The sequence below is a fragment of the Paenibacillus sp. Z3-2 genome (assembly GCF_054161325.1).
This window is the reverse complement of the sequence record NZ_CP096397.1, coordinates 5131180-5188850: the sequence shown is the minus strand read 5'-3', so window position 1 is coordinate 5188850 and position 57671 is coordinate 5131180. Positions and strand designations below refer to the sequence as shown.

At 47.0% G+C, this 57671-nt stretch carries 48 protein-coding genes, 2 tRNA genes and 2 other annotated features (2 of these 52 only partly in view); of the genes, 45 read left to right on the top strand and 5 right to left on the bottom strand.

What is annotated here, in order from left to right; all coding sequences use genetic code 11:
* Positions 1-370, top strand: the 3' portion of a protein-coding gene (locus tag M1D71_RS23230) for an STM4011 family radical SAM protein (RefSeq protein ID WP_458123861.1). Its footprint begins 527 nt before the window's first position; the window shows 370 of its 897 coding nt (coding positions 528-897); the start codon falls outside the window, past its left edge; it ends in the stop codon at positions 368-370.
* Between the two features lie 93 nt (positions 371-463).
* Here M1D71_RS23230 and asnB read toward each other — a convergent pair whose 3' ends face one another.
* The gene (gene asnB / locus M1D71_RS23225) at positions 464-2308 is read right to left on the bottom strand and encodes an asparagine synthase (glutamine-hydrolyzing) (RefSeq protein ID WP_458123860.1); all 1845 of its coding nucleotides are present in this window, start codon (positions 2306-2308) and stop codon (positions 464-466) included.
* 193 nt (positions 2309-2501) lie between these two features.
* Here asnB and M1D71_RS23220 point away from each other — a divergent pair, with 193 nt between their 5' ends.
* Positions 2502-2801 (top strand): hypothetical protein, encoded by a 300-nt coding sequence (locus M1D71_RS23220; RefSeq protein ID WP_458123859.1) that lies wholly within the window; start codon positions 2502-2504, stop codon positions 2799-2801.
* A gap of 30 nt (positions 2802-2831) precedes the next feature.
* Positions 2832-3188 (top strand): hypothetical protein, encoded by a 357-nt coding sequence (locus M1D71_RS23215; protein WP_145325244.1) that lies wholly within the window; start codon positions 2832-2834, stop codon positions 3186-3188.
* 161 nt (positions 3189-3349) lie between these two features.
* Here M1D71_RS23215 and M1D71_RS23210 read toward each other — a convergent pair whose 3' ends face one another.
* Positions 3350-3643 carry a DUF4870 domain-containing protein gene (locus M1D71_RS23210; RefSeq protein ID WP_458123858.1) on the bottom strand — a complete coding sequence of 98 codons (294 nt, stop codon included), beginning with the start codon at positions 3641-3643 and terminating at the stop codon, positions 3350-3352.
* A 280-nt stretch (positions 3644-3923) separates the two neighbouring features.
* On the opposite strand from M1D71_RS23210, the gene M1D71_RS23205 reads away from it, so the two are divergent.
* Positions 3924-3997: transfer RNA gene (locus tag M1D71_RS23205), tRNA-Arg, on the top strand.
* 194 nt (positions 3998-4191) lie between these two features.
* Here M1D71_RS23205 and M1D71_RS23200 read toward each other — a convergent pair.
* Positions 4192-6210 carry a methyl-accepting chemotaxis protein gene (locus M1D71_RS23200; protein WP_458123857.1) on the bottom strand — a complete coding sequence of 673 codons (2019 nt, stop codon included), beginning with the start codon at positions 6208-6210 and terminating at the stop codon, positions 4192-4194.
* Between the two features lie 340 nt (positions 6211-6550).
* On the opposite strand from M1D71_RS23200, the gene M1D71_RS23195 reads away from it, so the two are divergent.
* The 3 genes from M1D71_RS23195 (at position 6551) to M1D71_RS23185 (ending at position 13351) form a co-directional block, all read left to right on the top strand.
* Entirely contained in the window at positions 6551-8026 is a 1476-nt protein-coding gene (locus tag M1D71_RS23195) for a RidA family protein (protein WP_458123856.1), read from the top strand.
* Between the two features lie 157 nt (positions 8027-8183).
* A complete protein-coding gene (locus tag M1D71_RS23190) occupies positions 8184-8957 on the top strand; it encodes a class I SAM-dependent methyltransferase (RefSeq protein WP_458123855.1) in 774 nt (257 codons plus the stop codon).
* A gap of 380 nt (positions 8958-9337) precedes the next feature.
* A complete protein-coding gene (locus tag M1D71_RS23185; protein WP_458123854.1) occupies positions 9338-13351 on the top strand; it encodes a S8 family serine peptidase in 4014 nt (1337 codons plus the stop codon).
* A 137-nt stretch (positions 13352-13488) separates the two neighbouring features.
* On the opposite strand, the gene M1D71_RS23180 is transcribed toward M1D71_RS23185, so the two are convergent.
* Both M1D71_RS23180 and M1D71_RS23175 read right to left on the bottom strand, forming a co-directional pair.
* Entirely contained in the window at positions 13489-14718 is a 1230-nt protein-coding gene (locus M1D71_RS23180) for a CynX/NimT family MFS transporter (RefSeq protein ID WP_458123853.1), read from the bottom strand.
* A gap of 333 nt (positions 14719-15051) precedes the next feature.
* Positions 15052-15125, bottom strand: a tRNA-Arg gene (locus M1D71_RS23175).
* Positions 15126-15312: 187 nt separating this feature from the next.
* On the opposite strand from M1D71_RS23175, the gene M1D71_RS23170 reads away from it, so the two are divergent.
* The 38 genes from M1D71_RS23170 to M1D71_RS22985 form a co-directional block, all read left to right on the top strand.
* Positions 15313-16293 carry a hypothetical protein gene (locus tag M1D71_RS23170; RefSeq protein WP_458123852.1) on the top strand — a complete coding sequence of 327 codons (981 nt, stop codon included), beginning with the start codon at positions 15313-15315 and terminating at the stop codon, positions 16291-16293.
* A gap of 135 nt (positions 16294-16428) precedes the next feature.
* Positions 16429-17769: a trigger factor gene (gene tig / locus M1D71_RS23165; RefSeq protein WP_458123851.1), complete on the top strand. Its 1341-nt coding sequence runs from the start codon at positions 16429-16431 to the stop codon at positions 17767-17769.
* 378 nt (positions 17770-18147) lie between these two features.
* Complete coding sequence (clpP, locus tag M1D71_RS23160; protein ID WP_017692589.1) at positions 18148-18738, top strand: ATP-dependent Clp endopeptidase proteolytic subunit ClpP; 591 nt, start codon at positions 18148-18150, stop codon at positions 18736-18738.
* Positions 18739-18750: 12 nt separating this feature from the next.
* The gene (gene clpX / locus M1D71_RS23155) at positions 18751-20004 is read left to right on the top strand and encodes an ATP-dependent protease ATP-binding subunit ClpX (RefSeq protein ID WP_458123850.1); all 1254 of its coding nucleotides are present in this window, start codon (positions 18751-18753) and stop codon (positions 20002-20004) included.
* 120 nt (positions 20005-20124) lie between these two features.
* Positions 20125-21222, top strand: coding sequence for a flavodoxin-dependent (E)-4-hydroxy-3-methylbut-2-enyl-diphosphate synthase (ispG, locus tag M1D71_RS23150; protein ID WP_145325252.1), 1098 nt, complete (start codon positions 20125-20127; stop codon positions 21220-21222).
* A gap of 168 nt (positions 21223-21390) precedes the next feature.
* Entirely contained in the window at positions 21391-23145 is a 1755-nt protein-coding gene (gene lonB, locus M1D71_RS23145) for an ATP-dependent protease LonB (protein WP_458123849.1), read from the top strand.
* A gap of 86 nt (positions 23146-23231) precedes the next feature.
* The gene (gene lon / locus M1D71_RS23140) at positions 23232-25571 is read left to right on the top strand and encodes an endopeptidase La (protein WP_458123848.1); all 2340 of its coding nucleotides are present in this window, start codon (positions 23232-23234) and stop codon (positions 25569-25571) included.
* A 156-nt stretch (positions 25572-25727) separates the two neighbouring features.
* The gene (yihA, locus tag M1D71_RS23135) at positions 25728-26381 is read left to right on the top strand and encodes a ribosome biogenesis GTP-binding protein YihA/YsxC (protein ID WP_458123847.1); all 654 of its coding nucleotides are present in this window, start codon (positions 25728-25730) and stop codon (positions 26379-26381) included.
* A gap of 275 nt (positions 26382-26656) precedes the next feature.
* A complete protein-coding gene (locus M1D71_RS23130) occupies positions 26657-27244 on the top strand; it encodes a non-ribosomal peptide synthetase module (protein WP_458123846.1) in 588 nt (195 codons plus the stop codon).
* 314 nt (positions 27245-27558) lie between these two features.
* Positions 27559-27960 (top strand): adenosylmethionine decarboxylase, encoded by a 402-nt coding sequence (gene speD / locus M1D71_RS23125; protein ID WP_458123845.1) that lies wholly within the window; start codon positions 27559-27561, stop codon positions 27958-27960.
* A 341-nt stretch (positions 27961-28301) separates the two neighbouring features.
* Entirely contained in the window at positions 28302-29687 is a 1386-nt protein-coding gene (hemA, locus tag M1D71_RS23120) for a glutamyl-tRNA reductase (RefSeq protein WP_458123844.1), read from the top strand.
* A gap of 14 nt (positions 29688-29701) precedes the next feature.
* The gene (gene ccsA / locus M1D71_RS23115) at positions 29702-30529 is read left to right on the top strand and encodes a cytochrome c biogenesis protein CcsA (protein WP_458123843.1); all 828 of its coding nucleotides are present in this window, start codon (positions 29702-29704) and stop codon (positions 30527-30529) included.
* A 5-nt stretch (positions 30530-30534) separates the two neighbouring features.
* Positions 30535-31185 (top strand): precorrin-2 dehydrogenase/sirohydrochlorin ferrochelatase family protein, encoded by a 651-nt coding sequence (locus M1D71_RS23110; RefSeq protein ID WP_458123842.1) that lies wholly within the window; start codon positions 30535-30537, stop codon positions 31183-31185.
* A 2-nt stretch (positions 31186-31187) separates the two neighbouring features.
* Positions 31188-32144, top strand: coding sequence for a hydroxymethylbilane synthase (hemC, locus tag M1D71_RS23105; protein WP_076216941.1), 957 nt, complete (start codon positions 31188-31190; stop codon positions 32142-32144).
* 4 nt (positions 32145-32148) lie between these two features.
* On the top strand, positions 32149-33711 hold the full coding sequence (gene cobA / locus M1D71_RS23100) for a uroporphyrinogen-III C-methyltransferase (protein WP_458123841.1): 1563 nt from the start codon (positions 32149-32151) through the stop codon (positions 33709-33711).
* 101 nt (positions 33712-33812) lie between these two features.
* A complete protein-coding gene (gene hemB / locus M1D71_RS23095; RefSeq protein ID WP_458123840.1) occupies positions 33813-34814 on the top strand; it encodes a porphobilinogen synthase in 1002 nt (333 codons plus the stop codon).
* 26 nt (positions 34815-34840) lie between these two features.
* Positions 34841-36145 (top strand): glutamate-1-semialdehyde 2,1-aminomutase, encoded by a 1305-nt coding sequence (gene hemL / locus M1D71_RS23090; protein ID WP_458123839.1) that lies wholly within the window; start codon positions 34841-34843, stop codon positions 36143-36145.
* Positions 36142-37047 (top strand): RluA family pseudouridine synthase, encoded by a 906-nt coding sequence (locus tag M1D71_RS23085; protein ID WP_458123838.1) that lies wholly within the window; start codon positions 36142-36144, stop codon positions 37045-37047. The genes hemL and M1D71_RS23085 overlap by 4 nt, the downstream gene beginning before the upstream one ends.
* 368 nt (positions 37048-37415) lie before the next feature.
* Positions 37416-39002 carry a LysM peptidoglycan-binding domain-containing protein gene (locus M1D71_RS23080; protein WP_458123837.1) on the top strand — a complete coding sequence of 529 codons (1587 nt, stop codon included), beginning with the start codon at positions 37416-37418 and terminating at the stop codon, positions 39000-39002.
* A 156-nt stretch (positions 39003-39158) separates the two neighbouring features.
* Positions 39159-39443, top strand: a binding site (T-box leader).
* Positions 39444-39503: 60 nt separating this feature from the next.
* Entirely contained in the window at positions 39504-42170 is a 2667-nt protein-coding gene (locus tag M1D71_RS23075; RefSeq protein ID WP_458123836.1) for a valine--tRNA ligase, read from the top strand.
* A gap of 78 nt (positions 42171-42248) precedes the next feature.
* Entirely contained in the window at positions 42249-43625 is a 1377-nt protein-coding gene (locus M1D71_RS23070) for a bifunctional folylpolyglutamate synthase/dihydrofolate synthase (protein ID WP_458123835.1), read from the top strand.
* A 56-nt stretch (positions 43626-43681) separates the two neighbouring features.
* Positions 43682-45001, top strand: coding sequence for a UDP-N-acetylmuramate--L-alanine ligase (murC, locus tag M1D71_RS23065; protein ID WP_458127333.1), 1320 nt, complete (start codon positions 43682-43684; stop codon positions 44999-45001).
* Positions 45002-45119: 118 nt separating this feature from the next.
* A complete protein-coding gene (locus tag M1D71_RS23060; RefSeq protein WP_458123834.1) occupies positions 45120-46343 on the top strand; it encodes an SPOR domain-containing protein in 1224 nt (407 codons plus the stop codon).
* 145 nt (positions 46344-46488) lie between these two features.
* A complete protein-coding gene (locus tag M1D71_RS23055; RefSeq protein WP_458123833.1) occupies positions 46489-46731 on the top strand; it encodes a DUF4321 domain-containing protein in 243 nt (80 codons plus the stop codon).
* 93 nt (positions 46732-46824) lie between these two features.
* The gene (locus M1D71_RS23050; RefSeq protein ID WP_458127332.1) at positions 46825-47436 is read left to right on the top strand and encodes a Maf family protein; all 612 of its coding nucleotides are present in this window, start codon (positions 46825-46827) and stop codon (positions 47434-47436) included.
* Positions 47437-47476: 40 nt separating this feature from the next.
* Complete coding sequence (gene radC, locus M1D71_RS23045) at positions 47477-48166, top strand: RadC family protein (protein WP_458123832.1); 690 nt, start codon at positions 47477-47479, stop codon at positions 48164-48166.
* Positions 48167-48352: 186 nt separating this feature from the next.
* Entirely contained in the window at positions 48353-49387 is a 1035-nt protein-coding gene (locus tag M1D71_RS23040; RefSeq protein ID WP_458123831.1) for a rod shape-determining protein, read from the top strand.
* Between the two features lie 186 nt (positions 49388-49573).
* Positions 49574-50446, top strand: coding sequence for a rod shape-determining protein MreC (gene mreC, locus M1D71_RS23035; RefSeq protein ID WP_458123830.1), 873 nt, complete (start codon positions 49574-49576; stop codon positions 50444-50446).
* On the top strand, positions 50446-50979 hold the full coding sequence (gene mreD, locus M1D71_RS23030; RefSeq protein WP_458123829.1) for a rod shape-determining protein MreD: 534 nt from the start codon (positions 50446-50448) through the stop codon (positions 50977-50979). The genes mreC and mreD overlap by 1 nt, the downstream gene beginning before the upstream one ends.
* A gap of 74 nt (positions 50980-51053) precedes the next feature.
* Positions 51054-51716 (top strand): septum site-determining protein MinC, encoded by a 663-nt coding sequence (minC, locus tag M1D71_RS23025; RefSeq protein ID WP_017692615.1) that lies wholly within the window; start codon positions 51054-51056, stop codon positions 51714-51716.
* A gap of 3 nt (positions 51717-51719) precedes the next feature.
* Positions 51720-52514, top strand: a complete 795-nt coding sequence (gene minD / locus M1D71_RS23020; protein WP_458123828.1) for a septum site-determining protein MinD — start codon at positions 51720-51722, stop codon at positions 52512-52514.
* A gap of 149 nt (positions 52515-52663) precedes the next feature.
* Positions 52664-53512, top strand: coding sequence for a peptidoglycan DD-metalloendopeptidase family protein (locus M1D71_RS23015; protein ID WP_458123827.1), 849 nt, complete (start codon positions 52664-52666; stop codon positions 53510-53512).
* The gene (locus tag M1D71_RS23010; RefSeq protein ID WP_458123826.1) at positions 53505-54365 is read left to right on the top strand and encodes a M50 family metallopeptidase; all 861 of its coding nucleotides are present in this window, start codon (positions 53505-53507) and stop codon (positions 54363-54365) included. The genes M1D71_RS23015 and M1D71_RS23010 overlap by 8 nt, the downstream gene beginning before the upstream one ends.
* Positions 54366-54471: 106 nt before the next feature.
* Positions 54472-55722 (top strand): Rne/Rng family ribonuclease, encoded by a 1251-nt coding sequence (locus M1D71_RS23005; protein WP_458123825.1) that lies wholly within the window; start codon positions 54472-54474, stop codon positions 55720-55722.
* 56 nt (positions 55723-55778) lie between these two features.
* Positions 55779-55863 (top strand) — a sequence feature (ribosomal protein L21 leader region).
* A 14-nt stretch (positions 55864-55877) separates the two neighbouring features.
* The gene (gene rplU, locus M1D71_RS23000) at positions 55878-56189 is read left to right on the top strand and encodes a 50S ribosomal protein L21 (RefSeq protein WP_091037543.1); all 312 of its coding nucleotides are present in this window, start codon (positions 55878-55880) and stop codon (positions 56187-56189) included.
* Positions 56190-56203: 14 nt separating this feature from the next.
* Positions 56204-56533, top strand: a complete 330-nt coding sequence (locus M1D71_RS22995) for a ribosomal-processing cysteine protease Prp (protein ID WP_036605912.1) — start codon at positions 56204-56206, stop codon at positions 56531-56533.
* 23 nt (positions 56534-56556) lie between these two features.
* Positions 56557-56868, top strand: a complete 312-nt coding sequence (gene rpmA / locus M1D71_RS22990) for a 50S ribosomal protein L27 (protein WP_017692622.1) — start codon at positions 56557-56559, stop codon at positions 56866-56868.
* Positions 56869-57017: 149 nt separating this feature from the next.
* Positions 57018-57671: the 5' portion of a Spo0B domain-containing protein gene (locus M1D71_RS22985; RefSeq protein WP_458123824.1), read on the top strand. 87 nt of this gene lie beyond the right edge of the window; 654 of the gene's 741 nt are visible here — the first part of the coding sequence; its start codon is at positions 57018-57020; the stop codon falls past the right edge of the window.

The following is a 57671-nucleotide window of genomic DNA, read 5'->3' as shown; positions in this document are numbered from 1 at the left end:
AAAGTATTATACGCCGGAAGAGATTCAGTTTTTACGTGGACTTGATCCGCTTTTTGAAGGCAATCTGCAGGACTATGAGAGCTTGGGCAAACGATGTGCTGCCGGTTCGGAAGTGTTTTATGTACAAGGGTCAGGGCATGTGAAGAGGTGTTACAAGGATCGCCGGATCATTGGGCATCTGTATCGTGATGGTTTGCAGGCTTTGTCCGCGGATCGGCCATGTCGCATGAAAAAGTGTGGCTGTTACATTGGTTATATCCATATGGAGGATTCTCCGTTCAGGGATACGTTTGGCAGTGGGCTGCTTGAACGAAATCCGGTATTCATTAAGCAACGGGTTTCAATGTCCATTTCAGCACATATGAATTGATTTGTGTATAACAATAAGATGTCCGTCCGGTGAGCAACAGTTATGCTGTTCACCGGACGTCTTTTTTTTGTGAATGGAAATCAGAAGGCAATTCTATCGAATAGCGACTTTATACGTTCTCAACCAGGTATTGATCTGAGTCAGATATGCAAATAACTGTGGACCTGACATTAACTGTCCGAACCAGGGCAGATTGGAAGCTGCATCGGGTGAGGACGCAAGATTACGGATCTGAGCTTTGTCGATCAAAGGCAAAATAGGGGATGTGGGATCATCCAGGATATCAAGTACCTGTTGTTTGACTGCGGCCAGGTATTGCGGATTATGTGTTTTCGGGTATGGACTCTTTTTGCGGTATAACACATCGTCAGGCAGGACACCTTCGAGTGCTTTACGCAGAATGCCTTTTTCCCTTCCACCCGTTATTTTCATTTCCCATGGGATGTTAAACACGTATTGGATCAGACGATGGTCACAGTAAGGTACACGTACTTCCAATCCTGCCCCCATACTCATCCGGTCTTTGCGATCCAGAAGAGTAGGCATGAAACGTGTGATATTCAGGTAAGACATCACCCGCATTTGTGCAGCTTTACCCGTTTCCCCATCCAAAAGAGGTACTTCAGCCACGGCATCAGAATAGCGGTCTGCCAGATAGTCAAGTGGCCGAATCCATTCCCGAATGTCCGGGGATAATAAGGCTGCTCTCATATCAGGCGCTACAGACCACGGAAACGTACCGGAGTTCAGCATATCTTCCCGATGGAACCAAGGGTAGCCGCCAAACACTTCGTCCGCCGCTTCGCCTGAAATGGCAACCGTGGCTCCTTTTTTGATTTCCTTACAGAACAGATAGAGCGAGGAGTCCACATCCGCCATGCCGGGCAGATCCCGCACAAGCATAGCCTGTGTCAGTGCATGAACCAGTTCTCCGTTCTCGATCTCAATCCAATGATGATCGGTCTTGAGTTCATCTACCATTCGCTTAATCCACGGTCCATCTGCTCCCGGCTGGAAGGAATGGGCCTGGAAATGCTTGGCGTTATCCACATAATCGACAGAATACGTACGGACTTGGCCTTGCCCCGTCCGGTTGTAATAATCCACGGCTAATGCAGACAAGGCACTGGAGTCCAGTCCTCCTGATAAAAGCGAGCAGACAGGGACGTCTGATGCCAACTGGCGCTCCAGTGTATCTTGCAAGAGGGTTCGCACTTCGGCGGCCGTCTCTTCCAGGTTATGTTCGTGATTGTGGCTTTCCAGTTTCCAGTAGGCATAGGTACGAATTCCGTTTCGGTTGTAGATTAGCGCATGCGCAGGCTTGAGTTCGCTCAGTGAAGAATACACACCGTGTCCAGGTGTCCGTGCGGGCCCTACAATGAAGACTTCGGCTAATCCTTCCGGGCCAACAGCAGCTTCCACATCCGGGTGAATGAGCAGTGCTTTGGGCTCCGAGCCGAATACGAGGGTGTCTTTTGCATTACTGTAGAACAGAGGTTTCACGCCAAGGCGATCCCGTGCGATAAAAACCTGTTCACGTCCACCATCCCATATGGCAAAAGCGAAAATACCGTTAAACCGGTCAACGCATGCCGGTCCCCACTCGATATAAGAGGCGAGCAACACTTCCGTATCACATTGCGTACGGAACTGATGCCCCCGCTGGAGCAATTCCTTTTTCAACTCGGGTGCATTGTATAGTTCTCCGTTATACACGACGGTATAGGAGGTATCTCCTTGTAACGCATGCATGGGCTGTGCCCCGTTCTCGGGGTCCATTACACTAAGACGCCGATGTCCAAAGGCACAAGGATTGGAGATCCATGTACCTGAAGCGTCGGGCCCCCGGTTCGACAAGCTGTCCGTCATCCGGACCAGCAGCTCTGATTCCTGGGTCAAATCCCGATTCCACTGTATGAAGCCGGTAATACCGCACATGGTTGTTCATCCTTTCTTGGTCGAGTCATTCATCCGTATGGCTGCTTGAGGCAATGACAGCCAGCAAATGTTGTCTTTTTCGTCAGAAGTCGTAACAAATATATGCCGAAAGCAGGCATAAAATGTCTGTCCTCTTCGGAAACTAGTTCTAGGGACAACGGCCTCAACATGCCTGTGAAGGAGAGAACATGCAATGGACAGTATGAAGTATTATGTGTCTGTCATGGGCCGCTCCGTTATTCCGGATCCGTCTGTAACATCGTATGAATGGATCATTCAGGCAACACCACAGGAAGCGGAGCAATTACTGGGCCTGCTCAATCTCATGCAGGAAAAGGAGGAAGAGGCCTTTCCTGGCATGGTATTCCCATGGCCGGATACACCGGAGGAGTCCGTAAACCGGGCGTATGAAACGGTATTACAACAGGTGTATCGGGAGATTTATCGATTGGGCACACCAGAGACGCGATACCAGATTGAACAAAGGACATGACAAGCACAAAGGAAAAGGAGCGCGATACGAATGTATGCCATTCAAGATGCCAAAATACGCAGATTAACCGAGGTAGATGGATTGTCCTGTGCAGAGGTGGAAGTGCAGCCTGGAAATGCCGGAGACCCATCATTACTTGTATACGTGGCCTCCACTCAGCCGGGAAATTCGCTGGAAGTTGTTCGAATTGTACGTAATCACTCCGATTCGGCGATCGACTGGTATAACAATAATATGCATACCGCATTTGAAGAGGCGACGGAAACCGCCTTTGAGAACAGCGAAGGCATTACTGCCGAAGAAGATAAAGCTCGTTTTCAAAGTGAACTGTTTGCCTTTGGTTTGCTTGGTCCAACACTTCAGCGTTATCTAATCGGGCAGGCTTAACAGGGAAGACTCCGGCAACACATGTAGCGATTGCGGATAGGAATGGACGTTGAACTGTTCAGCGTACACATTGACCTTCTAATGCATCTATAACTAGAAAACCCCGCCGTTGTTGAACGGCGGGGTTTGTTATGCGAGGTCAGATCCAGGTGGAGAGGTAATCAAGCATACTCACGAAGCACTTGAATCCCTTTGACCACGTTGTATACAAAGCTTAATCCGTAGATCACAAAGAATAGAATGACAAACCCGATGGCAGAACCCAGGCTATGCGCAGTCACGAAGAAATAAAATAGCGGAATGGCCGCGAGAAACGGGAATAGATGTGAGAATAAGGCGCGTTTGGCATGTCCCTCAATGTAAGCATCCTTGGCAACAATCCATATAATGATCGGAAACAGGAACGGGGCAAAGAAAATGCTGAAATAGGATAGGGCTGATAAAAGTTGTCTCATGACGATTCTCTCCTCCAATGGAACATTGAAATGTATGTATGCAAAAGATTACCCAGCAATCCTGACATTGAAAATGCTTATGTTAATCCTGCTCAAGTAGTACCCATCTCCTCAATATAGCCCGGTTCAAGCTATCATATTCCGAATGGTACTGGAGTATGAAAAATAACACAGAAAAGTACATTTATAAGTGTGATTATTAATTTTTTTATAAAACTATTGAAAAATATAGAAAACAGAGTATAATAAGAACCGCGCCGAAAATTTATTATACATATTTGTCTCAGTAGCTCAGCTGGATAGAGCAACGCCCTTCTAAGGCGTCGGTCGGGGGTTCGAATCCCTCCTGGGACGTAAAAAGAAAACTTCCTTCTGGGAAGTTTTTTTGCGTTCAGGGGAAGAGAACCCCAACGGTTCGTCGGAGCATTCGCTTCGTTAGCATTACTTCGCAGTCTCGACTGTAGATTTATAATGTCTTCCAAAACGTAAAAAGCTCCTCAAGAACTCAAGAGGAGCTTTCGTTATTTCAAAAAAGTTTAACTTAGACATTATACCTTGAATTTACCAATGACTTCCTGAAGCTGTTGAGCCATTTGGCTCAGATTGTCTGCGGATGCAGATACCTCTACCATGGATGCACTTTGTTGTTCTGTCGATGCCGCAACGTTTTGCGTATTACCTGCGGATTGTTCTGCAATGACTGCAACACTTTCAGCCATATTGACCATATTTTGCGCACTGGCGTGTACCTGTTCCACGATGGAAGACACATCGATGGATTCAGAAGCGACACGATCAATGGACTGCACAATATCATTGAAAGCCTCCCCAGTTAAAGAAACCAGAGATATTCCTTCCTGTACTACAGCTGTTCCTTCATTCATGGACGTTACCGCATTAGCGGTTTCTTCACGGACTTCATACACCAATTTGCGAATTTTCTCGGCGGATACCGTTGATTGTTCAGCCAATTTTCTCACTTCATCAGCGACTACAGCGAATCCGCGACCATGTTCTCCGGCACGAGCTGCCTCAATTGCAGCGTTCAGCGCAAGCAGATTCGTCTGACTTGAAATTTCGGTAATCAAGCCGATAATATTTCCAATCTCGTCCGTTTTCTGTCCCAATGCATGAACGACGTTTGAGGTATGGTTAACTTTTGCGGAAATAACATTCATTTGCGTTACCGCATGATTGACGACTTCTGCACCCTCTTTTGCTTTCTCGTTGGCGCTGGTTGTTAATTGAGTGACATGCTGAATTGATGTTGCAGCCTGATTCATACCTTTGGATATTTCCTCAGTGGACTGTGTAAAGGCAGTTGAATTGTTTACAAGCTTTTCGGAGCCGTCAGCAATATGCTGCACAGCCTCTGAGATAAAGTCGGCCGTTGTCCGGGTTTGTTCAGCGCTGGCTGATAATTCCTCTGATGTGGCAGCGACCTGTTCTGAATTAAATCCAACCTGTGAAACTAATTGTCTTAGATTACCGGACATCTGATTCACCGCTGCGGATAGTTCACCCAGTTCATCTTTTGAGGTAATCTTGACTTCGTTTGTCAAATCACCTGCTGCAATATTATTGGTAGCGACCATCAATCTTTTCAACGGTATGTCGATGGAGCGGATGACCCAGAATGCAAGTAGGGTGCCACCAACAATAGAAATGCCAATAATAATCAACGTTGTAATCAAAATTCCACGGCTTGCAGCTGAAATTTCTTCTACATCAATGATGCCAACAATTTTCCATCCTGTAAGCTCATTCGTTTGATATACAGCGATCTTATCGTTTCCATCGGATTCGAATTCTACATCGCCGGAAGGCTGAACATTCATTTGTTCAGTATAAGTCTCCGTGTCTTCCGTACCAATTTCCATGGTTGGATGAGTTATGTATTTATAATCTTTATCCAAAATGGAGACAGTTCCTGTCTCGCCAACCTTGATCTTGTTTACCTGTTCAGCAAAATTAGTAAGACTCAGAACGATACTTACGACACCAGAACCATCAGCAGTTGCCATGGAAGGAACTACGATGACTTTGCCATCTTGGCTAATGATTGGGCTATTTACAAGTGCCTGACCTTTCTTATCCATCGCCATGGAGTACCATGCCCGTTCTCGTGGATCGAAGTCTTCGGCAAATGTTTGCTGTGGTGAATTCAAAAGCTTACCTTCTGTTGTGGCAAATTGAACATGATCATATTCTGATTTAACTGCTTTAATGGGATCGAGAATTTGTCTTAGTTCAGGGCTTTCATCACCTGCGATCATTCCATTGTTAACCGTTTGAGACAAATAATCCAGATCCTCTAAGCTGGTATTGATTAACGTGTCAATCTGAGTATTCACGCTTTCTACAGACTGACGGGTATTTTTCATAAATTGTTCGGTAATATCATCTTTGGCTGTGAGGTAGGATAACCATCCCAGACCTGCAGTTGGTAGGACAAGTATAACTAGAAAAGCGATACTCAGACGTGTTCTGATCGTTATATTTTTGCCCAATTTAAGCTTGTCTAGTTGAAAACGGTTGTTGGAGGATGATGCTGTTGGCTTCTTCATTTCTCATATCCTTTCTTTTGCAATCGTATTTAAACATATAATCGTTCCGCATATGAAATGGGACAGTTCTTTATGTCGGTATGAAAACTTGAAAAGTTTAGGTATTTAGTCATAAAATTTATGAAAGCGTTAAGATTCGACGAATAAAATAGAACTATTTCACATAATTTAAGTATTTTTTAATAAATTATAATATTTTATAGTCTTAAAGACGTGTTTATTTGTGCATATAATCCAGAAAATTAGTCTTTAGTGCCTATTTGAAAATTGACAGAATGTGTACTTGTGATATAGTTAGCGAGAATATTTTAATATGCATACATAGGAAAGGTTGTTGGAGATGACAAGTAAACAGACAGGAAAAACGATACGGCGATTGACGGCTGGCGTGCTTGCGTTGCAGTTGAGTTTTGCCGCAATCAGCGCTCCCGCATTCGCTTCTAAAGTTACCGTGGTTTCGCCCCATGGCGTAGAGACCTTATCCCCCAAAGGTGCCATCCAGTCGACAGGCACCTGGGATGTAGGAACTCGTGCAGGAGATTATATTTATGTGGCAGGTATGCGTGGGATTGATCCCAGCACGAACAAGCTAGTGGACGATGAAGAAGGACGGATTCGTCAGGCGTTTCTCAATATGAAACTGATCGCTGAATCCGAAGGGGCTTCGCTTCAAGATGCGACGCGTCTTGTCGTTTATGTAACAGACATGTATCGGTACCGTCCTATCGTCAATCAAATTCAGGAAGAACTATGGGGGGGAGGTCCTTACCCACCACGTACGATCATAGAAGTGGATCGTCTGAACCAAGACGATATTGTAGAGGTGGAAGGTACGTTCTATGCACCGAAAGTAGCATCTAAATCGGGGATTTCTCAAGGTAACTCCGTCAGTAATGGGAAAACGACAATAAACACCAATGTATCGCCAAATGGAGTAAAAACGCTTTCCCCTAAAGGGGCTATCCAGTCTACTGGAACATGGAACCTGGGTTCTAGAGCTGGAGATACCATTTTTGTTGCAGGCATGCGTGGTATCGATCCAAGCACCAACAAACTTGTGAGCGATGAAGAGGATCGAATTCGTCAGGCATTCCTCAACATGAAGCTGATTGCTGAATCCGAAGGGGCTACGCTTCAGGATGCGACACGTCTCATTGTATATGTGACGGACATGTACCGTTATCGCCCCATCGTCAATCAAATTCAGGAAGAACTGTGGGGGGCAGGACCATATCCGCCACGTACAATTGTAGAAGTGGATCGTCTGAACCAGGATGACATCGTAGAGGTAGAAGGTACGTTCTACGCACCGCAAGCAACAATGAATTCGGGGAATTCCAAGGGGAACTCCAACAGTAGTGGTAACGCGGCAAACGTTGTAACTTCGAATACCAAACCGTCAACCAGCATCACCGTATCCCCAAATGGAGTAAAAACACTTTTACCTAAAGGGGCTATCCAGTCCACAGGGACTTGGAATCTGGGGACTCGTGCAGGAGACAACATATATGTGGCGGGTATGCGCGGGATTGATCCAAGCACTAATAAACTTGTTGCTGATGAAGAGGGTCGAATTCGCCAGGCTTTTCAGAACATGAAGTTAATTGCTGAATCTGAAGGAGCCAAACTGCGGGATGCGACACGAATCATCGTATATGTTACAGATATGTATCGTTATCGTCCCATAGTTAACCAAATCCAAAAAGAACTTTGGGGTTCAGGACCTTATCCACCCCGCACGATTATTGAAGTGGATCGTCTGAATCAGGATGATATTGTCGAAGTCGAAGGTACATTCTACGCACCTGAACAATAAATGAAGATAAACCAGAAGGGGCCTGCATAACGTGGGCCCTATTCTAGCTGGATTTAATATAGGTATAACCTATCGAATAAATAGAATTTATATATTTAAACAATAAGTTGTTTTGTGCCACAATGAGGATACCAATAACGAAAGCGACGGTGGTTCCTTGAAATCATTAAATCAGTGGCAGGCAGAAGAATATGATAACAAACTGGCTTTTGTGTCCGGATACGGCAAAAATCTGATCTCTTGGCTTCAACCCCAAAAAGGGGAATACATCCTTGATCTGGGTTGCGGGACGGGGGATTTGACGTATGAAATTTCTCTGGCCGAAGCTGAGGTTAGTGGCATGGATGCATCGCCGGATATGATTCGCCGTGCGAGAGAGAAATTCCCTGATATTGAGTTCGTGGAAGGAGACGGTCATCAGTTTGAGATGAATAGACCGTATGATGCCGTCTTCTCCAATGCAGCTCTGCACTGGATGCGAAGTCCACGACTAGTAGTGGATAGCATATGGAAATCTTTGAAGCCCGGAGGGCGTTTTGTCGCAGAATTCGGCGGTAAAGGGAACGTGCAGATCATTGTGAATGCTATAGAGGAGGTATTGGAACGCAACACGGGGATTCGTGCATCAGAACGCAATCCGTGGTATTTTCCTTCGATCGGAGAGTACAGCAATATCTTGGAACAAAATGGATTTTTGGTGCGACAGGCCTATCACTACGACCGTCCTACCAGACTGGAAGATGGTGAGCAAGGTATAGTAGGCTGGTTGGCTCATTTTGGAGGCGACTATTTTGCAGGTTTCAGTTCTGATGAGATACAACAATTGTGTCAGGAAACCAGTCAGATTGTGATGCCTCACCTCTGGAAAGATGATGCGGTATATGCTGATTACAAACGTTTGCGTATTGAAGCTGTTAAGCCAGAAAATTAAAATTTGATATTATTCAATCTCTGTTAAAAGAATTATATTGATCCTTTGTACAATATCTATCCTTCAAATTAAGTCCAGGGATCTCTTGCTAATAAAGAGAATCTTGGTCTTTTTTAATACATTATTATAAAAATGGAATATTCAAACGACAAATAATTACAAATGGATATTTTTATCATACTCAAGACCCATATAAGTAATTTCTATATCATATTTGTAATTATTTAGAAGGGAAATGTGGTATTTTGATAGAATAATTTACCAAGGGTCAATCCTCTTGCAGATAGGCGGTGGAATTGGAGTAAGTATTGCAGTACTTGCGAACAGCAGGAACCCATCATTTGGTGAGGTACTCACATTCAAAAAGGAGGGGCATAGCCTTGAGTAAACGATTGATATCCACGTTATTAAGTGTTTTGATGGTCTTTTCTATTATCCTCCCAGCGGCTGGAGCCGCTCCCGCAGATTCAGCTATTCAGCTTGAGAACATACCAAGTACAGCCGAAGCGAAACAATGGAGAGAGATTCTTGCAGGGCGAGAAGCAAAACTTGCCGCAGATCCATTTTTGGATAAAAGCTTGGAAGGCCTGGGTGGAGAAAACACCCGAGTTATCGTTGAACTTTCCAATAAACCTGTTGCAGTAGCGCAAGGCGAATCAACCCTCTCAGGAAAATCCTTTACCTCCTCTATGGAAACAAAGGCTGTGACTCAAGTTGAGCAACAACAACAGTCATTTGTACATAGCCTCACTCAGAAGAAAATCAAACATGAAGTATTGGAAGAGTATGCATATGCCCTGAACGGTGTAGCGATTGAGCTTAAAGGAAACCAAGTGGGACAATTGCTACAGATACCAGGCGTTGTCAGCGTATATCCTGACCTTGAAGTTACTATAGCTCCCGAGACAGATGAAGTGAACCCATACATGAAAGACACAGCACCTTTTATTGGTGCACCTGAAGTATGGGATCTGGGTTACAAAGGAAATGGCATCAAAGTAGGTGTTATTGATACAGGGATTGACTACGAACATCCTAATTTGTTAGAAGCCTACAAAGGCGGATGGGACTTTGTTGGAAACGACAGTGATCCGTATGAAGCAACATATCAAGAATGGAAAAGTTCAGGGGAACCTGAGTTTAACGCTAATGGAAGCGCCTATTACACATCCCACGGTACACACGTAGCAGGTACCATTGCTGCTCGCGAAGCGGGGGACTACGGCATTGTTGGCGTTGCTCCTGAAGCAGATATCTATGCTTACCGTGTACTTGGGCCGTATGGTAGTGGTCAAACGTCATGGGTACTCGGCGGAATCGATCGTTCGGTTGAAGATGGCATGGATATAATCAATCTCTCGTTGGGTAACGCCGCTAACGATCCGAGTTATGTTACTTCCGTTGCTCTTAACAATGCGATGTTGTCTGGTGTGACAGCGGTTGTAGCAAGTGGTAACAGTGGACCTAACCGTTATACACTCGGTTCTCCGGGTGCGTCTGCAATGGCCATTACGGTAGGTAACTCCACAGGTCCTAGCCAGCTTATTACAGCGGATACTCACTTCTGGATTGGTGAAGAAGGCGAGGAGACGTTGCCTGAACAACAACCGGTCCCAGAGGTTGAACAATCTCCTGAACTGGGGACAGTACCTGGAACGGAAGCACCAGAAGTTTCAGAGCAAGGTGTACCCGCAACTGCTGATGAGGAAAGTGCAGTAGCTGTGGAAGACGCAGTTTCTGATGAAACTTCAGTTGCTGGATCAGAACAAGATGGAATTACAGCTGAAACGCCTGTCGACGCTGAAGTTCCGAATGTAGAAGAAGCTACAGCGGAAGAAAATACGCCATCTGCATCACCTTCTGCACCTGTTGAAGATTCTCCTGAAGCTGCCCCTGTGGAAGAAGAGTCTGTAATTGCTCCGACTGAAGCTCCGCTGGCTATTACAGAGTCGGTTTACCGCCTGGATCTGATGGGCTGGAGCCTGTCGGCAGACCCTGAAACTGTTTTGACAGAGAAATATGAGCTTGAATATGCAGCACTGGGTAAGCCAACTGATTTTGAAGGCAAGGATTTTACGGGTAAAGTCGCATTCGTACAGCGTGGTGAACTCGCATTTGTAGAGAAAATCGCCAATGCCAAAGCGGCTGGAGCCGTGGCTGTTATTGTATATAACAACATTCCGGGTCCGATCAGTGTAAGTCTGGGCGATAACTTTGAACTCATTCCGACCCTGAGCATGTCCAAGGAAGATGGAGATGTGATCAAGGCCGAGCTGGACGCAGGACAAGCCGTTGAAGTGAGCTTTAGTGATTTTGAACGTGCTCAAACTCCGGGCGATGAAATGAATTCATCCAGTTCACGTGGACCTGCAAAGGTAACGTTGGATATCAAACCGGATATTGTAGCCCCAGGTACGAGCATTTTGTCTACGATTCCTGCCTACGGCAAGGATGAGCCAGATGCAGATTACGCACAAGCATATGATCGCAAAACAGGTACAAGTATGGCTACACCTCATGTAGCAGGTTTGATTGCGCTGTTGATTGAAAAGCATCCGGACTGGACGCCATTTGATATCAAAGTTGCGCTCATGAACAATAGTAAAGTGCTGGATACGACGAAGTTTGATGTATTTGATCAAGGTGCAGGCCGTATTCAGGCTGTGAACACCATCGATCCTGCTGCTTTTGTCAAAGTGCTTGATGTTACTCAATACACGGAGAGTGGCGCAGTTGTTGAAAAGGAAAATATCACTGGAAGCATCAACTACGGTAATTTCCTGAGCACAGATGAAAAGACGATTACCAAAACGATCAAAGTTGAAGCGCTGAATGCTAGTGGTGGGGACTACACTGTAAATGTGAATCCGACTCGTAATGTCGCTGGCGTTTCCGTTGCCGTAGACAAGAGTTCGTTCACACTGAATGGTGAGGAAGAACTTGCAGTGACAATCACCGTTCCACGTGGGGTTACTGCCGCTACAGAAGCCCAAGGATACATTGAGTTGTCGAACGGAACCAATACCTTTACGGTGCCATATGTTGCTCATTTCAACGTTACGTTGACTGGAGTTAAATATATTGAGACGGTAAAAGGTACTGAAAAAAATCCATTCCACTATCCATTGAAGGCTGATGGTACATTGGATACGCTGAATGTTGCGATGGAATTCTATAATCCGATGACTTTCGCCCTGATTGAGATTTATGATGGTCTTAACCCTGAAGGTGGATACTATCAGGATGGATACATTGGCTCCATTTATGGTAACTATTTTAACTTCAACGCAAATGCAAGATATAACCTTGCTTGGGACGGCACATATGCAGATTACACGACCGATGAAGTGACTGAGATTCCGGATGGTTTATACACAGTTGACATCACTACCATTGGTACGGACGGCAAAACCTATAAGGAAGATACTTCTCCATTTTTGGTGAAAAAGACAGCTCCGGCTGTAACTGCACCAGAAGTGTTGGAATTTAAAGCCGATCAATCTGCTATCATTAATGGTAGCGTGGAAGATTTGTATTTCCGAGTTGCTCCTGCGCTTGCCAGCGGATGGGACATAACGTTTGATCCTGCAGCTTCTCTGGAAGCAACGTATGTTGTGAAAAACGAGGATGGTTCGGTTCAAAACGAGGGTGCTTTTGAAGTACAAGCGGATGGCAGCTTTAGCCTTCCATTGGTAGGGATCGAAGCGGGTGAGTATACCGTTGAACTTACGGTGAAAGACCAACAGGGACTTTCGGGTACAGCTAATACGGTACTGAAATTGGAAGCCGTGGAGACCGAACCTGAAACTCCGGCTACCAAGGCCCCAGGCACGCCTGTACTTTCTCACAATAACTGGGTGGGCAACGGCCTACCCGAAGGCTCGTATATCGTTACCATGAACCTGTGGTGGGGCGAGAACGCAACCAGCTACAAATTATATGAAGACGGGGTTTTGGTTGATACGCAGAAGTTGACTTATAACGCGCCTTCGGCGCAGTCTGCTCAGACGAAAATCACGGGCAAAACTAACGGTACGTATACGTACGTAGCGGAGCTAACTAACGACAAGGGAACAACGCGGAGTCAGACGTTGACTGTTAGGGTTACCAACGCAACGCCAGGCAAAGGGGTTCTCTCTCAGGATAATTGGGATGGCGACGGCAATTATAAGGTGACCATGAACCTGTGGTGGGGGACGAATGCTTCTGAGTATCGTCTCTATGAAAATGATAAGTTGATCGACACGCAAGAACTCCGTGCGGTTACACCTCTTGCGCAAAATGCAGTGACGACACTGTCCGGGAAGGCTTCGGGCACGTATACGTATCGAGCTGAGTTAATTAACGCAGCCGGGGTTACCAGCACAGACACGATTACGGTAAAAGTGAAATAAGCTTGTCCACACAATAAGCTGATCGTTGATTAGATTATTGAAGGAACTGTTTTTCGCACAAACGGCCTCCATCCTGATTTAGCAGGATGGAGGCCGTTTCATTTTGTTTCTTTTTTGCCACATAAATGAGAGTGTGATTAACTAACTACGCGATCTTTGCTGGCCTGGGTCCCTGCAATAAGTAACGCAATGGCAAGAATAACCTGTATAAGCAAGGGAAGAGTCCATCCTTTTGTCCAGTCATGAAGCATACCGAATAGCAGGGGTCCCAATGCCGCGAGCATATATCCGTATGACTGGGCCATACCGGACAGACTTGCAGCTTGTCTGGCATCTCTTGTGCGAAGGACAAAGAACATCGTTACCAGTCCAAACGAAGAGCCAGCGCCTATTCCTGCCAGCATGACGCCGATGGTTACCAGTGAAGAGATGCCACTCAACAATAAAGCATACCCAATAATTAAAGACGAGCATGTGATCGTGGTCAAGGCACGTTGATCTCGTGTTCTGCCGGCCAGGATCGGAACGATAAAGGTAGCTGGCACACTGACCATTTGCATCAGGGAGAGCATCCAGCCTGCAGACGTTGCGCTGAAACCTTGCTCGGCTAGAATCTCTGGAAGCCAGGTGATTGTTGTATAAAATATTAGAGATTGCAATCCCATAAACAAAGTGATAAACCAAGCCAGGGAAGAGGTCCGTAGACGTACAGGTGTGCCTTCGCTCTGTGAGGCTACAAATAACATTCGTTGTCGTCCCGCGGCGATCTGGGGGAGCCACAAGAGAAGCGCCAGTATGGATAACAGGGCCCACATGCCCAGCGAAGTACGCCAACCCATAGATGTTGCTCCTGCTACGGGCACACTAACACCTGAGGCGATGGCGCCAAATATGTTCATGGATACAGAGTATAATCCGGTTACGATACCCACCCGCAATGGAAAATCACGTTTGATCAAACTTGGCAGGAGCACGTTGCTTAATGCAATGCCGCATCCCAAAATTGCGGTTCCTGCATATAAAGCCAAGACAGAAGGAGATAAACGTAAGGCCACCCCTAGGGTTACGATGATAATTGCGATCAGCAAGGCTGATTCGAGTCCTAAACGTTTGGCGAGACGTGGTGCAAAAGGAGAGACTGCTGCAAAGGCGAGCAAAGGAAGCGAGGTCAGAAGCCCTGCCATCGTATGGCCAATGCCCGTATCCGAGCGGATCATCTCCACGACAGGTCCGGTTGCCGTGATCGGTGATCTCATGGTAGCGGCAATGACAATAATGCCTGCTAATAACAAGCCGAATCTTTTGGATGTCGAAGAATGTTCTCCCCCGGCAAGAATAGATGATTGTTGCTGTATTGAAGATGACATGATAAAATCTCCCGTTTTCTAATAAGTTGATATGTATGGATTGTTACATTATCCACTCCACAAGCATAACATTCTGTGTCAACATCGAGCAATGAAATGGATAAGCAGCCACTGGAACGCAAGTGCTCTGACGAACCGTTGTGATTATTCTCATATCCAGAACGCAAAAAAACTTCCTTCGGGAAGTTTTCTTTTAATACGTCCCAGGAGGGATACTCTCCTTGCAGTCGAGACTGCGAAGTAGGCGCTAACGAAGCGAATGCTCCGACGAACCGTTGGGGTTCTCATCCCCAGAACGCAAAAAAAGCTCCCCGAGGGAAGCTTTTTTTAATACGTCCCAGGAGGGATTCGAACCCCCGACCGACGCCTTAGAAGGGCGTTGCTCTATCCAGCTGAGCTACTGAGACATGAATTTTTTCAAGCAAAATTGATTTTATCATATGCAAACAGGAATATCAAGCATTTTATTTTAATATGTTTTTCATATATGATATTTGGCGTCAGTAACGTTTTTTTCATTATATTTAAGGTTATGTTAGAATATCAGGAGAACTCAGAAAATAGATCGACAATCGTTAATATATACATCTATTTATGTTGATTCCAACTGGAGATTCAGGATATAGAGGAGGTGCTCCCATTAAGGAATCCACGACCCCGGAAACCGAGCACAACAACAATATTGTGCTGTTTCCTAAGACGCTGGACTATTACCAGATTCAATTGACAGTGATGCTTGAAAATGAACGGTATGGTGAAGCGATGAAATTGCTTCACTTTTTGCTGCAATGTCAGGGACAGGAAGAACGCCACTATGATGAATGGCGCGCCCTTCTCGAATGGCTTCAGGCTGCGTTCCCTCATTATGAAGAGACCTCGCCTTCCGTAGATGAAGAACGGGAAGAGGAAGAGATCAGTGAGGAAGACATGGCACGGCAGCACGCCCGTTTGAAGCTTGAACAGGATGATGGTTATGCAGATAAGATGCTTCGCACAGTCATGGAAGAACCGTTGTCTGAACAGACAATGCTGGCTTTGGAGCAGCTGGCCTATCTTGATCTGCCGAAGATTGATGAGGCACTTACGAGTTGGTTAAAAGAGAAGTCGCTTCACCCTTTGCTTCAATTTCGGGTGCTGCAAACCTTGCGTCGCCGAGGCGTTCAAGGTATGATCCTGTTTACGAGAGGCGAAGAGCAGGTTGAAGTCGAGATTGATACCGTGCCTCTTAAACCAGAGGAATTCCCGCTCCAGATCGTTCAGATTCTGGAACGAGTGGCAGACCAGACGGAGGTTCATGAACCTACGCTCTTTTATTTTGCCCAGGAGTTATGGATACAATATGTCATGGCAGTGTATGGAACTCGTGATTATGTATCAATGCTGGAAGAAAATGATTCCATGACAGATATATGGGCAGCAGCTTTACATATGACCGTTGCAGACAGTCTGGGTGGCTCGCATGATGAGGAAAATACTCGCTCAATGTATGCTGTGACAGGGGCAATGCGCTTTCGGCTGGAGCAGGCTTATCGTTCCATGAAGCAGTTTGTATCTGCTGGATTGGATGGTCAATAGAGGCCGGAAACGTTTTCCTCAAACCGTATCAAGGGATTCCCCTTGAAAAAGAATCTAATCTTGTTTATACTAAAATGGTTATTTTGTACGTGATTGCCTACGTGAACATGTGAATTTTGGAGGGGAAAGTATACAATGAAAGCAACTTGGGAAAAGATAGAGAAGAACCTTGGGGTTCTTGAGGTTGAAGTGGATGCAGATCGTGTAACTGCAGCACTCGACAAAGCTTTTAATAAAGTGGTAAAACAAGCAAACGTACCTGGATTCCGTAAAGGTAAAGTACCACGTTCAATCTTCGAAGCTCGTTTTGGTGTAGAGAGCCTTTATCAAGAAGCAATCGACATTTTGCTTCCTGAAGCCTATACAGAAGCAATCGACCAAACGGATATTTTCCCGGTTGATCGTCCTGACGTAGATGTTGAACAGTTCGCTAAAGGACAAACTTTCAAGTTCAAAGCGAAAGTAACTGTGAAACCTGAAGTTACCCTGAGTGACTACAAAGGAATCGAAGTTGCTGTAGCAAAAGGTGAAGTAACTGACGTAGAAGTGACTGAAGAACTTGAGCGTCTTCAACAACGTCACGCAGAACTCGTTGTAATCGACGAAGGTTCCGCTGCAAACGGCGACGTTGCAGTAATCGACTTCGATGGTTCCGTTGATGGTGTACCTTTTGAAGGTGGACAAGCTGAGCGTTATTCCCTGGAACTGGGTTCTAACACATTCATTCCTGGTTTTGAAGAGCAAGTTGTGGGTCTGTCCACAGGCGACTTCAAAGACGTAGAAGTGACTTTCCCAGAGAGCTACCACGCAGCAGAACTTGCTGGCAAACAAGCGGTATTCAAAGTGAAAATTCACGAAATCAAACGCAAACAACTTCCTGCATTGGATGATGAGTTTGCTAAAGATGTTAGCGAATTTGACACACTGGAAGAGTACAAAGCTGATCTGAAAACACAATTGGAATCCCGTAAAGCTGATGAAGCCAAAGCTGCTCAAGAAAATGCAGTGGTAGAAAAAGTGGCTGAGAACGCTGAAGTGGACATTCCTTCTGCAATGGTAGAAAGCGAAGTACAAAACATGATGCGTGATTTCGACAACCGTCTGCGCAACCAAGGTATGAACCTTGAAATGTTCCTGAGCTTCTCCGGCCAGACTCAAGCTGACCTGAGAGGACAAATGCAAGAAGATGCTTCCAAACGTGTTCGCAACAACCTGGTTCTTGAAGCTGTAGGTAAAGCGGAAAACATTGAAGTATCTGACGAAGAAGTGAATCAAGAACTCGAAAAAATGGCTGAATCTTACAAGCGTCCTGCTGATGAGATCCGTGGCATCCTCGAGGGTAATGGTTCCCTGGACAGCCTTCGCGATGAAGTTAAACTGCGTAAAACGATTGACGTTCTTGTTGAGAACAGCACAGTTGTTGAGCCAGTTGAAGCTCCAGCTGAAGAAGTTGTTGCAGAAGCTGACGGAAAATAAGACAAGCTGTCTTGAATTAGACAGTTGAATAAGTGATAAGGCACGTGAGTTATTGCGTGCCTTATTTTTAAATTATGACATCCATTTTATAGAAAATGAAGTAATGATATGGGTTATTACTAATTCTATTGGTCGGTGTACACTTTTTACATACCTATGTACTTCATGCAAATAAAAAATGACAAGACGGCATAGGATGGTTCCAATTTGCACATACATAGAAAACATGGTTAAATATGATCAGGCTGAAAAGTAAACTAACTGACGTCTGACGCCTCTTGTGAAAAATGACATTGTCACAGGAAAGTGTTAGAATGAATTTGGGTTTGCTTTACAGGTGGCCTATGTCTAATTACATGTAGAAAAGAGGTTGGTCTCATGAGTCTGGTGCCAATGGTTATAGAACAAACCAATCGAGGCGAGCGGTCTTACGATATATATTCGCGTTTGCTGAAGGATCGCATTATCTTTCTAACCAGTGCGATTGATGACGATGTAGCCAATCTTGTCATAGCACAGCTTCTGTTTTTGGCAGCCGACGATCCTGAGAAGGATATCAGCTTGTACATTAATTCACCTGGTGGTTCTGTCACCGCAGGGATGGGTATATACGATACGATGCAATTTATCAAGCCGGATGTATCTACCATTTGCGTAGGGATGGCAGCAAGCATGGGGTCTTTATTGCTGACAGCCGGTGCACCTGGCAAGAGATATGCGCTGACGAACAGCGAAGTGATGATTCATCAGCCGCTTGGCGGCATTCAAGGACAGGCTGCGGATATTAAGATACACGCAGAATGGATTATAAAAACACGTCAGAAACTGAATCAAATATACGTCGATCGTACGGGTCAGTCTCTTGAGAAAATTGAGCGGGATACAGACCGTGACTTCTTTATGAGTGCTGACGAAGCTAAGACGTACGGTATTATTGACCAGGTGCTCAGTAGACCGATCAATTCCTAAAGGGGTGGTTTCATGTTTAAATTTAACGATGAGAAAGGGCAACTGAAATGCTCTTTTTGCGGTAAATCTCAGGAACAGGTACGTAAGCTGGTCGCTGGACCAGGCGTGTACATTTGTGATGAATGTATCGAACTTTGCACCGAAATCGTTGAGGAAGAACTCGGTCATGATGAAGAAGTAGACCTCAAAGATATTCCAAAACCGAAAGAAATTCGTAATATCCTGGATCAGTATGTCATTGGACAGGAGCAAGCGAAGAAGTCATTGTCTGTTGCGGTGTATAATCACTACAAGCGGATCAACACACAAAGCAAGATTGAAGATGTTGAACTGTCGAAGAGTAACATTTTGCTGTTAGGACCTACGGGTTCTGGTAAAACGTTGCTTGCGCAAACGATGGCCAAAATTCTGAATGTACCTTTTGCTATTGCTGATGCTACTTCATTAACGGAAGCGGGTTATGTGGGTGAGGATGTAGAGAACATTCTGCTCAAGCTGATCCAGGCTGCTGATTATGATGTGGAAAAAGCAGAGCGTGGCATTATTTATATCGATGAGATTGATAAAGTAGCACGTAAATCCGAGAACCCATCCATTACTCGTGATGTATCGGGTGAAGGTGTTCAACAAGCACTCTTGAAAATTCTTGAAGGAACCGTGGCTTCTGTACCACCACAAGGTGGTCGTAAACACCCTCATCAAGAATTTATTCAGATCGATACAACGAATATCTTGTTCATTTGTGGCGGTGCATTTGATGGTCTGGAGCAAATGATCAAACGCCGGATCGGTAAAAAAGTCATTGGCTTTAATACCGTTACTGAGCAAAAAGATCTGAAACCAGGTGAATACCTGGGCATGGTATTGCCGGAAGACTTGCTGAAATTCGGTCTGATTCCGGAATTTGTAGGCCGTCTGCCAGTCATCTCCACTTTGGAGCCGCTGGATGAAGATACGTTGGTACGGATTCTTTCCGAACCGAAAAACGCGCTTACCAAACAGTACCAAAAACTGCTTGAGCTGGACAATGTCAGTCTGGTATTTGAACCAGCTGCACTGCTCGCGATTGCAAAAGAAGCAATCAAACGTAACACAGGTGCACGTGGATTGCGTGCCATCATTGAAGGCATCATGCTTGAAATCATGTATGAAGTGCCTTCACGTGAAGATGTTACGAACTGTGTCATTACCGAAGAAGTCGTTGAGAAAAGAGTCGTGCCTGAACTAAGCCAAACGAAGGACGATAAGCAGGAAGAAAGCGCCTAATGAAGGCTTGAATCCCGTTGAACTCTGAAATATAGACTTGTCAGTTCTCCACTTTGGCAGAAGGCGAATTCATGTCTCTGTCAGGGTGGAGCTTTGACGTTGTGGGGAGAGAAATCACTCATGTATTTAAGACAAGATACACGTCCCGTAAAAGTCGGGAATGTAACGATTGGTGGCAGCAACGAAGTCATTATCCAGAGTATGTGTACGACCAAAACGGCAGATGTTGAGGCGACGGTTGCAGAGATTCTGCGACTGGAAGAAGCCGGTTGTCAGGTGGTACGTGTAACGGTAAATAATGAGGAAGCCGCAGCAGCCATTAAGGAAATCAAGAAACGTATTAACATACCGCTCGTAGCGGACATTCATTTCAACTATAAGCTGGCTTTGCTTGCGATTGAGAATGGTATTGATAAAGTACGGATTAATCCGGGTAATATCGGTAAACGTTCCAAAGTGGAAGAAGTGGTAAAAGCATGTAAAGAGCGTGGTATTCCAATTCGTATCGGGGTAAATGCCGGTTCCCTGGAGAACCATCTTCTTGATAAGTATGGGTACCCTACGGCGGATGCTATGGTCGAAAGTGCATTGTACCACATTGGTATTCTGGAAGAGCTTGATTTCCATGATATCATCGTGTCTCTCAAAGCATCGGATGTGCCGATGGCGATTGAAGCTTATACCAAAGCAGCTCAAATCATTCCGTATCCGTTGCATCTCGGGATTACCGAAGCAGGCACACTGTTCTCCGGTACAATCAAAAGCTCCGCAGGAATGGGAGCCTTACTGTCGATGGGAATTGGTTCAACGATGCGGATCTCGCTTAGTGCGGACCCGGTGGAAGAAATCAAGGTTGCTCGTGATCTGCTCAAAACCTTTGGTCTCATTACGAATGCAGCTACATTGATCTCCTGCCCAACGTGTGGGCGTTTGGATATCGATCTGTTCTCCATTGCCAACGAAGTAGAAGAGTATATCTCCAAACTGAAGGTGCCGATTAAAGTATCGGTGCTGGGTTGTGCAGTTAATGGTCCAGGTGAGGCCAAAGAAGCGGATATCGGGATTGCCGGTGCTCGTGGAGAAGGTCTCTTGTTCCGTCACGGTAAGATGATTCGTAAAGTGCCTGAGGAAATCATGGTTGAAGAATTGAAAAAAGAGATCGACAAAATCGTCGAAACCTATGAAGAGACAGGTGTTATTCCTGGTCGTTCGCACTGATTGATTCATATCTTGTTTCTGTAACAGCCCGCCAGCAATGGTGGGCTTTTTATTTTCTCGCATACAAATTCCGCATCGCCCGTTTACGTCGCGTTGAAAAGGCTATACTACCAAGTATTAGCATGATCTCATATGAGAATAGTGACAAAAATAGGAGGATGTGAAGACATGGAATTTGGTATGGTCATCATGTTGATTCAGTTATTTTTTGGAGTGGTGATTGGTTTGTATTTCTGGAACCTGCTGCGTGGCCAGAAAACGAACCGCAGTGCCGTTGAGCGAGAATCTCGCAAGGAACTGGAGAAGCTGCGTAAGCTGCGTTCAATCTCACTCACCAAGCCGTTGTCGGAGAAGACGCGTCCAGCTACCATTAACGATATCGTTGGGCAAAAAGATGGACTGCGTGCCCTTAAGGCTGCATTATGCAGTGCGAATCCGCAACATGTTATCATTTATGGCCCCCCGGGAGTCGGGAAAACAGCGGCCGCACGGGTCGTGTTGGAAGAGGCTAAAAAGAATCCAACATCTCCTTTCAAGCCAGACGCCAAATTCACAGAGCTGGATGCAACAACAGCTCGTTTTGATGAACGTGGTATTGCAGATCCCTTAATTGGTTCGGTTCATGATCCGATATATCAGGGAGCGGGGGCCATGGGCGTTGCAGGTATTCCCCAACCCAAACCGGGTGCGGTGACGAAAGCGCATGGGGGGATGCTCTTTATCGATGAAATCGGTGAATTGCATTCCATTCAGATGAATAAGTTGTTGAAAGTGCTTGAGGATCGCAAGGTGTTTTTGGAGAGTGCGTACTATAACTCGGAAGACACGCATACTCCTGCTTATATCCACGATATTTTTCAAAATGGCCTGCCGGCTGACTTCCGCCTTGTTGGAGCAACGACACGCTCGCCTCATGAGCTGCCGCCAGCTTTACGTTCACGGTGCATGGAAGTCTATTTCCGTCCTTTATTACCTGAGGAGATCGGGCGAATTGCCGAAGACGCTGTTCAGAAAATAGGGTTCAGTCCATGTCCGGATGCCGTCGATGTGGTCAAGCGATATGCAACCAATGGACGTGAAGCGGTCAATATCATCCAACTGGCTGCGGGACTTGCGCTGACAGAGAAACGTGAGACGCTGCTGGCGTCTGATGTGGAGTGGGTGGCAGGTAGTAGCCAGATTCAGCCACGGTCTGATCGTAAGGTCCCTTCGCAGCCACAGGTGGGGTTTGTTAACGGCTTGGCGGTATATGGACCGAACATGGGAACCATTTTGGAGATCGAAGTATCTGCTGTTCCGGCTCTCAAAGATCAAGGCCGAATCAACATTACAGGGGTTGTGGATGAAGAAGAGATTGGAGGCGGTTCGCGTACACTCCGGCGAAAAAGTATGGCTAAAGGCTCGGTTGAAAATGTGTTAACCGTATTAAAAGCCATGGGTATTCGTCCGAATGATTACGATTTACACGTGAATTTCCCAGGTGGGACGCCTATTGATGGCCCATCGGCAGGAATTGCCATGGCGACTGCCATTACATCAGCCATTCAGGGACGCCCTGTGGATCATGAGACAGCGATGACTGGCGAGATCAGCATCCATGGTCGGGTCAAGCCAATTGGCGGCGTACTGGCCAAGGTGGAGGCTGCTTTTCAGGCAGGAGCGAAGACCGTTATTATTCCTGCGGAGAACTGGCAGTCCATCTTTGAGAATCTGGAGGGCTTGCGCGTGATTCCGGTAGATACGGTGCAGGACGTATTCCGTGAAGTATTCGCTTGGGTTCCAGAGTCGCAAAAGGTGGAACAAACGAAGCTTGCAGAGGAGACAATTGCACCTGCACCGGAGATTTTCCCACCGGCATCTGCTTCCTATTTCCGTGCTGACGTGCCTCGCCCAGGACAGGTTACAGATTCGGGAAGCTGCTAAGTGCTTCCCTTCATTGGTTTTTTATGTGAACATTTGATAGAATAATGAATGACTACAACCTGAGAGCCATTGGAGGTGCGAAAGCGATGGGACCGAGCAAAGCGAAAGGTCGTCGTTTTCCTTTACTGCCTTTAAGAGGACTTCTCGTCTACCCGAGTATGGTACTGCATCTCGATGTGGGCCGGGAGAAATCGGTCAAGGCTTTAGAAAAAGCGATGGTAGAAGAACATTTGATTCTCCTATGTTCCCAAGCCGAAGTAAATATTGAAGAACCAACACAAGAGGACATTTTCAGAATCGGAACCGTGGCCAAGGTCAGACAGATGCTGAAGCTTCCAAATGGTACGATTCGTGTACTCGTGGAAGGCTTGGAACGGGCTGAAATTATTGAATATACGGACAACGAGGAATATTACGAAGTACTGGCAAAAGAACTGCCTGAAGAGGAGAATACTCATCCGGAGACGGATGCCCTCATGCGTACGGTTCTGAACCAGTTCGAGAATTATATTAATCTGTCCAAAAAAGTCACACCAGAGACACTTGCGGCTGTGTCTGATATTGAAGAACCGGGACGCCTGGCTGATGTCATCACGAGTCATCTTTCCCTGAAGATCAAGGATAAACAGGAAATTCTGGAGACCATTGATGTTCGGGAGCGTCTGGAGAAATTGCTGGATATTCTGAATAACGAACGCGAAGTGCTGGAGCTTGAACGCAAGATCAGCCAACGTGTGAAGAAACAGATGGAGAAAACGCAAAAGGAATATTATCTGCGCGAGCAGATGAAAGCGATCCAGAAAGAACTGGGTGAAAAAGAAGGCCGTGCAGGTGAGGTTGAGGAACTTCGTAATCAGATGGAAGAACTCGGCTTGCCGGACAAGGTGAAGGAGAAGGTCGAAAAAGAAATTGATCGACTGGAGAAAATGCCTGCAAGTTCAGCTGAAGGTGGAGTCATTCGCAACTACGTGGATTGGCTGCTCGCCCTTCCTTGGAGCCAGATGACAGCAGATGATCTGGATATTCAAAAAGCCGAGGATGTACTCAATGCAGATCACTATGGGCTCGAAAAGCCCAAAGAGCGTGTGCTTGAATATCTGGCTGTTCAGAAGCTCGTCAAGAAGCTCAAAGGGCCGATTCTCTGTCTGGTTGGACCCCCAGGGGTTGGTAAAACATCACTTGCCCGTTCGATCGCGAGATCGCTGGGCCGGGAGTTTGTAAGAATCTCTCTTGGCGGCGTGCGTGATGAAGCCGAGATTCGTGGGCACCGACGCACCTATGTGGGAGCCATGCCTGGTCGTATCATCCAGGGGATGAAAACGGCAGGTTCACTCAACCCGGTATTCCTGCTGGACGAGATTGATAAGATGGCTTCAGACTTCCGCGGAGATCCTTCCGCAGCGCTACTTGAAGTGCTGGATCCTGAACAAAATAATACGTTTAGTGATCACTTTGTCGAATTGCCGTTTGACTTATCCAACGTTATGTTTGTAACCACTGCCAATACAGTGCACAACATTCCGCGTCCATTGCTGGATCGGATGGAAATGCTCAACATCCCAGGTTACACGGAGCTGGAGAAGCTGCAAATTGCGAAAAATTATTTGCTGCCCAAGCAGAAGCAGGACCATGGTCTGGAAGAAGAGCAACTGGAAATTCCGGATGATGCGCTCTTGCGTGTCATTCGTGAATATACACGGGAGTCAGGTGTGCGTAACTTGGAACAGCAGATGGCTTCGTTGTGCCGGAAAGCAGCCAAGAACATTGTATCGGGTGTGGAAGGTCAGATCAACATCACATCAGATGAGGTCAAAGACTACCTTGGACCTGGTAAATTCCGTTATGGCATGGCCGAACTGGAAGATCAAATTGGTACCGTAACGGGTCTTGCGTGGACTGAAGTGGGGGGAGATACCCTTGTCATTGAAGTGACTGTTGTACCAGGAACAGGGAAGTTGACCCTGACAGGTAAACTGGGTGATGTCATGAAGGAATCGGCTCAAGCCGCATTCAGCTACACCCGTTCCAAAGCTACACAACTCGGGATTTCGCCTGACTTCCATGAGAAGAACGACATTCACATCCACGTTCCGGAAGGAGCCATTCCGAAGGATGGTCCATCCGCCGGGATTACGATGGCAACAGCGTTAATCTCAGCACTGACGAACAAACATGTGTCCAAGGATATCGCCATGACCGGTGAAATAACGCTGCGTGGACGTGTACTGCCGATTGGTGGTCTGAAAGAGAAATCACTGGCAGCCCATCGTGCCGGCTATAAAAAAATATTATTGCCTAAGGATAACGAACGTGACCTGCGTGACATTCCAGACAGCATCAAGGAAGATGTGGAATTTGTCCCTGTAGCCCATATGGATCAGGTATTGCAGCATGCACTTGTTGAGCAGGCAGGCATTAACCTGTAATCCACGTATCCGAAAGGTTCGTATGAAGAGTAGACCGTTCTGCGGAGGCTTCGGCGCCCGCTGGAACGGTTTTTTTGGTATGATAGAACAATCCATGGCATAATACCATCAACAGGTTACGCATAGCACAAGCGTTCAAGAGAGGAAAGATACAATATGAAAGTAAATCAATCTGAATTTATTATCAGTGCCGTTCGGCCTGAACAATACCCCGAGGATGGTCTGCCAGAGATTGCCTTGGCAGGACGCTCCAATGTCGGAAAATCATCCCTGATCAACCGTTTGATTAATCGTAAAAATCTGGCTCGGACAAGTTCAACACCGGGTAAGACACAGCAATTGAATTACTATAAGATTAATCAGGACCTCTACTTTGTCGATTTCCCGGGATATGGCTACGCCAAAGTTTCTAAAGAGCAGCGCTTTGCCTGGGGCAAAATGATGGAGAAATACTTGTTGGGACGCGAGGAATTGAAACTGGTCATGCAGATGGTGGATATGAGACATGAGCCGTCCAAGGAAGACAAGATGATGAATGAATGGCTTCGTCATAACGGATTGCCTTTGGTTGTTGTTGCCACCAAGATGGACAAGATACCAAAAACACGCAGAGCAAAACATATCAAAGTCATTAAGGAATCACTGGGTCTTCGTTCAGGGGATCTGTTTGTACCCTTTTCATCGGAAGAAGGATTGGGCAAGGAAGAGTTATGGGACATCATTACCCGTCATGCACGCATAGATAAGTATGCACCAGAAGTACTGGAAGCAGAGGGCGCAGCGGATGAGGGAGAAAATAACGAAAATTAACGGATGACGGAGATAGTATACCGTTTTAGTGCGGGAAAGTGAGCATGTTAAGTGAATCTTTAATGAGATCAAGGATTAGTCCGGTTTTTTATGGAATTTTGTGAGAATTCATCATGTGGGCTCGGAGCAAAATAGCGTTATGGTAGTGTATAATGAGCATAGGCGCATGTTGCCAACAGTACCAAAATACCGGCGTTGCCGGCCTGAAGAATTTTGAGATGACTGCTACATGTGCAGGAAGGCAAAACAATCGGGAAAGAATCGAGGAGATTTGTATGGCTCAGCGGTTAGCCACAGAGTATGTGAAGGCCACTATGAAATTGTCAGAACCCCAGATGCATCAGTTTTTGCGCATGACAGAAGACGGCAGGCTTCATCATCGGGTTAAGGTGTTGGACAATGGCTGTCAGGAGGTTGTGCTGGGGGATGTGAGTGGAGAAGAAGTTCATTTCCCTTTTGACCGCATAGAAGGGTTTTATATCTGTGAGTTATCTTGCCGCCTGGTGAATCTGCATCTGACTAACGTTGTCCGGAAGCTCTTTATGACTTTTAAGGGTGACGGGGTCGTTCATCGGATCTATGAAGGGTTCATCATGACGTATGTTTATGCTCAAGGCACTGTCCGTAAAATTGTGGAGAAGACCGGGGAGAACACCCGTGTGATCTATGAATACAAAAATACGTTGCTTGAATTGCAACATCTGTTCCAGGCCCGGGATGTAGAACGCGAAATCAACCGTGTATATGCCGAGATTGATTCCCTGCTGGATACTAGAAATGGTGCGACTGCTGATCAGCTGCATCAGATTGATGAGACACTTGCTCGTTATCAAAAACGGTTGTTTGAGCTTGAAGCTTATTAACCTGAAAGTGTATGTTTATACACGTATATGAATGTAATGAATTCCCTTGTTTCTTCCGGGCACTGGCACTTGCCTATGCGGAGGTTGCAGGGGATTTTTTGATGCGAGATATTTATTTTACAATCTTCTGGAAAAGGGTTGCTTTCACTCTGATTCAATGTTATTTTTAATCTCGTTGAAAAGAATATTAGGAACCAGGATTCACTCAGGACATTATATGTTGCGAGAGGTTTTTCCCTCGGGAAGTGAATGACGTAGGTCCTAGCGGATGAAATTTTTCAAACATTTTATTCCTAGGAAGGGGGAACCGAAGGATGGAATATTCAACTTTCGGAAGACACGTTGCTGTTGACACTTGGGGTGTCGACTTTGATCTACTGAACAATGCGGAGTATTTGCAAGCCCAAATGGTTGAAGCAGCGGAGGCATGTGGTGCGACAGTGATGTCCGTACAGTCCAAGCAGTTTGATCCACAGGGAGCGACAGTGCTCGTACTATTGTCTGAGAGCCATCTCTCCATTCATACGTATCCTGAGAGAGGTTTTGCAGCAATTGATTGTTACACTTGTGGGGAGACCGTAGACCCGCAGCTCGCCATTGACTACCTGGTATCCGTATTAAAACCTGAAAAAACGTATGCAAAGAAGTTGGTACGTGGATTGGGCGAATTGCAAGTTGAAACACCAGAGATGAACAACCAGATTGAACTGGTGTAAAAAGAAGCACATCACATGAACAATGTTCACATATCGGGATGGACGCATAACCTCCCTAATCCTAATAGCCATGGAATAATTCCATGGCTATTTGTTTTAATATCCGGATCGTTATGAATATTCATGATCAGCACATTTTAACGCATAACGGTGAACTTTGGTGAGACACTACAATAAATGACAGTGCAGATGATGATGAACATGGTGATTTCATAAACATTTCATAAAAATGACCCGGTCACGGCTATGATGTGTGATATAATTAACCATGTCAATCATAAATGGATAGACATATGCAGTAAGCACTTTGATTGGAAATTTATTAGGCAGGTGAACTTGCAATGCACATCGTTGTCGTTGGTTTGAATTATCGCACGGCGCCTGTAGAGGTTAGGGAACGATTCACATTTGCAGAAAAGGACTTGTCTGAAGCGCTGCAGCAGCTCAAGCTGACCAAGAGTGTATTGGAAGGTGTAATCGTAGCCACATGTAACCGTACCGAGTTGTATGTTGTGGTGGACCGTCTTCACATGTGTGGTTATTTTATTCGAACATTCATGGAACAATGGTTCAATGTACCACGAGAAGAATTTACGCAACACTTATATATATATGAAGATGACCAAGCCATGCGCCATTTGTTCCGTGTCATCTGCGGACTAGACTCCATGGTCATTGGTGAGACTCAGATTCTTGGACAGGTGAAACAGGCTTTTCTGAAAGCTCAGGAAGAGAAATCAACAGGTACCTGGTTTAATAAATTATTTAAACAGGCCGTTACGCTGGGCAAACGGGCACATTCGGAGACTTCCATCGGGGAGAGCGCCGTATCTGTCAGTTATGCTGCTGTTGAGCTCGGTAAGAGGATCTTTGGCATGTTCACAGACAAGAAGGTACTGATTCTGGGTGCCGGCAAGATGAGTGAACTGACCGTGAAACATCTCTATGCCAACGGAGCATCGGAAGTCATTGTGGCGAATCGTACGCTCGCAAGAGCCGAGGAACTGGCAGCCAAGTTCCGGGGAACCCCTTGTACCATGGAACAGGCAATCGCAAGGCTGAATGAAGTCGACATTGTGATTAGTTCCACTGGGGCCGAACGTTATGTTTTGGATGCTGGTGTAGTTCGGGAGAGCATGAAGCGTCGGCAATCGCGTCCACTGTTCCTGATTGATATTGCGGTTCCACGTGATATTGATCCGGCAATTGGTGAATTATCCAACGTATTTCTCTATGATATTGATGACCTGGAAGGAATCGTGGAGAGTAACCTGGAGATGCGTAAGGTGGAAGCTGCCAAGATTGAAAGAATGATTGAGCTTGAGATGGAGGACTATTACCATTGGCTCAAAACGTTGGGCGTTCGTCCTGTCATTCGTGCTTTGCAGGAAAAAGGTGTCTCCATTCATGAAGAAACGATGGATAGCCTGTTCAATAAACTGCCTGAGCTCGATGAACACCAACGTAAAGTCATTCGTCGTTTGACGAAAAGTATTGTGAATCAAATGACGACAGATCCGATTAACCGGATCAAAGAAATGGCAGGTACGAAGCAAGGTGATGAAGCTCTGCGTATGTTTACTCAGATTTTTGCTCTGGAAGATGCAGTAGACATGGCTGCTGAAAAAGTAAATCAGAGTGATGCCACGGCTCTGGGCAAACCAGCCGTTCACCTTAACGAAAACCGGCAAGACCCCGTGCCGGCTTATGCTCCGGCAGGCGTATAAGGCGGGTGGGCAGCTTGACCCTTGCTGAACAAGTCTATGAAGCTCTAATCTATATGTATGCCCTGAGCCTACTGTTCTATTTCTCGGACTGCATTCGACGCAATGCGGGGGCGAAGCGGACAGGCACAGGGTTTCTTGTTGTTGTTTGGGGGCTACAGGTAACGCATGTTATTTTGCGTATGTGGACCGAAGGACATTTCCCGATCTACACCACCTTTGACTTTTTGTTTATATTTTCATTCAGTATTGTGTTGATGTCGCTCGCCATGACACGAATCCAGCGTTCTGAGTTTGTCATTCTGTTGCTGAATGTTGTTGGTTTTTCTGTTACCGTATTGAACCGACTCTGGTTCACGGCTGGTGAGATATCACTGCACAACTGGCAAACCGTTCATGGATTACTTATTATGCATATTACCTTGGCGAATCTCGGTTTTGCAGCGTTAACCGTTGGTACGGTATTTGCCTTGTTATATCTGTTCTTGCATCACAAGCTGAAGAAAAAAAAGTGGAATGATACGATGCGACGGTTGCCAAGCCTGGAAGTGATCGGGAAGTACATGGATGGTGCTACTTTGATCGGGACACCGCTCCTTGGTGTTTCTGTGATGCTTGCCGTATTATCCATTGTGGCGGAAACACGCTGGAATCTGCTTTTGGATCTCAAAGTTATTTCGACAGGTCTTGCCATAGCCATCTATGTCGGTTACTTTGTATCCAAAAGAAGGAAACAGTTCTCTACGATTATTATGGCAAGATGGACACTGATCGGATATGGATTTGTCATTATGAGTTTTTTATCCAATGCATATTCAGCGTTTCATCGTTGGACAGGAGAGTGAAGGGTATGGACCGTTACACGCCGATATTTGTGAATACTTCAGGCAAGAATTGCTGCGTGGTCGGTGGTGGACGTGTTGCCGAGCGTAAAATAAAGGGATTGCTGCATGCCGAGGCACAGATAACGGTCATTAGTCCGGAGCTTACTCCCGTGTTACAACAACTGCATCATGAATCCCGAATTCAATGGATAGCCCGGTCCTACCGCAATGGAGATTTGCGGGGGGCCTTTCTCGTATATGCAGCGACTGACCGTTCAGAGGTCAATACAACGGTGGTTCAGGATGCGGAGACCGCGGGCATACTGGTGAATGACGCGATGTCTTCCGAGCACAGCAGCTTTATCACGCCAAGCGTGGTCAGGCGAGGGAGATTAAGTATTGCCATCTCGACAGCTGGTGCAGGTCCGGCAGCTGCAGCGGAGATTCGTGCCACACTTGAACGACAGTTCGGGGATGAGTATGAGACGTACCTTGAATTTTTGCACCAGATGAGGACTGAGGTGAAGTCACGTGTAACTTCTCCGAGTCTTAGAAGCACGTTGCTCCGGCAGTTAACTGAAATGCACATATTAGAAGATATTCGTACAGGCCATTTCCGGTGGTGGACCGAAGAAGAAATCGGGGACTGGATATCCTGTAATCAGGAGGAATTGTAGATATGCGTACAATTAAAGTGGGAAGTAGACAGAGCGCGCTTGCGCTAACCCAGACAGGTCATGTCATTCAGGATTTACGCGACATTTGTGAGCGCGAAGGATTAGCTTTTGACTTTGAAGTACATAAGATTGTTACCAAGGGAGATCTCATTCTGGATGTAACGTTGTCAAAAGTGGGAGGCAAAGGATTGTTTGTCAAAGAGATTGAACAGGCGATGATTGATCGTACGATTGATATGGCTGTTCATAGTATGAAGGATATGCCTTCCGAGTTACCCGAAGGATTAACGAATGGGGCTATTCCCCGTCGTGCAGATCCACGGGATGCACTGATCTCCAATGGTGGACTTACTCTGGATCAACTGCCAGAAGGAGCTAGAGTCGGAACAAGCAGTCTGCGCCGGTCCAGTCAATTGAAGGCCTATCGTCCAGATTTGCAGTTGGAATCGATTCGCGGCAATATTGATTCCCGTCTGCGGAAGCTGGAGACCGAAGGATTCGATGCGATTATTCTGGCAGCTGCAGGATTGTACCGTATGGGCTGGGAAGACCGGATCACAGAGTACCTGACGGAAACAGCATGCCTTCCGGCGGTGGGTCAAGGCGCGCTTGGTATCGAATGTCGTGAAGACGATGAGGAACTGTTGCACTTGCTGCAGCTGTATAACGATCCGGAGACAGCATTTCCTGTACAGGCGGAACGCCGTTTTCTCAGTGTATTGAATGGGGGCTGTCAGGTTCCGATCGGTGCTCATGCGGTATGGGTACCTCAGCAAGATGCAGATTCCCTGAATGGTGAAAACACGTTACAATTGACAGGTATGGTCGGCACGCCGGATGGTGGACTGATTCTTAAAGAAGCTCTGATCGGCAAGGACCCGGTTCGTCTGGGTGAAGAAGTGGCTTGGAGATTGATTGAACGGGGAGCAGAGCAGATACTGGCAGAAGTTAGGGGATGAAGACATGGTGGGGAAGGTCTTTTTGGTAGGGGCAGGTCCTGGGGATGCGAAGCTGATTACGGTAAAAGGATGGGAAACCATCGGTAAGGCCGATGCTGTAGTCTACGATCGTTTGGCAAGTCCGAGATTGTTGAAACAAATGAAACCCGGTGCGGTCAAGATATACGTGGGCAAGCGCCCGGATCGGCATACGATGAAGCAGGAAGAGATCAATCAACTGTTGGTTGATCTGGCTCTGGAAGGTAAGGTTGTAGTTCGACTTAAGGGTGGCGACCCGACGATCTTTGGACGTGTGGGCGAAGAGGCGGATTTGCTGCACAAAAACGGAATTCCGTTTGAGATTGTACCTGGAGTAACCGCTGCGATAAGTGTACCTGCTTATGCTGGAATTCCTGTGACTCACCGTGACTATGCATCTTCCATCTCTATTATTACGGGGCATGAGAGTCCGGACAAGCTTGATCGCAGTATCCATTGGGATAAAGTGACGAATGCAACGGGCACACTTGTATTTATGATGGGGGTTGCCAAAATTGGATATATCAGCGAACAATTGATTCGTCATGGTCGTCCAGCGCAAACACCTGTGGCTCTGATTCGTTGGGGAACACGAGCGGAACAGGATACCATTACAGGTACCCTTGAAGATATAGAAGCGAAAGTGATCGCAGCCAATTTCCAACCGCCTGCAGTTATTGTGGTGGGGGATGTCGTCAATCAGCGGGAACAGTTGAAATGGGCAGAAGCGCTGCCGCTATTTGGCAAACGAATTCTGGTGACCCGTGCTCGCAGTCAGGCGAGTGAACTGGTGAATCGTATCGAGGAACTCGGCGGGGAACCGTACGAGTTTCCGGTCATTGAGACGGTTATGCCGTCCAGTGAATCTGCCAGGCAAAGTGTTAAAGACGCCTTCAGTGCTTTAAATACCTTTGACTGGGTATTTTTCACAAGTGTGAACGGCGTTGAGTTTTTCTTCCGCCATCTGGAACAGGAAGGCAAGGACATTCGCTCGATTCATCAAGCGAGAATTGCTGCCGTAGGACCTTCCACAGCAGATGCTTTGCGCAAACATGGCATCGTTGCTGAAGTTGTCAAAGGCCCTTTCCAGGCCGAAGGCATGCTTGAGGCTTTTGAAAGCGAACTGAAGGAAGGTCAGAGAGTACTGCTTCCACACGGTGATCTGGCACGTACATGGTTGCGTGATCAGATGAGAGAACGAGGACTTCATGTCACTGAAGCCATCATCTACGATACGATCCTCGCTGGTGAGGATGATGATGAACTGATTAAGATGCTTGAAGAAGGTGGCATTCATGCGGTGACCTTTACAAGTTCATCGACGGTTACCAACTTCATGAGTATGTTGAAACGTATGGGATTGCAAGATCCACTGCCTTTATTGAAAGATGTGGAGGTTGCGTGTATCGGACCTGTTACAGCGAAGACGGCAGAGGCAGCTGGACTAAAGGTTACACTGATGGCAGAGGAAGCAACGATGGATAGCTTGATCACAGTGCTCTGCGACTGGAAACGGACAGGCACCAAAGAAGGCGCTCTTCGAAATTAATACACATGTAATCATGTCAACATATGAAGCGTGCTGAATTCGATAGGATACCAGCGCGCTTCCCTTTTTGCTCTATTTAATTTCCAAGGAGGTTTACACGTATGAGTTTTCCAATTGTACGGCATCGCCGTTTACGTCAATCCACAGGTATTCGCAATATGGTCAGAGAGACCCATCTAACCGTGGATGACTTTATTCAACCGATCTATGTGACATATGGACATAATGTAAAATCCGAAATCAAATCCATGCCTGGCGTGTTCCGCTTCTCGCTGGATCGTCTTCAGGAAGAAGTAACGGAAATTGCCGAGTTGGGGATTCCAGCCGTGCTATTATTCGGTATCCCGGAGACCAAGGACAGTGTAGGTTCATCTGGTTTTGCTGAAGATGGCATTGTGCAGGAAGCGACGAGATTGATCAAATCGTGGTATCCAGAACTGCTGGTTGTTGCAGATACTTGTCTGTGTGAATTCACGGATCACGGTCACTGCGGTATGGTACACACCGTGGAGATTGACGGCCACATCTGCGGAGATGTGTTAAATGACGAATCACTGGATCTACTCGTGCAAACAGCAGTGTCCCAAGCCAAAGCAGGAGCGGACATTATTGCACCATCCAACATGATGGATGGATTTGTACAAGCGATCCGTGCCGGGCTGGATGAGAATGGCTTCAGTCACATTCCGATCATGTCCTACTCTGTAAAATACGCGTCGGCATTCTATGGTCCATTCCGTGAAGCTGCGGATTCCACACCACAATTCGGAGACCGCAAGTCGTATCAGATGGACCCGGCGAACGCGCGTGAAGCCCTGCGTGAAGCGGAGACGGATGTGCTCGAAGGAGCGGATATGCTAATGGTTAAACCTTCCCTGTCCTATCTTGATGTCATGCGTACGATTAAGGATCAATTTGATCTGCCGCTTGTGGCCTATAATGTCAGTGGCGAGTATGCCATGGTGAAGGCAGCGGCGATGCAAGGCTGGATTGATGAGGAAAAAGTCGCCATGGAAATCCTGCTCAGCATGAAACGCGCAGGCGCAGATATGATTATTACGTACTACGGAAAAGACGCTTCACGCTGGCTGGCTGAGAAATAAAATAAATTATATTAAGGAGGATATTCATGACTGCACAACATAGCAATCGTCGCAATGATGAGCGCTCACGCAGCGCATTTGAAGAAGCAAAGCAGTACATACCCGGGGGTGTGAACAGCCCTGTTCGCGCATTCAAATCGGTGGGGCTTACCCCGATCTATGCAGAGCGTGGAGAAGGGTCCAAAATTTACGATATTGATGGCAATGTTTTTATTGACTATGTGGGATCGTGGGGACCACTCATCATGGGACATGCTCATCCTGCCGTAGTAGAAGCTTTGCGTGAGACAGCTTTGAAAGGAACAAGCTTTGGTGCACCGACTTTGCTGGAGACCGAGATGGCGAAACTGGTATGTGAGCGTGTACCTTCCATCGATATCGTTCGGATGGTCAATTCCGGTACGGAAGCAACGATGAGTGCCATTCGACTGGCACGCGGGGTAACCGGACGCAGTAAAATTCTGAAGTTTGAAGGATCATATCATGGACATGCTGACAGCTTGCTGATTAAGGCTGGATCGGGTGTTGCAACGCTGGGTCTGCCAGATAGTCCGGGAGTACCTGAAGGGGTAGCTGTAAATACGATTACAGTACCTTATAACGATCTGGAGTCCGTGACGCTTGCTTTTGAACGTTATGGGGAAGAACTGGCCGCTGTCATTGTAGAACCTGTGGCGGGTAACATGGGCGTTGTACCTCCGGCTTCCGGTTTCCTTGAAGGCTTGCGCAATTTGACGACGCAGTATGGCAGCTTGCTTATTTTTGACGAAGTCATGACCGGTTTCCGCGTAGGGCTGAACTGTGCCCAGGGACGCTTTGGGGTTACACCTGACCTGACTTGTCTGGGCAAAGTAATCGGTGGCGGACTTCCAGTTGGCGCTTATGGTGGTCGTCGAGATCTGATGGAACAGATTGCACCTACAGGACCGATTTATCAGGCGGGTACACTAAGCGGGAATCCGCTGGCTATGGCAGCAGGGTATACCACGCTCAAATTGTTAACACCAGAGGTCTATGACCGTCTGGAGACATTGTCAGCACGTCTTCAAGCCGGATTCGAGAAAAATGCAGCTGAGACGGGTGTAGCGATAACCATTAACCGTGTTGGTTCGATGGTTTGTCCGTTCTTCAGTGCCGTTCCGGTAACCAACTATGACATTGCCAAAGAAAGTAACCTGGATCAATTCCGTCGTTATTTTGCGGCCATGATTGATCAAGGTGTGAGTGTTGCCCCTTCGCAATACGAAGGCATGTTTGTCTCTGGTGTGCACACGGAGCAGGATATTGATGATACGATCGAGGCGAATCGTAAGGCTCTTCAATCGCTATGACCATCAAAAGTTGGAAACGCCGCGGGGAATGGCTTGAGCTGATGCCAGGGAAAGCCGTAACAGGCAGTTCAGACAAACAGATGGCTGCAGAACAGTGGCTATTGTCTGAGCTTCAGTTTCCGGAGAAAATGCTTCGTCAGCTGAAAGCAAACCAAGGCATACAACTTGCAGGGGACCGGCTTCGGCTGGCCCTTTTTGCGTCCCAGCCGATTGATGTCGAGCCACGCTGGGCTGAGGTGGATGTATTGTATGAGGATGATTTCTGTCTGGTTGTGCACAAACCGGCAGGCATGAAACTGCATCCAGACGGAAGCCGTGCTGATCAGGCGATCACGCTGGATCATGCGGTTGCTTGCTATTATGAAATGAATGGAATTCAGGCGAGCGTACGCCATGTTCATCGACTGGATGAGGATACAACCGGACCTGTCTTATATGCCAAAAATGCTTTTGCCCTCGCAAAACTGGATGAAGCGATGCGGCGCAAAGAGATTGGCCGCCATTATGTAGCCATTGCAGGTGGACAAATCCCCCTTGAACTCCACAAAATTGATGCTCCGATTGGCAAGGACAGACATCACAAGCAGCGCAGACGTGTCTCAGAAGGTGGACAAGAAGCTGTTACTCATGTAGAGATCGTCAAAGTATGGGAACGAACAACTCTTGTTCGTTTAAAGCTGGATACAGGACGCACTCACCAAATTCGTGTTCACCTAAGTTATGCTGGACACCCGCTTATTGGTGATGCGTTGTATGGAGGTAGAGCGGATGCCATTGGACGGCAAGCACTTCACGGAGAGATGCTTAAGTTTAGTCATCCTTTAACCGGAGCGATGATTGAAGTGAATGACCCTTGGCCATCCGATTTCACACAACTGGCGGAGCGTGAAAAGGTGTATTAATAAATGATATAAAGCGAACTTTAATAGTTAAACGAGAACGGAGAGGACAGAAATAACGTGAAGAAGCGAAGCGTTCGCCTAAAAGCTTTCTGAAAGAAAGCTGCTTCGGAAGCATAAGCTATCCCCGGATTTTCCCTTTGAAGAAGGGAATCAAAAAAATCTGGGGATAACAGTGATCGGAAGGTTATTCTGTCATCGAAGTGGCTAGGTGCAACATTCTCTATTTCGCTTTATATATCAAGGTTTTTCAAAAGGTGGCATGCCCATCCCATTTAAGGCATATAGATGTGATAACGAAGGATTTGGACCATGGATCAGTCCCATGAGAAGGATCATGGTGAACATATGCCGAAAGGAGGACGCCACCTTTGTTCAATCAACCTTATGGTTTGCGGTTCGATATTTATGAGCGCGTTCATTTGTCTGAGGGAGTCCCTGCAATTGAGGAATTGGAGGAAATTGAACTATACCCGCGCATTCAAGTCATAGGGCAGGATGATCATGCCACGTTAAGAGGGCATCTGTTACTTACAGGTGCGTACAGAGGAGAAAACGAGTCTTCAGAGGAGCTCAAACACTTCATTCCTGTGGAGATCACGGTGCCTCTGAACCGGGTCAGATCGATCGAGGATATTTCCATCGAAATCGAAAATTTTGACGTGGATCTGTTATCCAATCGTAGTCTGAACATTACAGGCGTGTTGTCGCTGCGAGGCATCGAGGGTTTTCCTGTTGAGGAGCCACAAGTGTGGTCAGCAGATGAGTTTACTGTTGTTCACTCACCTGACTCTCAGCAACTCAACCGTTCCGATGAAGCAGAACAGTCAGGCAGCGATCCCAATGCATTTGCACAAGAGTATCTGCTCCAGCGGAGTGAGGAAGAGAGACTTGCGAATGCAGCAGAACTCGCATATGGTGCCCCGGAATTCGCTGATCTGTCCACAAGAGAAGAGACCTTAAGAAATAACGAAGAATGGCAGCAGGAATATGCACTTCCGTCTTCGACCGAGTCAATTCAGTCGGAAGAGCAAAGCGCAGAGAATGCTAACGATCCCAGACAACCTGATGCAAACGAAGATCTCGCATCTCTGATAACGGATGGAGATGAATTGGCATCCCATGAGCAACAATACAGCGAACCTACTCCCATCTCGTCATTTATGGCTGAGACCGCTGATCGGCTAGCTTCTTACCCTGAATCAGAACCGTTGCTACCTCTCGAGGAAGAGTCTCCTGTGTTGTCCGAGCCTTCCGTAGATGCATTGCCTGCAAACCCTAGAAGTTCAGATCAACAAACCTCTGAGCTGGCTGCACAATCATCTGATGAGTTGGCACCACCGAGTGCACCGGATGCACCTGACGTATGGCACTTCGAATCAGCGAGATCTGTACCCCAGCAGGAGAATCCGGCCGTTGCCGATGTTCCGGTGGAATCACAGGCGGAGAACTGGCAGGGTGTATTTGCTTCGTCCGAACCAGACAAAGCGGAGGAGGATCGTCCGACCTTTGAAGCGAATGGGGCAGACGAGTTCGTGCAGAACGAAGCATTTGTTCCTGAACCTGTGGGGGAGACGGAAGACAAGCCAGAGTTGAAGGTTGCTTTTGGCAGCAAGAAAGAATCCGCACCAAGGCAAGAGGAGGGCGTAGGCATCTCTTCCTTGTTATCCTCTGGTAGAGCAACGCGCGATGCCGAAGTGGAGCGAGGCGAGGAGATCCCTGCTGGTGTGACACAGGAAGAGACGTATCCCGCGGATGATGTGGAGTGGAAGAATCTGTTCCTGGGGACGATCGTGGATCAGACCCCATTCCGCAAGGTGAAACTGTGTATCGTTCAGCGAGAAGATACACTTGATGCCATTGCAGATCGATACCAATTGAGCACGAGGGAACTTCAGTTATATAACCGATTATCTGAACAGGTTGTGGAAGAAGGTCAGATATTGTACATTCCTTAATCCGTAGTTAAAAGCCTTCGTTAGGACCCGTGATCCCCTTGAGGATTGCGGGTTTTTGCATAATTCGTCCTAAACCTGCATTCCAGCGCTCTTTTTCCGCTGTTGTCAGGTTGACTATCACGCACGAGCAAGGTATGATGTGTGTATGTTTTTTGAAGAACAACGTGGAACGGGAGTAGTAGACAGTATGACCTATCAGAGAGTGGAATTGTAGCGCTGTGAGATTCCGCAGGAACCAACTGATCGAAGTCGCCCGGGAGTTGCCTGTTTGAATACAAGGGATGAATGAGATTTATCGTCATCATTTATTTCTGAGGTAGGATGGGCCGGTCGCAGCCGTTATCTGCTTGAAGTGTCACGTCATGTACAGAGGGTGAAGTCTATCTTGCTGTCAGCGTGAAACAAAGGTGGTACCGCGAAAGCTAACCTTTCGTCCTTTGATGGATGAAAGGTTTTTTTTGTTTTTTTTGGCGAAGATGATAAGTAACGGAGGAATGACACATGTCTGAGGAAAAAAAATCAGCTGCAACAGAAATGCCGACCACTTACGATCCAAAGGCGGCAGAGGATAAATGGTACTCCACCTGGATGGAACGTGGATATTTCAAAGCCGGTCAACGTAAAGATGCCGAGCCCTACACGATTGTTATCCCACCCCCGAATGTGACCGGGATGCTGCACATTGGGCATGCGCTCGATTTTACACTGCAGGATATACTGATCCGTACGAAACGGATGCAGGGCTATGATGCACTGTGGCTTCCGGGTTCCGACCATGCAGGCATTGCTACCCAAACCAAAGTGGAGCAGAAACTGCGTGAAGAAGGTCTGACGCGTTATGATCTGGGACGTGAGAAGTTTCTGGAGAAAGTATGGGACTGGAAAGATCAATATGCCACTACCATTCGTCAGCAATGGGGCAAAATGGGGTTGTCGCTTGACTACTCCCGTGAACGTTTTACGCTAGATGAAGGTCTGTCCCAAGCGGTTCGCAAAGTATTTGTTCAATTGTATGAAAAAGGCCTTATTTACCGAGGCAAACGGATCATTAACTGGGACCCGGTGAACCGGACAGCTCTGTCTGACATTGAGGTTGAATATAAAGAGGTTCAGGGTCACTTGTACCATCTGCGTTACCCCCTCAAAGACGGAAGTGGCTACGTTACCGTGGCAACAACGCGTCCTGAAACGATGCTGGGCGATACAGCGGTTGCTGTACATCCGAAGGATGAGCGCTATGCAGATATGATTGGTAAAGTACTTGTACTGCCTATCATTGGGCGCGAAATTCCAATTATCGCTGATGATTATGTGGATAAAGAGTTCGGAAGTGGTGCCGTTAAAATCACGCCTGCGCATGATCCGAATGACTTTGAAGTAGGTCTTCGTCATGATCTGCCTCAAATTACGGTGATGGATGAGAGCGGCACAATGAATGCAGAGGCAGGCAAGTATCAGGGACTGGATCGCAGTGACTGCCGCAAGCAGATTGTTGCTGACTTGAAAGAGCAAGGCGTATTGATCAATATCGAAGATCACACGCATCAGGTTGGACACAGTGAGCGTACTGGAGCTGTTGTTGAGCCGTATCTGTCTACCCAGTGGTTTGTTGAGATGAAGCCACTTGCAGAGAGAGCGATTAAGAAACAACAGAGCGGCGAAGGGGTTAATTTTGTTCCGGATCGTTTTGAGAAAACCTATCTGAACTGGATCGAGAACGTTCGTGACTGGTGTATTTCGCGTCAACTGTGGTGGGGACATCGTATTCCTGCCTGGTATGATGAGGAAACAGGTGAAATCATCGTATCTGCTGAAGACCCGACGACGCTGCCAGAGAATGCCGGACGCAAGCTCAGACAGGATGAGGACGTTCTGGATACATGGTTTAGCTCCGGATTATGGCCATTCTCCACATTGGGCTGGCCGGAAGATACGGAAGATCTGCAACGTTATTATCCGACAAGTGTACTTGTGACAGGGTATGACATCATATATTTCTGGGTTGCACGTATGATTTTCACTGCATTGGAATTCACCGACGAGATTCCGTTCAAGGATGTGCTGATGCATGGTCTTGTTCGTGACGCAGATGGACGCAAAATGTCCAAATCATTGGGGAACGGTGTAGACCCGCTCGATGTGATTGAGAAATACGGCGCAGATGCGATGCGTTACATGATCTCAACCAGTAGCACGCCAGGTCAGGATCTGCGTTTCCGTTGGGAACGGGTGGAGCAGGCTCGTAACTTTGCCAACAAGATCTGGAATGCTTCACGCTTTGCATTGATGAATCTGGAAGGATTCACCTATGAGGAACGTGACATTAGCGGAGAGCTTGGCACAGCGGATTATTGGATTTTACACCGTCTGAACGAAACTTCTCGTGATATTACGCGTCTAATCGAAGCGTATGAATTTGGGGAAACGGGCCGTGTGCTGTATAACTTTATCTGGGATGACCTGTGTGACTGGTACATTGAGTTTGCGAAACTGTCCTTCTACGGAGAAGATCCGATTGCCAAGAAGAAAACACAATCCGTGCTGGCTTATGTACTGGATCAGACGATGCGCCTGATTCATCCGTTTATGCCATACATCTCCGAAGAGATATGGCAGCATCTGCCTCATGAGGGAGAGACCATTACGCTGGCTTCCTGGCCGGTATATGATCCTGCACTTGAGAATCCAGAGGCTGTTGCCGAGATGAACCTGCTCATGGATACCATTCGTGCAGTTCGGAACATTCGTGCAGAAGTGAACGTGCCGATGAGCAAAAAGATCGAGTTGATGGTCAAAGCAAACAGTGCTGAGACGTCCAGTATCATTGCGCGTAACAGTCACTACATCAAACGTTTCTGTAATACGTCCGAGTTCGATAGTGGGCTGGAGCTAAGCTCACCGGATAAGGCAATGACTGCGATCATTACGGGGGCAGAGCTATACTTGCCACTGGCAGGTCTTATTGATATCGAGCAAGAAGTGGCTCGCCTGGAGAAAGAGTTGCAGAACCTTGAGGGCGAAGTACTCCGTGTGGAGAAAAAGCTGGCGAATGAAGGCTTTGTAGCCAAAGCTCCTGCCAAGGTTATTGAGGAAGAGCGCTCCAAGCAAGCAGATTATTCCGATAAACGGGATAAAGTGATTGCACGAATCAAGGAACTGAAAGGTTAATATATCTGGGTCGGATGGAGAGTTGTTATGCCATCCGGCCGCTTTTTTCAATCAAACTCGGGACCGAAGGTGAATCAGATGACGCAATTAGACGGGACAGATGCAGCAGCTCCTTTACTTACGTATAACGAGGCCGTGGACTGGATCAATGGCCTTATTCCTTTTGGCATTCGACCTGGATTGGAACGAATCGAGAGTCTGATGTCCATGTTGGGCAATCCACACCAACGTCTCAAATTTATTCATGTCGCGGGAACGAACGGCAAAGGTTCGACTTGCGCTTTTTTGACGTCAGTGCTTCTTCAGGCTGGATATGATGTGGGCACCTTTACGTCCCCTTATATCACCAAGTTTACAAACCGTTTTCAATACAACGGTGAGGATATTCCCGAAGAGATCCTGCTTAAGCTCTCGAATCGGTTGCGCCCGCTGGTCATGGAAATGGCCTCCACTCCGCTTGGATCACCAACGATGTTTGAGGTGTCCACGGCTCTCGCGCTTCTGTATTATGCAGAAGAGTGTTACCCTGACGTTGTGGTATGGGAGACGGGGCTAGGGGGAAGGATGGACGTAACGAATATTGTTGCACCTGTTGTGTCCGTCATCACCAACATTGGTATGGATCACACGGATGTGCTTGGAGATACGATTGAGCAGATTGCCTGGGAAAAGGCAGGGATTATCAAGCCGGGAGTACCCGTTGTGACCTGCGCGACTCAACCCGAGGCTGTGAAGGTAATTCAGGAGAAAGCACAGCAGTCTCAATCAACCTTGTATTTGGCTGGAGATCAATTCTCTTATCATAGACTGGATAGCAATGAGAGCGGACAATCATTTCATTTTACAGGCCCGTTTCGTGACCTGGACGTTCGCATAAGCATGCAGGGTTCACATCAATGTGACAATGCAGCGGCCGCACTAATGGTGCTTGAATTGCTCAGACAATACATGGCATTTATGCTGGATGACAACGATATTGCACTTGGACTGGAGAATGCCTTCTGGGCAGGAAGATTCGAAAAAGTCGTCGATGAACCCCGAATTGTGCTCGATGGAGCACATAATCCGGAGGGGGCAGAGTCACTGGCCAAGAGCATTATGGATGTATATCCTCACAATAAGTTAATTTTGATGATGGGTATGTTGGCGAATAAGCATCACGAAGCGTATTTGCAGCATATACTGCCACTAGTGGATACGCTGATCCTGACCGAGCCAGATTTCCGACGCAAAATGGATGCAGCCGAATTGCTGCAGATTGTCGAACGGGTACGTCCCGCCATTGCGAAGCAGGAGCTGGAAATCATCGTCGAGCCCGAATGGGCAAAGGCACTTGATCTATTGAAGTCACGGACGGAAGCGGAAGATCTGGGGGTGGTCTCCGGCACACTGTACCTGATTGCGGATGTGCGGGCAGCCCTTTTGCATCAAACCGATTCTGAAAAAGGTTGGTGAAAGTTTTGTTAAATACATCGGAACACGTTCATTTTATAGGGATTGGCGGATATGGCATGAGTGCCATCGCAAGAGTTATGCTGGAAATGGGATATACCGTTACCGGATCGGATGTCGCTTCACAGGAGTTGACCGAGAAGTTGGCAGCCAAGGGAGCGAAAATATATATCGGACATACCGCAGAGCATGTCACTGGAGCAGACCTGGTTGTCTACTCTACGGCAGCGCCTGCAGATAATGTGGAACGGGTAGCAGCTGCAGAGCTGAACATTCCGATTCTGCATCGTTCCCAGATGCTTGCACGTTTGTTGAACGAACGTAAGGGCGTGGCTGTGGCCGGAGCCCATGGTAAAACAACAACCTCATCCATGATTGCACTTGTTATGGATAAGTGTGATACGGACCCGACATATATCATTGGCGGAGAAATCATGAATGTGGGCACCAATGCGAAGGCCGGTCAAGGGGATTGGGTTGTCGCTGAGGCGGACGAGAGTGATGGTTCATTTTTGCAGTACCATCCATGGCTCGGTATTGTAACGAATATTGAGGCAGATCATCTGGAGAATTACAACAGTGATTTTGAAGAACTCAAAAAGGCTTATGTGCAGTTCCTGAGCCAGATTCGTCCGGAAGGAACAGCCATTGTGTGTTCTGACGATGAGAATGTTCAAGCGATTTTGCCAGAACTCAAGTCACGGATCACGACTTATGGTATCGACCGTTCTGCGGACTATACGGCAACGGATATTGTACTGGGCGATCGCCGGATCTCCTTTACGATGAACCATCAGGGTGTTGCTATGGGCACGGTGGAGTTATCTGTTCCTGGTAAGCATAACGTGTATAATGCGATGGCTACTGTGATTACCTGTCTGGAAGCAGGTATTCCGTTTGAGAAGATTGTGGCGGCCATCATCCAGTTCCACGGAGCCAAACGCAGATTCCAGGTATTGGGCGAGGCACGTGATATGCTGATCATCGATGATTATGCTCATCACCCTACCGAGATTGAAGCGACCATTAGTGCGGCCAAAGCAACGGGCAAGCGCATTATTGCTGTATTCCAGCCACAGCGTTATACGCGGACATTCTTCCTGCTGGATGCGTTCAGTCGTGCTTTTGCGGAAGCGGATGAAGTGCTTATTACCGATATCTACTCTCCTGCGGGCGAAAAACAGATCGAAGGGGTAACCTCAGCAAGACTGGTTGAACTGATCGTTCAAAACAGTAATGCTTCTGCGCGTTATCTCCCAACGAAAGAGGAAGTTGTAGCTGATTTGCAGCATCGTCTGCAGCCAGGAGATCTTGTGATCACGATGGGCGCAGGTGATATTTGGAAAGTCGGCGATACCCTTGCCAAAGGATTGAAATAAATCAATTCAGAAAACGCCTGTCTTCGATAAGAAGCAGGCGTTTTTTTTGCGTTGAATGGAATGTCTTCTCCCGTTTATGCATATAGCTGATATAAATGGGACAAAGGAGAGGGTACGGGTGAGTAATGCTAGAATGACGTTTCGCTTCGGGGATCATGAGTCGGACAAGCCTGAAAGTAAGAGGATTTCCGCGTCCAGTCCATTGGTGACGTTGAGTGAAGAATTACCGCACAATCATACGCTAACGCCTAAGCAGATGGATACAACCCCGTCCTGGACGCCAGAGGATATCCCCGGAGACTGGGGAGAGACGGTGCTGACAAGCTCTACTGTACCTGAACCTGAACAACGGATGAGCCCTGATTCGAACTTCGATGAGGCCCATTATCTTGGGGACCGATCAGGTTACGGTTATCATAATCACATTGCAGATCCGGATGAAGAGCGTCGCGATCTGTCCAATACCCATGATGATCAAGGACACGACTGGCTTGCAGATTCCGAGAACTATTCCTATAAGCGGAATCGCCCTCCAAGGGGCTGGAAAATGATTGGCTCTGTTACCGGGGCACTCGTTACGGGAGCACTATTTGGCATGGTTATTCTTTCATTTTTTAATAAAGAAGGAGCCGCGAAACCAGGTGATCTTCTTCCCGTCAATCAGGCAGTTTCCTCCGTGACAGACCAGGAGGGGGTTGCAGGAACAGAGCAGCAGCTTCAGGCAGCTGCGACTGGCAGCACGTATTATGCACTTCAATACGGCGTGTTTAGTTCACCCGAACGAGCTGAACAGGCCAAGCTTGAGTTGGCTCAAGCAGGTATAGCCGCAGGTTCTGATCCTGAAGATGGTAATCGGGTATATGCGGGTATTTCAGCTGATCGTGAAGAGGCCAAGCTACTTAGCACCAGGCTTAAAGCTCAAGGAGTCGAACTGTACGTCAAGGAGATCGTAAACCCTGAGATCAATCCGGCCATATTCGGTGGCAAGCAAGAGGATGTACAGCTTTTCTTTACAAACAGTTCTGCACTAATCGAACAACTATCAACCTTGTCCATTCAGCAACTGGGACAGTCTACCCCAGTAGCAGTCCCAACAGAAATGATGACCGCAATTCAGAATAAGCACGAGTCATGGTTGACCGGTTTGAATAGTCTTTCACCCGGCCTGACCGCAGAGGTACAAACTATTATTGGCGGAATGGAGAAATCGATGAACCGTGCAATTACGGCTATCGCGGAGTACAATAAAAACCCGGATGATGTGCACATGTGGTCTGTACAGTCCGATCTGATGGAATACGTACTGCAGCAGAAAAAATGGCTCGAAGCGATAAAGCAGTAACATGCTCTTTCCCATAACAACGCTTGGAAATACCTGTCCGGCAAGGAACTGGAAATAGTTCCCCTTGCCGGATTTGTGTTTGTATTGACGTACAAAACCCCGTATAATAATGTGGGTGTCAAAAAATGGCGAGGGAAGATTACCGATGAAAAAAAACTTCGGCATGTTATTGCTGTTTCTATTGCTCGGCTGGATGGCCGGAGCGTGGATCGCCAACGCACTGCAGCCTGTTAAGGCAGTAGCCTTTCTTACGAAAGCCACGACCATACGGTGGTCGCCACAGGCTGATCTGGATATTATCAGTTATGATATTTCACTTCAATTTCAAATGAGCCTTCTGAGTCTGATCGGTATTATTGCCGCTGTGTGGCTGTATCGCAGACTGTAGGAGAATGACGAGTTATGACGAAAAAAATAAACCAGTGACATCTATTATCGTGATAAGGACAGGATGTTGCCGTAGCATAAGGAGCCGTTCATGATGAATAACACTCAGCAGCGCCCTATTATTCTGGCCTCCACATCGCCTCGGCGCAAAGAACTGATCGCATCACTCCACCTAGCGTTTGATGTAATACCAAGTCATGCTGATGAAGATACGCCACCAGAATGGACACCTGAACAGACGGTACAGGAGCTTGCTTTGCGCAAGGCGCTTGCGGTGTATCGCGGGCTAGAAGGCCGTGAGCAGGAAGCGATTATTGTTGGTAGTGATACCGTTGTTGTTCTGGATAATGAGATTCTGGGCAAACCCGTAGACGAAGCCGATGCTGAACGGATGTTATCCCGGCTACAGGGCCGTGTACATCGGGTGTTTACCGGTGTCGCTTGTATTGATGCGGGTAATGGACAGTCTGTAGTTCATTATCGCCAGACCGATGTAACGATGAAAGAACTTTCGGATGCGACGATCCGTGCCTATGTGCAGACTGGAGAGCCTTCGGATAAGGCAGGGTCTTATGCCATTCAGGGCATTGGCGCTACACTGATTGACCGTATTGAAGGATGTTATTTTAATGTGGTTGGCCTTCCCCTATCCTTGCTGAGTGATATGTTGGATGGGTTTGGCGTCCATGTGTTGCCGCGAACATGAATGAAGCCAATTGACGTTTTGAAATGAAAAGAGGGAACATATGGAGTCGCCTCAATACATGATGCGCGACATCCCCCAGGAAGAACGCCCGAGAGAACGCATGATGGAATACGGGGCGGGCGCCTTAAGCCATGCTGAATTGCTGGCGATTTTACTTCGAACAGGCACAAGACAGGAATCCGCAGTGCATATGGCACAGCGGATTCTGGCCGAAGCGGGTGGAATTCGCTCGTTGATGGATCTGAGTCTGGAAGAATTGACCGCAATGAAAGGGATCGGCAATGCCAAGGCTGTGCAATTGAAAGCCGGTATTGAGCTTGGACATCGAATTGCAAAGAGCAGACGCATACAGTCGACTTCAATTCGTACACCGCGTGATGCAGCCGATATCCTAATGGAACAATTGCGTTACTTGCAGAAAGAGCATTTTGTGTGTCTCTTTTTGAATAGCAAAAATCATATTATTGCTCAGGAAACACTCTCCATGGGCAGCCTTAACGCTTCGATTGTACATCCGCGTGAAGTGTTCAGGGCTGCCATCAAATGCAGCAGCGCGTCAATTGTGTGCGCACACAACCACCCGAGTGGTGATCCTACGCCCAGTCCGGAGGATATCCAAATAACCAAGAGACTGATTGAAGCAGGTGCTATTGTCGGCATTGACGTGCTTGATCATATTATTATCGGAGATGGAACGTACGTAAGTTTGAAGGAGAAGGGCTTAGTATAATATAATGGTTGGCGTTGATGTTTTCCTATGAATGTTAACGGCGTGGTCCGTAAAAGATAGGTTCACTTTACAAATGCAAAAAAAAACAAATGCGAATATTAGCTCCACGTGTTGCGTGGGAATGAAAATTGTTACGCTCTGGATCAGCATAGAGCGGCTATATGAGGCAGAAAAGGAGATTATGTTATGTTTGGTGGTTTTACGAAAGATTTGGGTATTGACTTGGGGACAGCAAATACGTTGGTTTATGTACGAGGCAAAGGAATTGTGGTGCGCGAACCTTCGGTTGTCGCTATACGGACAGATACTAAAAGCATCGAGGCAGTAGGCGAAGCCGCCAAAAAAATGATTGGACGTACACCAGGTAACATTCGTGCCATTCGTCCAATGAAAGACGGCGTTATTGCCGATTTCGATACAACGGCAACGATGATCAAATATTTCATCCGTGAGGCGCAAAAGCAACGCTCCATGTTCCAACGTCATCCGAACGTGATGGTATGTGTACCATCCGGGATTACTGCAGTAGAACAACGTGCGGTTGAAGATGCAACAAAACAGGCTGGAGCACGTGAAGCCTATACGATTGAAGAGCCTTTTGCAGCTGCAATTGGTGCAGATCTGCCTGTATGGGAACCAACGGGTAGTATGGTTGTCGATATTGGTGGCGGTACAACGGAAGTGGCTGTTATCTCTCTTGGCGGTATTGTAACGAGCCGTTCGGTTCGTGTAGCAGGTGACGAAATGGATGAATCCGTGATCCAGTACATCAAACGCCAATACAATCTCATGATCGGTGAGCGTACATCGGAGCAATTGAAGATGGACATCGGATCAGCAATGCCATTGGAGCAAGTAGAAACGATGGAAATTCGTGGACGTGACCTTGTAACAGGTCTTCCGAAGACGATTACAATTACTTCGGATGAGATCAGCGAAGCGTTGGCTGATACAGTGAATGCGATTGTTGAAGCGGTAAAAGTAACACTCGAAAAATGCCCGCCTGAACTTGCTGCCGATATCATGGATCGGGGTATCGTTCTTACAGGTGGTGGGGCGTTGCTTCGCAACCTGGACAAGCTTCTTGCTGGTGAGACAGGAATGCCTGTCATTGTGGCTGAGAACCCGCTGGATTGTGTAGCGATCGGAACAGGTAAAGCGCTAGAGAATATTCATTTGTTCAAAAGCAGAAGCAGTTCGGCAGTTCGTTCCAGACGTTAATTGGTATTTGCCTAACTTGGCATTGCGACCAAGTGGCAAGGTAACGCTATAGAGGACCCGGTTAACCCCGGGGATGAGCTATTACCCGCTTAACAGGGGAGGATCAGCTGATATTCTCGCAGGGACTACAGGTCTGAAAGTCTCCCCGCCGGGCATGGCTCGGAAGAGAATAATGGATGTTAGAGGGTGTTCGAACTGTTTAAACTGCTTGGCAACAAAAGACTTTTTGTTTTGCTGGTGGGCCTTGTTACATTTATCGCGTTAATGGGCTTTACGCTCAGTCCGCGAACCACTCTATCCTGGCCGGAGAAATTCCTGAAGGATTCAGTTGGATTTGTACAATACGTATTTTACAAGCCCGCTTCCTATGTAGCGGGCTTTTTCAAAGATGTAGCGAACATGCGTACGGTATATGAAGAGAATGAAGAGCTTCGCATCGCAATGGGCCACTATACGCGGGATCGCCTGAAGTACAATGATATGGAACAGGTGAACGAGCAGCTTCAAAAAGCACTGAATTTCACGGAAGAACAGAAAAATCGGTATAATTATGGTTCACGAATTGCCCAAGTTATCAGTGCCAATTCGGATCCGAACAGCAGAACTATTAACATTGATATCGGTGAGAATGCGGGAATTAAGCCAGGTATGGCCGTTACCTCGCAGGAAGGGCTGGTTGGCGTGATCAGTCATGTCAGCTCATATACATCTACGGTTAATCTGTTAACGTCGATGGATGCTAATGATCCCACATCCAATGCCATTGCAGCAACGGCAGTAGGTAAGGAAAAAGTGTTTGGTATGATTGAGAGTTATGATCCGAAGACGGGCATGCTCAAGATGACCAAGATTTCAGAGGATTCTGATATCCAAGAGGATGATGAGATCATCTCCTCCGGAATTATTAACAATTTTCCGAAGTACATGCGGATTGGTAAAGTGAAGAGTGTCGAGAAAAGTGAGTATGGTTTAACAAAAACAGCTACAATTGAGCCATACGCAAGCTTCCTTGACTGGAAAGAGCTGATTGTCATTATCCCGCCTGAGGTAAAAGAATAATGGTAACGCGCAAGCAAGTTTTGTTCCTGTTACTATTCGTTTTGTTCATTGCGGAAGGCACGATTCTGCCGCTGCTTATTCCTTCCGGCTGGCACATGCGTATTGCTGCCAATCTGGTCTATATCGCAATTTTGTTTATCGCTGTATATCACCATCGACACACGGCTTTAGTGCTGGGTATATTATTTGGACTATTACATGACGTCGTATTCTATGGCGAGATGATTGGACCTTACGGATTTTCAATGGGTTTATCGGCATACATGATGGGACTCATTTTTCAAGCACCGCGTGCACCACTGCCGGTGATGGTGTCGGTTGTCATTTTGGGGAGTCTGCTTAATGACACCATGCTATTCTTCCTGTACAAGCTCTTCCAACTTAACCATGTGACCTTTGACTGGGCGTTGCTTGAATACATGATTCCTAATTTGTTCATTCATTTTGTGTTTGCCTTGATCATTTATGTCCCGTTTCGGAAACAACTGGAACGGATCGGCAAGAGACGGAGCAAGACAGAAGAAGCTTCCTAAATACATTTATGGAGCGCAAAGCAGGAACTTGGGGCCCCGGGCACGAAATGTAATGAGATGGGAGGGACAGGCTTATGACGGTAAAATCGAATCACGTAACGATTAAAGGCATCCGAGACGGCCTGGTTTTCCTGTTGGACGATCAATGTGAATTCGAGGAATTGCTCTATGAGCTCCGCTATAAGCTGGAACACAGCCATCAAAATATTTTGACCGGACCAATTGTTCATGTGGATATCAAGTTGGGTGCCCGCGAAGTGACAGAGGACCAGAAAGAAGCAATCCTCGATATATTGAAGCAAAAAGGGAATCTCCTTATTCGATCCATCGACTCACCTGCACTCCAACCGGAGGTTAAAGGACCGCCGCCGATTGTGACCATGTGTGGTATGGTGCGTTCAGGTCAGGTGCTTCATCATGAAGGAAATCTCCTGTTTCTTGGGGATATCAATCCGGGGGGCACAGTGACGTGTACCGGAGATATATATGTGTTGGGTTCACTCAGAGGTATGGCTCATGCCGGAATTGGCGGGGACGAAGAAGCGATCATTGCCGCTTCGGTATTTGCACCGACGCAGCTGCGGATTGCCGATATCATCAGTCGTCCTCCCGATGAATGGGAGAGCCGAGAGACCGGAATGGAATTTGCTTACTTACAGGACAATCAGATGCAGATAGACAAAATGAGCAATATCGTTCGGTTACGCCGAGATTTTAATGTGTTTAAAGGAGTGTAGCTCATGGGAGAGGCGATCGTGATCACTTCGGGTAAAGGCGGCGTGGGTAAAACAACCACCTCGGCAAACATCGGGACAGCGCTGGCGCTGCTCGGCAAAAAGGTTTGTCTGGTAGATACCGATATCGGCCTTCGTAATTTGGATGTCGTGATGGGACTCGAAAACCGTATTATTTACGATCTGTGCGACGTTGCAGACGGCCGCTGCCGTCTGAATCAGGCTTTGGTCAAAGACAAGCGTTTTGAAGAATTATACATGTTGCCTGCGGCGCAGACGAGAGATAAGAACTCCGTGTCGCCTGAACAGGTAAAGGATATTATCCTTGAATTAAAAAAAGATTTTGAATACGTCATTATTGATTGCCCAGCCGGCATAGAGCAGGGCTTCAAAAATGCGGTAGCAGGAGCAGATCAGGCCATCGTGGTCACTACACCGGAAAATGCTGCAGTACGTGATGCGGATCGTGTCATCGGCCTGCTGGAGAGTTCGCACATTCAATCACCGAAGCTGGTGGTGAATCGAATTCGCAATAATATGGTTAAATCGGGTGACATGCTGGATATCGATGGTATTTTACAAGTACTTAATATTGACCTGATTGGCATCGTACCTGATGATGAACTGGTCATCAAAGCTGCTAATTCAGGAGAACCTACGGTCATGAATCCGGATTCGCTTGCGGCGATTGCGTATCGTAACATTGCACGACGCATTTTGGGAGATACGGTTCCATTGATGCAACTGGATCAGAAAAAGGGAGCTTTTACTCGTTTCAAAAAGTTCTTCGGAATGGGTTAATTCGTTTAGATGCACTTATTCATTATCTGATTACACGACAGCCGTGGCTCATAGCCCGGCTTTTTTTGTTACCTGCCGACAGGCTTGTTCATATTATCAACCGCCTCTTCATAGGATGTAGTAAACAAGCCTCGGCGGGAGGACATTCCATGAATACGAAACTCAGAATCAAGCAGAGAAGAGAAGAACGCATTCGGCGACTGATGGACGGTGCGACTGTTGAAGTCTTACAGGAGCAAAAAGTAGGTTCGCTATTGGACAAGAATGAGATCATACAACGGAAGCCGTTTGCGTCTGGTGAGGAGACACAGGAAAGAGATCCGGAATGGCTGTGGAAAAAAGAGAATGGTCATTTTGTTCCAGGGGAGCAATCGAGATTCAACTTATTTAAGTCATTTCTAAAACGGACAGTCATCAGCGCTTTGATATTTGGCGGAGTATGGGGGCTGTTTCAATTGGATACGTCATGGAGTGCATCAACTAAAACGGTCATTGCTGATGCACTCCATCGGGATATGAATTTTGCCTCTGCGGCGGCATGGTATGAACGGCATTTTGGAGGGACGCCTTCGTTTCTTCCGGTTCTTGGACATACAACGGATGCTGTCAATGGTTCAGGCATTCGGCAGTTACTGGATAGACCGATCTCAGGAACAGTGGTTCAGCCATTTGCACTGAGCATGAAAGGAATTGAGATCGTTCCAGATGATGCAGGTGCTGAACTTATCCAGGTTTCCAGTTCGGATGCAGGGCGTGTCATGGAGGTTATCGGAGATTCGACAAGCGGGTTCACGGTGGTCATTAAGCATACAGGTAATGTCACGGCAATATACGGTCGACTGAACGAAAGTGAAGTGAACGTGAATGACTGGGTGGAAACGGGAAATCCAGTGGGGAGTCTCAAGGCTACGGGTGGTGAACAACCGGCAACGCTTTATTTTGCGGTCAAAGAGGGTGAGGAGTACGTAGACCCAGCGGAAGTCGTTGCCCTTGATTAGGGTGTGGGGAGTACGTATTACGTTTCATCCGTTTTTTGTAATCATCATGTTGGCCTCACTTCTCACCGGACATTTTATTGAGCTTATTACGTTGTTTGCCATCGTATTCATTCATGAATGTGGACATGCTGCGGCTGCGGCTCTTCTGGGCTATCGTGTCTTGTCGATCCAGATGCTCCCTTTTGGAGGAGTTGCGGTTATCGAAGATGGAGGTACTATCACGGCCTACCGGGAAATTATGATTGCTCTGGCAGGCCCATTACAGAACATGCTGATGGTTGGCGTTGTTTTGCTGTTGCAGTATGGCAATCTGGGCGATCCTGTTTTTCTCAGCTATATCATTCAGGGGAACCTGCTCATTGCCCTCTTTAATCTGCTTCCTGTACTCCCACTGGACGGAGGTAAAATTGTTCAGGCACTTGTCAGTCTGTGGGCACCCTACTATACAACATTAATGTGGACTTACAGAATTAGCATCCTGTGCAGCGCAGGAGTTATTTTGTATGCGATCAGCCGGTGGCTGACCGGAGACTACGGCCTGCCGCTCAACATTCTGTTAATCGGCCTTTTTTTGTTTTATTCCAACCTGACGGATTACCGAAATGTGCCCTACCGCTTTATCCGTTTTCTCATGAATCGAGAGGGCGCGTTCGCCAGGCATGCGGCTACTGGCAGTTTGGCGCAGCCAATAATCTCATTTCCGGCGAAACCTTTGGACACTATTTTGCGTCTATTAAAGAGAGAAAGATACCATATGGTATACGTGATGAACAGACAGGGTCGAATTATGGCTGTCTTGCCTGAGCAACGGATTATTGGTTCCTATTTTCAACAAAATGGTGATAAATTGTAGTGTTCTGGTGGACCTGTTCTGAAATGGGTTAATACATGTACAATGAGAATTATAAAGATACTGAAATGGATGTGGATGAATTGAATTGTCTTCTAGAGGTGAAGCCATGAAACAAATGATTGTACATAATGAACATAACCTCATGCAAATGGCGCTTCTGGAAGAAGGCAAAGCTGTGGAATTCACGGCAGAGCGTACACGCGAGCGTGGACTGCTGGGTTCCTTTTTCAAGGGACGGGTAGTGAATGTGTTACCGGGTATGCAGGCTGCTTTTGTGGATATCGGTCAGAAAAAGAATGCGTTTCTGTATGTGGACGATGTGTTGCATCCCCATTTGGAGAAGCAGCCCAAGGTGAAGCCTTCCATTTCGGAGTTGCTGCGTCCGGGTCAGGAAGTCATTGTTCAGGTTCTGAAGGAACCGGTAGGAGGCAAGGGAGCCCGGGTGACGACTCATTATTCACTGCCGGGCCGCTGGCTTGTCTACATGCCTATTGCTGACTATGTGGCGGTATCCAAGAAAATAGCCCGTGAGGGGGATCGTTCCCGCCTTAAAGCACTTGGAGAACAACTGAGACGAGATGAAGAGGGGCTTATTATCCGGACCGTATCCTCAGAAGAACAGCATGAAGCCATTCAGGCAGACTTGGAAACATTACGTGCGCAGTGGTATGTGATTCGTGAAAAAGCAGACAGTTTGCCTTCGCCAAGCCTCTTGCATCGGGATCATAGCATGGTGCAGCGAATCATCAGAGATGTCTATACACCAGGCAGTGACGAAGTCATCACCGATAGCGAAGGACAAGCCCATGAGGTAAAGGCGTTGCTGGAAGAGATTAGTCCGGGGCATCAGCCGAAGGTACAAGTATATCGGGGAGCAGAGTCTATCTTTGCTGCTTATGGTGTCCAGGAGCAGTTGAACAAAGATTTTGCCCGGAAAGTGTGGCTGCCCGGAGGCGGATATATTGTCATTGATCACACCGAAGCTCTAACTGTCGTGGATGTGAACACAGGCAAATACACGGGAGCTGGTGGTGACAGTCTGGAAGAAACCGTGACAGAGACCAACATGCAGGCAGCAGTGGAGATTGCCCGTCTGATGCGCCTGCGTGATATCGGTGGTATGATTATCGTCGACTTCATTGATATGGAGGAAGCCTCGAATCGGCATGAAGTGGCGGCAACCTTGGAGGGTGAGCTCAAGAAGGATCGGACCAAAGCCTTCGTAATGGGGTGGACCAAGCTGGGCCTGCTTGAACTGACACGCAAGAAAGTCCGGGAAGAGAGTACACTGCCCTATGTGGAGCCGTGTTCTTCCTGTCATGGTACGGGGAAAAGATATATTTCACCTTTGCATTGATTTTTGATATACTGCGTGATATAATCTTCAAGTATGTGTTTAGCCTATTGGTCTTGCACATGCTGTAACCGCACTGGCCGGGTATAAGAACAGTTCCGCAAGGACACTGTCACCTGAGAACGGGCGAGTCTGAGACATGAGGAGGTGCAAGGCAAATGTACGCAATTATTGAAACAGGCGGCAAACAGTACAAAGTCCAAGAGGGCGATGTTCTGTTCATCGAGAAATTGACTGCGAACGATGGCGAAAGCGTAACGTTCGACCGTGTCCTGGCTGTATCTAACGATCAAGGTTTGACAGCAGGTACACCATTGATTTCCGGAGCTACTGTAACGGCTAAAGTGGAGAAACATGGCAAAGGACAAAAGGTTATCGTATACAAATACAAACCTAAAAAGAACTACCATGTGAAGCAAGGTCACCGTCAACCGTACACTAAAGTAACTATCGAAAAAATCAAAGCGTAAAGAAGGTGCGATAAGTGATTATCGTTCAAATCTTTCGTGATGAGGACGGGAACATCGAACGCTTTTCCATCGAAGGGCATGCTAATTTTGCCAAACGGGGAGAAGACATCGTATGTGCCGGGGTATCCGCTGTTACAGTGGGTACGGTGAACTCGATTGAAACATTGACTGGTGTCGAAATGGACGCCAAGATGAAGAATGGCTTTTTAAGTGGTTCTTTACCTTTGTTAGAGAGAGGGGAAACTTGGTCCCAGGTACAATTGTTACTCGAATCCATGGTGGTTATGCTCTCTAATATTGCAGAGTCATACGGGAAGTATATTAAAATACAGCAATTCAAATAAACAAAGAAGGAGGACAACCAATCATGTTGAAATTAAATCTTCAGTTATTCGCATCGAAAAAAGGTGTAGGTTCCACGAAGAACGGACGTGACAGTAATGCTCAACGTCTGGGTGTTAAACGTGCTGATGGCCAAACTGTAACTGGTGGTAGCATTCTCGTTCGCCAACGCGGAACGAAAATTCACCCAGGAACTAACGTTGGCATCGGTAAAGATGACACTTTGTTCGCGAAAATCGACGGCGTTGTAAAATTCGAACGTTGGGGACGCGATCGCAAAAAAGTAAGCATCTATCCTGTTAATGTTGCTCCTGTAGCAGCTGCAGTAGAAGCGTAATATCGGCATTCCGCCTAAGGAGCCTTCGGCATTTTTGCCGGAGGTTTTTTGTATTCACGGTTATTCGATAATGAACTGGCAGAAAAGACATGTTATACTTGGTTACGGTGGGTTTAGACCAACCGAGTTTTGTAGAACGGGGAGAAGCCATGAAATCTTGGAAAAGAGTGCCGTGGATTGCGGCATGTTCACTTCTGATTCCTTTGGTTTTCGTTATGTTGTATCCGGCGATGATAATCTCGAGCGTCGTGTGCGCATTGTGGTCCGTCGCAGTATTGTTCATTTCTGTGAATGCGATGAAGAAACAGGCGGAGGCGGAGCGCAGAACCATCATACAATCCATGGAAAAGACAGCAATTGCTTCATTAAATCATCATCGACACGACTGGATGAACGACCTTCAGGTGTTATATGGATATCTTCGGCTGGGCAAACTTGATAAATCCTTGCAATGTGTGGAAAGAATAAAAGAGCGGGTAACGGAAGAAAGTCGAATCTCCAGATTGGGTATTCCTTCCCTCGTATTTTATCTTCAGTCTTTCCGCGCCAGTGGAATAGCGCTGGAATTGCATGTGGAAATAGAAGATGAGCTGCAGCTTAGTGCTCTGGTCTCTCCCGAGGATGGCGAGTCACTTACCGGAGCGATTGCGGATGCAATCAGGGCTTATCAATATGGCGGCGGCCGGTCGTCTTGGGGAGAGGTTCGCAAACTGACCTTAAATTTCGGACAGGATCATGGAGATGTGGTTGTCCGACTGGATGGGGATCAAACACCCGATCCGGAAACACTGCGGCAGCTTACT

Excerpts from the sequence above, each read along its gene's own strand:
- minD (WP_458123828.1), top strand. The coding sequence starts at position 51,720 with ATGGGAGAGGCGATCGTGATCACTTCGGGTAAAGGCGGCGTGGGTAAA.
- asnB (WP_458123860.1), bottom strand. The coding sequence starts at position 2,308 with ATGTGCGGTATTACCGGCTTCATACAGTGGAATCGGGATTTGACCCAG.
- ispG (WP_145325252.1), top strand. The coding sequence starts at position 20,125 with ATGTATTTAAGACAAGATACACGTCCCGTAAAAGTCGGGAATGTAACG.
- clpP (WP_017692589.1), top strand. The coding sequence starts at position 18,148 with ATGAGTCTGGTGCCAATGGTTATAGAACAAACCAATCGAGGCGAGCGG.
- tig (WP_458123851.1), top strand. The coding sequence starts at position 16,429 with ATGAAAGCAACTTGGGAAAAGATAGAGAAGAACCTTGGGGTTCTTGAG.
- M1D71_RS23210 (WP_458123858.1), bottom strand. The coding sequence starts at position 3,643 with ATGAGACAACTTTTATCAGCCCTATCCTATTTCAGCATTTTCTTTGCC.
- M1D71_RS23170 (WP_458123852.1), top strand. The coding sequence starts at position 15,313 with ATGTTGATTCCAACTGGAGATTCAGGATATAGAGGAGGTGCTCCCATT.
- M1D71_RS23005 (WP_458123825.1), top strand. The coding sequence starts at position 54,472 with ATGAAACAAATGATTGTACATAATGAACATAACCTCATGCAAATGGCG.
- M1D71_RS23055 (WP_458123833.1), top strand. The coding sequence starts at position 46,489 with ATGAAAAAAAACTTCGGCATGTTATTGCTGTTTCTATTGCTCGGCTGG.
- M1D71_RS23130 (WP_458123846.1), top strand. The coding sequence starts at position 26,657 with ATGGCTCAGCGGTTAGCCACAGAGTATGTGAAGGCCACTATGAAATTG.
- minC (WP_017692615.1), top strand. The coding sequence starts at position 51,054 with ATGACGGTAAAATCGAATCACGTAACGATTAAAGGCATCCGAGACGGC.
- M1D71_RS23075 (WP_458123836.1), top strand. The coding sequence starts at position 39,504 with ATGTCTGAGGAAAAAAAATCAGCTGCAACAGAAATGCCGACCACTTAC.
- lon (WP_458123848.1), top strand. The coding sequence starts at position 23,232 with ATGGGACCGAGCAAAGCGAAAGGTCGTCGTTTTCCTTTACTGCCTTTA.
- M1D71_RS23215 (WP_145325244.1), top strand. The coding sequence starts at position 2,832 with ATGTATGCCATTCAAGATGCCAAAATACGCAGATTAACCGAGGTAGAT.
- hemB (WP_458123840.1), top strand. The coding sequence starts at position 33,813 with ATGAGTTTTCCAATTGTACGGCATCGCCGTTTACGTCAATCCACAGGT.
- M1D71_RS23015 (WP_458123827.1), top strand. The coding sequence starts at position 52,664 with ATGAATACGAAACTCAGAATCAAGCAGAGAAGAGAAGAACGCATTCGG.
- M1D71_RS23085 (WP_458123838.1), top strand. The coding sequence starts at position 36,142 with ATGACCATCAAAAGTTGGAAACGCCGCGGGGAATGGCTTGAGCTGATG.
- hemA (WP_458123844.1), top strand. The coding sequence starts at position 28,302 with ATGCACATCGTTGTCGTTGGTTTGAATTATCGCACGGCGCCTGTAGAG.
- M1D71_RS23110 (WP_458123842.1), top strand. The coding sequence starts at position 30,535 with ATGGACCGTTACACGCCGATATTTGTGAATACTTCAGGCAAGAATTGC.
- hemL (WP_458123839.1), top strand. The coding sequence starts at position 34,841 with ATGACTGCACAACATAGCAATCGTCGCAATGATGAGCGCTCACGCAGC.
- radC (WP_458123832.1), top strand. The coding sequence starts at position 47,477 with ATGGAGTCGCCTCAATACATGATGCGCGACATCCCCCAGGAAGAACGC.
- rplU (WP_091037543.1), top strand. The coding sequence starts at position 55,878 with ATGTACGCAATTATTGAAACAGGCGGCAAACAGTACAAAGTCCAAGAG.
- M1D71_RS23220 (WP_458123859.1), top strand. The coding sequence starts at position 2,502 with ATGGACAGTATGAAGTATTATGTGTCTGTCATGGGCCGCTCCGTTATT.
- M1D71_RS23040 (WP_458123831.1), top strand. The coding sequence starts at position 48,353 with ATGTTTGGTGGTTTTACGAAAGATTTGGGTATTGACTTGGGGACAGCA.
- M1D71_RS23200 (WP_458123857.1), bottom strand. The coding sequence starts at position 6,210 with ATGAAGAAGCCAACAGCATCATCCTCCAACAACCGTTTTCAACTAGAC.
- hemC (WP_076216941.1), top strand. The coding sequence starts at position 31,188 with ATGCGTACAATTAAAGTGGGAAGTAGACAGAGCGCGCTTGCGCTAACC.
- speD (WP_458123845.1), top strand. The coding sequence starts at position 27,559 with ATGGAATATTCAACTTTCGGAAGACACGTTGCTGTTGACACTTGGGGT.
- mreD (WP_458123829.1), top strand. The coding sequence starts at position 50,446 with ATGGTAACGCGCAAGCAAGTTTTGTTCCTGTTACTATTCGTTTTGTTC.
- rpmA (WP_017692622.1), top strand. The coding sequence starts at position 56,557 with ATGTTGAAATTAAATCTTCAGTTATTCGCATCGAAAAAAGGTGTAGGT.
- cobA (WP_458123841.1), top strand. The coding sequence starts at position 32,149 with ATGGTGGGGAAGGTCTTTTTGGTAGGGGCAGGTCCTGGGGATGCGAAG.
- yihA (WP_458123847.1), top strand. The coding sequence starts at position 25,728 with ATGAAAGTAAATCAATCTGAATTTATTATCAGTGCCGTTCGGCCTGAA.
- lonB (WP_458123849.1), top strand. The coding sequence starts at position 21,391 with ATGGAATTTGGTATGGTCATCATGTTGATTCAGTTATTTTTTGGAGTG.
- M1D71_RS23070 (WP_458123835.1), top strand. The coding sequence starts at position 42,249 with ATGACGCAATTAGACGGGACAGATGCAGCAGCTCCTTTACTTACGTAT.
- murC (WP_458127333.1), top strand. The coding sequence starts at position 43,682 with ATGAGTGCCATCGCAAGAGTTATGCTGGAAATGGGATATACCGTTACC.
- M1D71_RS23195 (WP_458123856.1), top strand. The coding sequence starts at position 6,551 with ATGACAAGTAAACAGACAGGAAAAACGATACGGCGATTGACGGCTGGC.
- clpX (WP_458123850.1), top strand. The coding sequence starts at position 18,751 with ATGTTTAAATTTAACGATGAGAAAGGGCAACTGAAATGCTCTTTTTGC.
- M1D71_RS23180 (WP_458123853.1), bottom strand. The coding sequence starts at position 14,718 with ATGTCATCTTCAATACAGCAACAATCATCTATTCTTGCCGGGGGAGAA.
- M1D71_RS23050 (WP_458127332.1), top strand. The coding sequence starts at position 46,825 with ATGAATAACACTCAGCAGCGCCCTATTATTCTGGCCTCCACATCGCCT.